The sequence below is a fragment of the Brasilonema angustatum genome (assembly GCF_059505445.1).
In genome coordinates this window covers 107870-165540 of sequence record NZ_JCACKO010000135.1, presented here as the reverse complement: position 1 = coordinate 165540, position 57671 = coordinate 107870, and the positions used below count along the sequence as shown (strand labels likewise).

58 protein-coding genes (1 of these 58 cut by a window edge) are annotated in these 57671 nt (G+C 42.6%); 29 read left to right on the top strand and 29 right to left on the bottom strand.

All coding sequences use genetic code 11. The features are described from left to right. Window positions 1-1147, top strand: partial view of a CHAT domain-containing protein gene (locus AC5JM2_RS24845; protein WP_495837481.1) — the final stretch only. The gene continues 1502 nt to the left of window position 1, outside the view; the window shows 1147 of its 2649 coding nt (coding positions 1503-2649); its start codon lies off the left edge, out of view; its stop codon occupies window positions 1145-1147. Between the two features lie 47 nt (window positions 1148-1194). Here the strand turns inward: AC5JM2_RS24845 and AC5JM2_RS24840 are convergent, their stop codons facing one another. Together AC5JM2_RS24840 and AC5JM2_RS24835 are read right to left on the bottom strand one after the other, a co-directional pair. Beyond that, window positions 1195-2013, bottom strand: a complete 819-nt coding sequence (locus AC5JM2_RS24840) for a DUF928 domain-containing protein (protein WP_495837480.1) — start codon at window positions 2011-2013, stop codon at window positions 1195-1197. A gap of 412 nt (window positions 2014-2425) precedes the next feature. Next, window positions 2426-3703 carry an ATP-binding protein gene (locus tag AC5JM2_RS24835; protein ID WP_495837479.1) on the bottom strand — a complete coding sequence of 426 codons (1278 nt, stop codon included), beginning with the start codon at window positions 3701-3703 and terminating at the stop codon, window positions 2426-2428. 405 nt (window positions 3704-4108) lie between these two features. Here AC5JM2_RS24835 and AC5JM2_RS24830 point away from each other — a divergent pair, with 405 nt between their 5' ends. The 6 genes from AC5JM2_RS24830 (at window position 4109) to AC5JM2_RS24805 (ending at window position 10530) form a co-directional block, all read left to right on the top strand. Continuing rightward, entirely contained in the window at window positions 4109-5242 is a 1134-nt protein-coding gene (locus tag AC5JM2_RS24830; protein WP_495837478.1) for a sensor histidine kinase, read from the top strand. Next, the gene (locus AC5JM2_RS24825; protein WP_495837477.1) at window positions 5239-5913 is read left to right on the top strand and encodes a response regulator transcription factor; all 675 of its coding nucleotides are present in this window, start codon (window positions 5239-5241) and stop codon (window positions 5911-5913) included. The genes AC5JM2_RS24830 and AC5JM2_RS24825 overlap by 4 nt, the downstream gene beginning before the upstream one ends. Before the next feature lie 254 nt (window positions 5914-6167). Next, window positions 6168-7628 carry an SET domain-containing protein-lysine N-methyltransferase gene (locus AC5JM2_RS24820; RefSeq protein WP_495837476.1) on the top strand — a complete coding sequence of 487 codons (1461 nt, stop codon included), beginning with the start codon at window positions 6168-6170 and terminating at the stop codon, window positions 7626-7628. Continuing rightward, window positions 7625-8137, top strand: coding sequence for an SET domain-containing protein-lysine N-methyltransferase (locus tag AC5JM2_RS24815; protein WP_495837475.1), 513 nt, complete (start codon window positions 7625-7627; stop codon window positions 8135-8137). Before AC5JM2_RS24820 ends, AC5JM2_RS24815 begins: the two co-directional genes overlap by 4 nt. 73 nt (window positions 8138-8210) lie before the next feature. Then, window positions 8211-9368, top strand: a complete 1158-nt coding sequence (locus AC5JM2_RS24810) for a GNAT family N-acetyltransferase (RefSeq protein ID WP_495837474.1) — start codon at window positions 8211-8213, stop codon at window positions 9366-9368. Window positions 9369-9429: 61 nt separating this feature from the next. Beyond that, complete coding sequence (locus tag AC5JM2_RS24805; RefSeq protein ID WP_495837473.1) at window positions 9430-10530, top strand: D-alanine--D-alanine ligase family protein; 1101 nt, start codon at window positions 9430-9432, stop codon at window positions 10528-10530. A gap of 146 nt (window positions 10531-10676) precedes the next feature. Here AC5JM2_RS24805 and AC5JM2_RS24800 read toward each other — a convergent pair whose 3' ends face one another. Continuing rightward, window positions 10677-11411, bottom strand: a complete 735-nt coding sequence (locus AC5JM2_RS24800; protein WP_495837472.1) for a DUF4079 domain-containing protein — start codon at window positions 11409-11411, stop codon at window positions 10677-10679. A gap of 208 nt (window positions 11412-11619) precedes the next feature. Further along, window positions 11620-12012: a hypothetical protein gene (locus AC5JM2_RS24795; RefSeq protein ID WP_495837471.1), complete on the bottom strand. Its 393-nt coding sequence runs from the start codon at window positions 12010-12012 to the stop codon at window positions 11620-11622. 376 nt (window positions 12013-12388) lie between these two features. Between AC5JM2_RS24795 and AC5JM2_RS24790 the strand changes: the two genes are divergently transcribed. Further along, window positions 12389-13450 carry a DMT family transporter gene (locus AC5JM2_RS24790; RefSeq protein ID WP_495837470.1) on the top strand — a complete coding sequence of 354 codons (1062 nt, stop codon included), beginning with the start codon at window positions 12389-12391 and terminating at the stop codon, window positions 13448-13450. 14 nt (window positions 13451-13464) lie between these two features. Here AC5JM2_RS24790 and murD read toward each other — a convergent pair whose 3' ends face one another. From murD to AC5JM2_RS24750, 8 genes are all read right to left on the bottom strand, one after another. Next, on the bottom strand, window positions 13465-14883 hold the full coding sequence (gene murD / locus AC5JM2_RS24785; RefSeq protein WP_495837490.1) for a UDP-N-acetylmuramoyl-L-alanine--D-glutamate ligase: 1419 nt from the start codon (window positions 14881-14883) through the stop codon (window positions 13465-13467). Window positions 14884-14973: 90 nt separating this feature from the next. Next, window positions 14974-17124: a glycine--tRNA ligase subunit beta gene (gene glyS / locus AC5JM2_RS24780; protein ID WP_495837469.1), complete on the bottom strand. Its 2151-nt coding sequence runs from the start codon at window positions 17122-17124 to the stop codon at window positions 14974-14976. Window positions 17125-17190: 66 nt separating this feature from the next. Then, complete coding sequence (locus tag AC5JM2_RS24775; protein ID WP_495837468.1) at window positions 17191-17769, bottom strand: Uma2 family endonuclease; 579 nt, start codon at window positions 17767-17769, stop codon at window positions 17191-17193. Window positions 17770-17963: 194 nt separating this feature from the next. Continuing rightward, window positions 17964-19019 (bottom strand): trypsin-like peptidase domain-containing protein, encoded by a 1056-nt coding sequence (locus AC5JM2_RS24770; RefSeq protein ID WP_495837467.1) that lies wholly within the window; start codon window positions 19017-19019, stop codon window positions 17964-17966. 168 nt (window positions 19020-19187) lie between these two features. Next, window positions 19188-21971 carry a hypothetical protein gene (locus tag AC5JM2_RS24765; RefSeq protein ID WP_495837466.1) on the bottom strand — a complete coding sequence of 928 codons (2784 nt, stop codon included), beginning with the start codon at window positions 21969-21971 and terminating at the stop codon, window positions 19188-19190. After that, window positions 21971-22576, bottom strand: coding sequence for a hypothetical protein (locus AC5JM2_RS24760; RefSeq protein WP_495837465.1), 606 nt, complete (start codon window positions 22574-22576; stop codon window positions 21971-21973). Before AC5JM2_RS24760 ends, AC5JM2_RS24765 begins: the two co-directional genes overlap by 1 nt. Next, a complete protein-coding gene (locus tag AC5JM2_RS24755; protein WP_495837464.1) occupies window positions 22530-23096 on the bottom strand; it encodes a hypothetical protein in 567 nt (188 codons plus the stop codon). The genes AC5JM2_RS24760 and AC5JM2_RS24755 overlap by 47 nt, the downstream gene beginning before the upstream one ends. Before the next feature lie 1105 nt (window positions 23097-24201). After that, window positions 24202-24501, bottom strand: coding sequence for a ferredoxin (locus AC5JM2_RS24750; RefSeq protein ID WP_495837463.1), 300 nt, complete (start codon window positions 24499-24501; stop codon window positions 24202-24204). A 300-nt stretch (window positions 24502-24801) separates the two neighbouring features. On the opposite strand from AC5JM2_RS24750, the gene AC5JM2_RS24745 reads away from it, so the two are divergent. Next, a complete protein-coding gene (locus tag AC5JM2_RS24745; protein ID WP_495837462.1) occupies window positions 24802-24957 on the top strand; it encodes a hypothetical protein in 156 nt (51 codons plus the stop codon). A gap of 326 nt (window positions 24958-25283) precedes the next feature. Here the strand turns inward: AC5JM2_RS24745 and AC5JM2_RS24740 are convergent, their stop codons facing one another. Further along, complete coding sequence (locus AC5JM2_RS24740; RefSeq protein WP_495837461.1) at window positions 25284-25580, bottom strand: ferredoxin; 297 nt, start codon at window positions 25578-25580, stop codon at window positions 25284-25286. 277 nt (window positions 25581-25857) lie between these two features. Between AC5JM2_RS24740 and AC5JM2_RS24735 the strand changes: the two genes are divergently transcribed. From AC5JM2_RS24735 to AC5JM2_RS24700, 8 genes are all read left to right on the top strand, one after another. Then, the gene (locus AC5JM2_RS24735; RefSeq protein ID WP_495837460.1) at window positions 25858-26871 is read left to right on the top strand and encodes a Gfo/Idh/MocA family protein; all 1014 of its coding nucleotides are present in this window, start codon (window positions 25858-25860) and stop codon (window positions 26869-26871) included. Window positions 26872-26972: 101 nt separating this feature from the next. Next, window positions 26973-27746, top strand: coding sequence for a type I methionyl aminopeptidase (gene map / locus AC5JM2_RS24730; RefSeq protein ID WP_495837459.1), 774 nt, complete (start codon window positions 26973-26975; stop codon window positions 27744-27746). A 409-nt stretch (window positions 27747-28155) separates the two neighbouring features. Next, on the top strand, window positions 28156-28542 hold the full coding sequence (locus AC5JM2_RS24725; protein ID WP_495837458.1) for a hypothetical protein: 387 nt from the start codon (window positions 28156-28158) through the stop codon (window positions 28540-28542). A gap of 295 nt (window positions 28543-28837) precedes the next feature. Next, window positions 28838-29113 carry a hypothetical protein gene (locus tag AC5JM2_RS24720; RefSeq protein ID WP_169268576.1) on the top strand — a complete coding sequence of 92 codons (276 nt, stop codon included), beginning with the start codon at window positions 28838-28840 and terminating at the stop codon, window positions 29111-29113. After that, window positions 29103-29522: a type II toxin-antitoxin system VapC family toxin gene (locus AC5JM2_RS24715; protein ID WP_495837457.1), complete on the top strand. Its 420-nt coding sequence runs from the start codon at window positions 29103-29105 to the stop codon at window positions 29520-29522. Before AC5JM2_RS24720 ends, AC5JM2_RS24715 begins: the two co-directional genes overlap by 11 nt. A gap of 19 nt (window positions 29523-29541) precedes the next feature. Then, window positions 29542-29721 carry a hypothetical protein gene (locus AC5JM2_RS24710; protein WP_495837456.1) on the top strand — a complete coding sequence of 60 codons (180 nt, stop codon included), beginning with the start codon at window positions 29542-29544 and terminating at the stop codon, window positions 29719-29721. Between the two features lie 234 nt (window positions 29722-29955). Further along, window positions 29956-30171: a hypothetical protein gene (locus AC5JM2_RS24705; RefSeq protein ID WP_495837455.1), complete on the top strand. Its 216-nt coding sequence runs from the start codon at window positions 29956-29958 to the stop codon at window positions 30169-30171. Beyond that, window positions 30159-30605, top strand: coding sequence for a type II toxin-antitoxin system VapC family toxin (locus AC5JM2_RS24700; protein WP_495837454.1), 447 nt, complete (start codon window positions 30159-30161; stop codon window positions 30603-30605). The genes AC5JM2_RS24705 and AC5JM2_RS24700 overlap by 13 nt, the downstream gene beginning before the upstream one ends. A 299-nt stretch (window positions 30606-30904) precedes the next feature. Here the strand turns inward: AC5JM2_RS24700 and AC5JM2_RS24695 are convergent, their stop codons facing one another. After that, a complete protein-coding gene (locus tag AC5JM2_RS24695) occupies window positions 30905-32479 on the bottom strand; it encodes a reverse transcriptase domain-containing protein (protein WP_495837453.1) in 1575 nt (524 codons plus the stop codon). Between the two features lie 631 nt (window positions 32480-33110). After that, window positions 33111-34325, bottom strand: coding sequence for a TetR family transcriptional regulator (locus tag AC5JM2_RS24690; RefSeq protein WP_495837452.1), 1215 nt, complete (start codon window positions 34323-34325; stop codon window positions 33111-33113). 181 nt (window positions 34326-34506) lie between these two features. On the opposite strand from AC5JM2_RS24690, the gene AC5JM2_RS24685 reads away from it, so the two are divergent. After that, window positions 34507-35355: an acyl-CoA desaturase gene (locus AC5JM2_RS24685; protein WP_495837451.1), complete on the top strand. Its 849-nt coding sequence runs from the start codon at window positions 34507-34509 to the stop codon at window positions 35353-35355. Window positions 35356-35370: 15 nt separating this feature from the next. Here the strand turns inward: AC5JM2_RS24685 and hpsU are convergent, their stop codons facing one another. From hpsU to AC5JM2_RS24665, 4 genes are all read right to left on the bottom strand, one after another. After that, window positions 35371-35934: a hormogonium polysaccharide biosynthesis acetyltransferase HpsU gene (gene hpsU, locus AC5JM2_RS24680; protein ID WP_495837450.1), complete on the bottom strand. Its 564-nt coding sequence runs from the start codon at window positions 35932-35934 to the stop codon at window positions 35371-35373. A 241-nt stretch (window positions 35935-36175) separates the two neighbouring features. Beyond that, complete coding sequence (locus tag AC5JM2_RS24675) at window positions 36176-37075, bottom strand: glycosyltransferase family 2 protein (protein ID WP_495837449.1); 900 nt, start codon at window positions 37073-37075, stop codon at window positions 36176-36178. Between the two features lie 113 nt (window positions 37076-37188). Continuing rightward, entirely contained in the window at window positions 37189-38121 is a 933-nt protein-coding gene (locus AC5JM2_RS24670) for a glycosyltransferase family A protein (RefSeq protein WP_495837448.1), read from the bottom strand. A gap of 373 nt (window positions 38122-38494) precedes the next feature. Next, window positions 38495-39268, bottom strand: coding sequence for a hypothetical protein (locus AC5JM2_RS24665; protein WP_495837447.1), 774 nt, complete (start codon window positions 39266-39268; stop codon window positions 38495-38497). 124 nt (window positions 39269-39392) lie between these two features. Here AC5JM2_RS24665 and cobU point away from each other — a divergent pair, with 124 nt between their 5' ends. From cobU to AC5JM2_RS24650, 3 genes are all read left to right on the top strand, one after another. Beyond that, the gene (cobU, locus tag AC5JM2_RS24660) at window positions 39393-39932 is read left to right on the top strand and encodes a bifunctional adenosylcobinamide kinase/adenosylcobinamide-phosphate guanylyltransferase (protein ID WP_495837446.1); all 540 of its coding nucleotides are present in this window, start codon (window positions 39393-39395) and stop codon (window positions 39930-39932) included. Window positions 39933-40048: 116 nt separating this feature from the next. After that, on the top strand, window positions 40049-40480 hold the full coding sequence (locus AC5JM2_RS24655; protein ID WP_495837445.1) for a hypothetical protein: 432 nt from the start codon (window positions 40049-40051) through the stop codon (window positions 40478-40480). Window positions 40481-40656: 176 nt separating this feature from the next. Further along, a complete protein-coding gene (locus AC5JM2_RS24650; RefSeq protein ID WP_495837444.1) occupies window positions 40657-40785 on the top strand; it encodes a hypothetical protein in 129 nt (42 codons plus the stop codon). Between the two features lie 371 nt (window positions 40786-41156). Here AC5JM2_RS24650 and AC5JM2_RS24645 read toward each other — a convergent pair whose 3' ends face one another. From AC5JM2_RS24645 to AC5JM2_RS24630, 4 genes are all read right to left on the bottom strand, one after another. Beyond that, a complete protein-coding gene (locus tag AC5JM2_RS24645; RefSeq protein ID WP_495837443.1) occupies window positions 41157-42392 on the bottom strand; it encodes an LL-diaminopimelate aminotransferase in 1236 nt (411 codons plus the stop codon). 117 nt (window positions 42393-42509) lie between these two features. Then, complete coding sequence (gene mtnC / locus AC5JM2_RS24640) at window positions 42510-43238, bottom strand: acireductone synthase (RefSeq protein WP_495837442.1); 729 nt, start codon at window positions 43236-43238, stop codon at window positions 42510-42512. 37 nt (window positions 43239-43275) lie between these two features. Further along, on the bottom strand, window positions 43276-43794 hold the full coding sequence (locus AC5JM2_RS24635; protein WP_495837441.1) for a pentapeptide repeat-containing protein: 519 nt from the start codon (window positions 43792-43794) through the stop codon (window positions 43276-43278). 629 nt (window positions 43795-44423) lie between these two features. Beyond that, on the bottom strand, window positions 44424-46472 hold the full coding sequence (locus tag AC5JM2_RS24630; protein ID WP_495837440.1) for an elongation factor G: 2049 nt from the start codon (window positions 46470-46472) through the stop codon (window positions 44424-44426). Between the two features lie 277 nt (window positions 46473-46749). Here AC5JM2_RS24630 and AC5JM2_RS24625 point away from each other — a divergent pair, with 277 nt between their 5' ends. Then, window positions 46750-47694, top strand: coding sequence for a tetratricopeptide repeat protein (locus AC5JM2_RS24625; protein WP_495837439.1), 945 nt, complete (start codon window positions 46750-46752; stop codon window positions 47692-47694). A gap of 143 nt (window positions 47695-47837) precedes the next feature. Here the strand turns inward: AC5JM2_RS24625 and AC5JM2_RS24620 are convergent, their stop codons facing one another. The 6 genes from AC5JM2_RS24620 to ndhC form a co-directional block, all read right to left on the bottom strand. Beyond that, window positions 47838-48653 (bottom strand): Rpn family recombination-promoting nuclease/putative transposase, encoded by an 816-nt coding sequence (locus tag AC5JM2_RS24620; protein ID WP_495837438.1) that lies wholly within the window; start codon window positions 48651-48653, stop codon window positions 47838-47840. Window positions 48654-48769: 116 nt separating this feature from the next. After that, complete coding sequence (locus AC5JM2_RS24615; protein WP_495837437.1) at window positions 48770-51370, bottom strand: tetratricopeptide repeat protein; 2601 nt, start codon at window positions 51368-51370, stop codon at window positions 48770-48772. Further along, on the bottom strand, window positions 51360-52652 hold the full coding sequence (locus tag AC5JM2_RS24610) for an AAA family ATPase (protein WP_495837436.1): 1293 nt from the start codon (window positions 52650-52652) through the stop codon (window positions 51360-51362). The genes AC5JM2_RS24615 and AC5JM2_RS24610 overlap by 11 nt, the downstream gene beginning before the upstream one ends. Before the next feature lie 221 nt (window positions 52653-52873). Beyond that, window positions 52874-53560: an NAD(P)H-quinone oxidoreductase subunit J gene (locus AC5JM2_RS24605; RefSeq protein WP_495837435.1), complete on the bottom strand. Its 687-nt coding sequence runs from the start codon at window positions 53558-53560 to the stop codon at window positions 52874-52876. Then, window positions 53553-54287: an NADH dehydrogenase subunit K gene (locus tag AC5JM2_RS24600; protein WP_495837434.1), complete on the bottom strand. Its 735-nt coding sequence runs from the start codon at window positions 54285-54287 to the stop codon at window positions 53553-53555. Before AC5JM2_RS24600 ends, AC5JM2_RS24605 begins: the two co-directional genes overlap by 8 nt. Then, the gene (ndhC, locus tag AC5JM2_RS24595; protein WP_495837433.1) at window positions 54278-54640 is read right to left on the bottom strand and encodes a photosynthetic/respiratory NAD(P)H-quinone oxidoreductase subunit C; all 363 of its coding nucleotides are present in this window, start codon (window positions 54638-54640) and stop codon (window positions 54278-54280) included. Before ndhC ends, AC5JM2_RS24600 begins: the two co-directional genes overlap by 10 nt. A gap of 18 nt (window positions 54641-54658) precedes the next feature. Between ndhC and AC5JM2_RS24590 the strand changes: the two genes are divergently transcribed. The 7 genes from AC5JM2_RS24590 to AC5JM2_RS24560 all read left to right on the top strand — a co-directional run bounded on the left by AC5JM2_RS24590 (window position 54659) and on the right by AC5JM2_RS24560 (window position 57307). After that, entirely contained in the window at window positions 54659-54877 is a 219-nt protein-coding gene (locus AC5JM2_RS24590; protein ID WP_495837432.1) for a hypothetical protein, read from the top strand. A gap of 164 nt (window positions 54878-55041) precedes the next feature. Beyond that, window positions 55042-55377, top strand: a complete 336-nt coding sequence (locus AC5JM2_RS24585) for a rubredoxin (RefSeq protein WP_495837431.1) — start codon at window positions 55042-55044, stop codon at window positions 55375-55377. Between the two features lie 88 nt (window positions 55378-55465). After that, window positions 55466-56488 carry a photosynthesis system II assembly factor Ycf48 gene (locus AC5JM2_RS24580; RefSeq protein ID WP_495837430.1) on the top strand — a complete coding sequence of 341 codons (1023 nt, stop codon included), beginning with the start codon at window positions 55466-55468 and terminating at the stop codon, window positions 56486-56488. Between the two features lie 95 nt (window positions 56489-56583). After that, entirely contained in the window at window positions 56584-56835 is a 252-nt protein-coding gene (gene psbE, locus AC5JM2_RS24575; protein ID WP_169266419.1) for a cytochrome b559 subunit alpha, read from the top strand. 9 nt (window positions 56836-56844) lie between these two features. Further along, entirely contained in the window at window positions 56845-56982 is a 138-nt protein-coding gene (psbF, locus tag AC5JM2_RS24570; protein WP_048868923.1) for a cytochrome b559 subunit beta, read from the top strand. 9 nt (window positions 56983-56991) lie between these two features. Beyond that, a complete protein-coding gene (gene psbL, locus AC5JM2_RS24565; RefSeq protein WP_211178552.1) occupies window positions 56992-57111 on the top strand; it encodes a photosystem II reaction center protein PsbL in 120 nt (39 codons plus the stop codon). 76 nt (window positions 57112-57187) lie between these two features. Then, entirely contained in the window at window positions 57188-57307 is a 120-nt protein-coding gene (locus AC5JM2_RS24560; RefSeq protein WP_169266421.1) for a photosystem II reaction center protein J, read from the top strand. Window positions 57308-57671: the final 364 nt, after the last annotated feature.

Sequence of the window (57671 nt, the reverse complement as noted above, 5' to 3'; positions counted from 1 at the left end):
ACAGAAAGGACAAGGAAAGCCTGATTTAGATAAAGTCCGCAAGCGAATTGAAGCCTTGCAACTAGCAGAACTAGATAATTTTTTCCGAGAAGCTTGCTTGAGTAACCAATTTGTGGTGCTGGACAAAGTAGTAGACCGTGATAATCCTAATACTGCCATTTTTTACCCCATTATCCTAGATAACCAGTTAGAAGTTATCCTCAAACTTCCCAACCAACCTTTGATACATAAAACTTCTGTGGTGAACCATCAGCAAGTAGAGCAAGTCATTACACAAATGCGAGAGACAATAGTCGAACCTGATGCAAGTAAGAAATTTCAAGTTGTTTCCCAGCAGCTTTATGATTGGCTAATTAAACCAGTTGAAGCTGAACTCAAAAATAGTAGAGTGAATACTCTAGTCTTTATCCCAGATGGGTCACTACGAAATATCCCAATGTCTGCATTGTATGATGGCAAAAAGTATTTAGTCCAGAAGTACGCGATCGCCATTAGCCCAGGATTGCAACTGTTTACCCCCAAACCTCTAGGGCAAGAAAGATTAAACGCTCTTGCTGGAGGACTCTCGGAACCACCCAAGAATGAAAAGTTTGCACCGCTTCCTAACGTCAAAGTTGAATTGAAATTGATTCAGCAATCGGGCATATCGACAACGACACTATTAGATGAAAATTTCAAAAGTACGATTTTAGGAAAAACGATTAACGCCCAACCTTTTAGAGTTGTTCACCTGGCAACTCACGGGCAATTTAGCTCTAAAGCACAAGACACTTTCATCTTAGCAGCCGATGGACGTATCAATGTAAGTCAATTAGATAGCTTGCTCAAAAGTAGAGAGCAAAAACGAACACAGCCAATTGAATTACTGGTTCTGAGTGCTTGCGAAACAGCAGCAGGAGATAACCGTGCTGCATTGGGATTAGCAGGAGTTGCTATTCGAGCTGGGGCGCGGAGTACTTTAGCGTCCTTATGGCAGATTGGGGATGACTCTACTGCTTTGTTTATTAGTGAATTCTACCGTCAGTTAACAACTGGCAAAACTACAGCAGAAGCTTTACGCGAAGCTCAATTAAAGCTGCTGTCTGATTCGCAATACACTCGTCCTCTTAACTGGGCACCTTATGTGTTAGTTGGTAATTGGTTGTAGAGAAACAGTTATCATTTAAACCTTATTTAACTGATAACTATTTACTGTTATTTCACCAGAGGAGCTGTAGCAACATTATCCAAGTTGACAGATCTCAATAAACTTTGCCAATCTTCAGCAACAGATGCATCATTAGGATTCTTCTGGCGCAGTTGTGCCAACATAGTCAGAGAATCAAACCAAATTCCATTAGCCGCATAGATTGCAACCTTTTGTCGCGGATCAACTGCTGCTTCCAGTTGCTGGATCACACGAGAATCCAAATTCACTCTTTGAATGTCTCCTTCTACATAAATAGGAACACTGGCTGTTTGTTGTTGATTGCAACGGACTTTTAAATACCAGCGATATGTTTTACCTACTTGCAAGGATGTATTGGATGGAAGAGAAACACCTATGATACCAGGCTTTGGAGGTAGTGCGATCGCATTTTTATAAACATCATTTCCCGCACTATCTTGTAAGATAAATTCAGCACTAGCTGTTAAATTCTGAGTGTAAGGAACGTAAAACCAAAACGTTGGTCGTTCAAAGGTAGTTAGTCCCCCCACAATGCCCGAAGTTGATTTGTCTGTCTGTTTGCTAGCCTTTTGTTCATTTCGCAACGGTACTAAAGCAGTCAGTGCAGTTGAAACCGCAGGACAATTATCCCGGCTACCCATTCCTGCTCTACGCCCAGATACAGGACTTAACCGTTCGGGTGTTTTTGGGAAAACAAAAACTGGTCGAGAGGTACCTTGTTGAGGTGAAGTCCCACCTTTGGTTGGTTGTGCAGGCTGCTTGGTCGTTGTTGGTTGTTGAGTTTGGGCTGTTACCTTTGCTGGATAATAGGTGAGGCTGCTCAAAATCAGAGCGATTGTTAGCATCCATTTCATGGACTTCACAGGGTACGTACAGTTCCTGTTTACGGCTATCGTGATCATAGTATGAAGACTTACGCATTGATAAATCTCTATATTTAAATTCTTAATAGGGTTTGAGTACAGTTAAGTTATGCACTTGTACTCTCAGTCTGGCGTAATTTGAGCAACTGAGCTATTTGTATATAAGGCTTTTCCCCGCGAATCTTGACTCAGCCTTGCTTTGCGCCTAGTGATTTTGTGAGGTAGACTAGCGTGCGCCGTGCTGTCTGAGCACAACTCAATATAACTTTCCTGTTGCTTGATTTGACACTGGGCGCGAGTTTTTTCCCAAACAAGCTTGAAATATTTGTTCTAAGTAGGCAGGGCGCTGTTTTTTCATGACTCTTACAGCTTGCTGTTGTAGTAGTGTCGAATCTCAAAGGCTGTGAAGAATAGCCACAGGTAGTTGAACACTCATTGTAGTACCTGTCACTGCGTCAGACTGAATAAATAATTCCCCACCATGAGCATTGACGATGCGTTTGGTAATGGCAAGCCCCAGCCCAGTACCACCAGGTTTCGTGGAAAAAAACGGTTGCGTTAACTTTGAGAGGACTTCTGGGGGAATTGGCTCGCCGCCATTGCAGACATTGATACAGACTTTATCTTCGGGCGAAGTGTCTACTTTCCATGTGACGACATCTCCATCTGAGACTGCTTCGCAGGCATTGCGGACAATATTGATAAACACTTGTTTTAGCTTATCCTTGTCACCCAGAATTTTGATTGTTGGTGACGCCGGAATAAATTCGATTTGCCGTGAAAGTGCTTCTGGCATTTCGCAGATTGGCACTAGCAACTCACGAATAAATTCATTCACATCCAATTCACACAACTGCAAAACCTGGGGTTTGGCGTAAAGCAAAATTTCACTTAGCAGACGTTCCAGACGACTACTCTCGTCAAGTGCTAACGATAATCGCTCTTGAGCTGGTTCAACCAGAGTAGTTTTCTTGAAATACTTCAACCCCATGATCATTGTGGTCAGGGGATTGCGAATTTCATGCACAATCATAGCAGCAAATTCACCAATGGCTGCCAGCCGTTTCTGTTCTACAAGCTTGGTTTGCGCCGCCTGTAGTTCTTGGGTGCGTTTTTCTACCTCAGCTTCCAGAACTTGATTAAATTGGCACTGCTGCTGGTAGAGATGGTAATGGTCGAGTGCTGTAGCCGCACGTTCTGCAAACAGTTCTACAATTTGGATTTCTTGTTTTGTAAACTTCCTTGGCTGCTGATGAAAAGAGCAGACAGTACCAATTACTTCACCTTGGGCTGTCCGTAACGGTATCCCTAAATATGAGCAATAACCTTCTGGAGCCTCTCCATACTCCGGATATTTTTCAGCATCTTCCACTGCTAACGAGTGACCAATTTTTATAACAGCGCCAGTGAGTGAACCATGTAGTGAATAAATATGTTCGCCCTCGCCCATGTCAATACTACTTGCCAGAACTGTTTCAAACCCTTCCTGGCATAGGGTTACTACCGACCAATCTACCTCAATCAGTTCGCTGACACCACAGGCAATATTGTGTAAATAACTATACAATTCTCCAGTTCGATAGTTCAATGAGGACAAAAGCGCCATCGCCCGTAGTTCCCTTTGCCACGGCTGGTTTTGCAACAAAATTTCATCTTCATTGGCTTTACTCATTGGTTAGTGGTAAGCGCAAAATAAGTTTAGAGATAAACTGGTAGGATGTGAAGTTTTCAGAGTTTTGGTTTGGGATGCTTTGGTACGAAGATTTTATTAGTTCTGTCTTCTGTTTATCTACAGAAATTATCACAAAATTTACATGAAAATATAAAATGTTATAAATGCATAACCGAAAATTAGAATTAGCTGAGAAAGTCATAAGAGCTTTGTAGATAAAATATCAAGATTATGACCAATTTCTAACCAAAAACTTTAACTCTATTCAGGAAAAACTCATTTTTATCGGGAACTTCTATCTTAAAGTGAAATTATATATTAAATAATCTATTGTTTCTTGTTTTAACGCATCACCATAAATGTGATTACCTAAATTAATAAAATGCAGGAGCATGAGTCATTATAATGATTTTTCTAGACCAGTTTAGGAGAAAATTAGCGAAAGTTCTTCGAGCAAGAATTGACCCCTCTTCGCTACAATTTCGCCTGAGTATTGGAATCATCGTTATCTTTACAGTAGGAATCAGTAGTTTTACTAGATGGATAAGTTGGGAAATAAAACAGTTTATCATTATGACTTATCAACAATATGGTATGTCTTATGATGACCCCAAGCTGTTGGCAATTATTCAAAATCTGGAAAGTATGAGCCTTGTGTTGCTTGCCACCACTATAGTTTTCACTATTGTGTTTATCAGGCGATCGCTCTTACCGTTACAACAGATGAATCAGTGGGCGGCTGACTACCCTGCCCAACTGAGTCCGTACCATCCACGATTAAATCGGACACCAAGCGAAGTAAAAGCGCTAGCTCAGACGTGGAATGAATTGTTAACAAGGTTTTCAGAGGTTAGAGAACAACAGCAACAGTTTACCAACGACTTGGCTCATGAGTTACGCACACCCCTTAGCATGGTCTATGCATATTTACAGAGAACTCTGCAACGTAGTCAAAACTTGGCAGATTCCCAGAAAGAAGCTCTAGAGATGGCTGTTTCTGACGCAGAACGGATGAGTCACATTTTGCAAGACTTAGTAGATTTGGCACGCGCAGGTAGCAGTGCTATGCCCTTGCAAGCTGAAACACTGAGCCTAAATGATTTGATTGCAGAAATAGCACAGATGAGAGAAAAATTTGACCATCGAGCAATCCAGCTTGAAGTCGTTCCGTTTCCCATGAAAGTCAAAGCGGAACGCAACCAGCTAATGCAGGCGTTAAACCATTTGATTGACAATGCTTTTCAATACTCAGATGTAGGTGAGTCAGTGACTTTAGAACTGATTCAGGTTGATAATTGGGCAGTGATTCAAGTCAGTGACAACGGCTGTGGAATTCCTTTAGCAGATCAATCCCGCATTTTTGAACCCTTTTATCGAGTAGATCCATCCCGTACCCGTTCAACTGGAGGAACAGGTTTGGGTTTATCTATAGTAAAACGCCTTGTGGAGCGCATGGGGGGCAAGGTTGAAATTCGGTCAGAACCTGGTTATGGCAGCACCTTTATTGTGAGATTACCTGCATTAGGAGCAAAAATATGACAGCGCATATCCTCCTGGTTGAAGATGAAGTCAAACTGGCGCGATTTGTTGAATTAGAACTAAGTAGCGAAGGTTACAAAGTCAGTGTGGCGCATGATGGAATCATGGGTTTAACGCTGGCGCGAGAGGAATCACCAGAGTTGGTGCTTCTCGACTGGATGCTACCTGGGTTATCTGGCTTGGAAGTTTGCCGTCGCTTGCGTACAACCGGAAACAAAATGCCAGTGATTTTGTTGACAGCAAAAGATGAAGTGAGCGATCGCGTGGCAGGTTTGGACGCAGGAGCTGATGATTATGTGGTCAAACCATTTAGCATTGAGGAACTACTGGCAAGAATCCGTGCTCATCTACGCCGCACTCAAGAAACAGATGAGGATTTATTGCAGTTTGAAGATTTGAGCTTAAATCGCCGCACTCGTGAAGTGTTTCGCAGCAAAAGAGCGATTGAGCTAACGGCAAAAGAGTTTGATTTATTGGAGTATCTCCTTAGCCATCCCCGTCAGGTGTTTACTAGAGACCAAATTCTAGAGAAAGTTTGGGGTTATGACTTTATGGGTGATTCTAATATTATCGAAGTTTACATTCGTTATTTGCGTCTCAAACTGGAAGAAAATAATGAAAAACGCTTGATTCATACTGTGCGTGGTGTGGGGTATGCGTTGCGGGAGTAAAAGATAGTACCCTGAGTTGGACTTTACCCAAGCTGAGTACGCCTAAATAGGGGACTTCCAGAAAATAAATTATCCTGTCAATAATAATGATAATTAGTATGAGGGGGTGAAGGGGCTGCTGATGGCAGCCCCTTCACCCCCTTTTTGTAGTAACTTGAATAATGACTGGGTTTTTGAGTGTGGTAAACGGTCAACTTCACATATGCAATCTTTTGTCAACTTTTTTTACTAAAGTGATACTCTAGGGAAACGATATGAAAGTGTGCGTTCTGCAACCTGACTATTCTCAATCGACATTAGATTACAAAAACATAGATCAGCCTCGTGACCTTTCTCATCTACTACCAGAAAACCAGCTAGATCATATATTTCTTCAAAAGACCATTATTTACCGTCAGTTAAAAGAATTAAAAAAACAACGTTACGATATCTTTGTCAACTTATGCGAGGGCTACCGAGACTGGGATGTGAGTTCTATTCATGATGTGACTACAGCCTTGGAAGAACTGAACCTACCGTATACAGGTCCTACATCAACCCTGTACGACCTTCCCAAGGAGTTAATGAAATATGTTGCCTATTGCCAAGGCGTCGGCACACCAGCATTTGTGATTGCCGAAAGTTTGGCTGATGTGGACAAGGCTTGTGATGATTTAAAATTTCCCCTGTTTGTCCGACCGACTGCAACAGGGGACAGTCTCTTAACTGACAAGCAATTTTATGTGACGACAAAACAAGAGCTTTTGAGTAAAGCGGCTGACATCATCGCTAATTTTGATCGAGTTATGATTGAGGAATACGTGGATGGGCGAGAGTTCACTGTGCTTGTGGTAGCTAACCCGGATGATGCGCGATCGCCTATAGTCTATAGACCGATTGAGTTTGTGTTTTCCGAAAAAGAGAGTTTTAAAACTTATGACCTCAAAATACGGCAACATCACTCAGGGCGCTACATTCCCTGTTCTGACAACCAGCTTGATTTACGTTTGAGAGATGTTGCTAAAGAGCTTTTCTTAGGATTTGAGACAACGGTTGGTTATGCTCGTCTTGACTGCCGAGTGAACGAAAAAGGAGAGATATTTTTTTTAGAAATTAACTTTCCCTGCTCGGTTTTTTCCCCGGAAGGTTCAGAAGATGCTGTTGACTATATTCTCAAGTTTGATGATGGAGGTCACGGTGCATTTCTTCAACACATTATTACTGAAGGAATTGCTCGATATCAACGCCAACAGAAGAAATATAAAATGTGGGGAAGCCCGATTTGTGGCTATGGCATCTATGCAGCAAAGGATTTGAAAACTGGCGAAATTGTAATACAAAAAGAGGAGAAAGCACTAAAGATTGTGACACGTTCTTACGTCCAATCTCACTGGAGTGCAACGGAGCAAGAAGTTTTTCAGCGTTACGCTTATCCTCTGAGTGAAGAGATTTTCATGTTGTGGGACAGCAACCCAACTGAATGGGCACCGATTAACCACTCTTGCGACCCCAACACCGCTTTTCAAGGACTTAATATTTATGCGATCCGGGATATTGCCGTTGGTGAGGAACTGACTTTTGATTACTCCACAATGTATAACGAGAATATGTTGGAATTTCAGTGCCAATGTCACTCGCCTAAGTGCCGAAAAATTATTCGTGGAGTACCTTTGAATTCTGTAACTTTGCACGAACAGAAGTTAAATAAGTCAAATTTACTTGATAATATTTCATGACAGATATAGTGTTTTTACACCAGAAAAAGCTAACTGAACCTCAACATAAAGTCACCAAAATTTCATCTTTTGCCGAGGTATGGGAGTATCCTACAACAGGTAATAAATCCCTCCATGCAAGTGTTACTTTTATACCTGATGAGGTGATTTCCACTTTCGTACCTAAAGAAATATTGAATGAGCCAAATTATTTGACAGTGCAATTGAATGAGCAGGAACATATTATGCTCGCTCCAGAGTTTTTGCAATACATAAATCACAGTTGCAATCCAAATGTGTTTTTTAACACCACAAATCTTGTTGTCATCTGTCTGAGGAGGATTGAGGTGGGTGAAGAAATGACCTTCTTTTACCCATCTACTGAATGGTGTATGGCTCAAACGTTTGATTGTAACTGCAAAACTCAGAAATGCCTGGGACGCATTCAGGGAGCATTATATTTACACCCAACTATTTTGCAAACATATAAGCTAAGCGATTATATAAAACAAAAGCTGGAGAAACTCTGAGCAGAAAGGTTCCTTTTACATAGGAGAGAGTTCAATGGAGGTAAGCGTTCTGTCGTCTCTGGACTCATTAAGCATGACTGATTGGCAGGAATTGACTGCCAATGCTTCACTTTACTACACACGCGACTGGTTGCAAGCAGTAGCACCCGACATCGGGGAACAAGTTCTACTGTTTACCGCATACAGATCTGGAATACCAGTAGGGGTAATTCCTGCGTTCAAGGTGTCCAAGCCAACTGAATTCGTCTACCATAACGTTCGCGAGGCAGTGTTGGAACCTACTCAGCTTGCAGAGGTAACTAGTTTTTTGTTTCCACAGCAGCCACACACAGCTTTTTTGATAGCTAAAACAGCTATTGCAACTTTACGTCCCCTTCTTGATTCCTTTGTGTTCCCTAATTTAGTATTCACCTCACCATTCGCCTACGTTAGCGAAACTTTGATCCGACCGAATGAACCAGATCCAGAAGGCGTCCTAGACACTATTCTGAATGGTATCGAACAATACAGTCATACCCAAGGTCTGGGTTGTACTGCATTCCTCTGGATTGAGGCGACTCAACACCGACTTCTATCAGCTCTCAAACGTAAGGACTATCACCTCATTAGAATTGATGCGACAGCTCGTTTGCAGATTAAATGGTCATCCTTCGACGAGTACCTTGCTGCGTGCTTTCGTTCCAAGCACCGTTGGCACATTAAGCGTGAAATCAAGTGTTTCCAAGAAGCAGGTGGGCACATCCGCTACCATGACTGTTGGTCTGATATTGAAGAACAAGCTATCAGTCTAGCTATTGCTTTACAACAGCGACATAACCTCCAACCAACGTATACCGAACTAGCCAACCGCTACCAGCGTATTCTCACATCCCTTGGGGATCGGGCTATCCACCTGACCGCGTGGTTAGACGGAAACCTAGTGGGTTTCGCCACCGTCTTTGTTTATGGTGATGTATTATATCTAAAGCATGTCGGCTTTGATGATACACCGGCTAACCGTCAAAGCTACGTCTACTTCAATTTGGTATACTACAAGCTGATTGAGCTGGCTTTAGAGTTAGGTGTTCGAGAGATCGACTACGGTTCAGGTACTCATCAAGCAAAGCGAGATCGCGGCTGTGAGATAGTGCCACTTTACATTGCTTATCGCTTTCAATCTCCTTGGATGAAGCGACTAGCCAACCTGTACCTTCCCGCTCTTCATCGGCAAAAAATGAATCGTTTTGACTAATAAGAACTAGTCTGAAGTTGAAAATATTATATTAATTGCGTGATCTAAAGCGAAAACACTAATGTTCCAGAAATTTCCTGTACCTAGTAGCAAATTATTTGTATGGATATTTATTCCCTACCGGATGACAGAGAAAGGATTAATAAGCGAACACTACGACAATCCTACGATTCGTCATGAACTAGCAGATGTTTTTAAAGATATGAGTATAGCGTCGAAGTGGCAACCGATCACGTTGTCAAATATGTACTCAATTGTAGAAGAGATAGCTTGTTTGAGGGATGAATTTGTTCCAGTGGTACTGAACTACTGTGATGGGTGTGATGAACTAGATGGCTACCCTGGTGTTTCAGTTATCAAACTACTAGAAGCCAAAGGTATTATTTTTACGGGCGCAGATTCTAACTTTTATACTCTCACTTCATCCAAAATTTTAATGAAATATGCTTTCCTTCAGTCAGGTGTATTGACTGCTCCATATGAAGTTATTTCGGAACTCAATCATATTCAGGGAATTTGCAAACGTCTTAATCCTCCCTTGTTTGTTAAGCCATCTGATTACTATGGTGGGATAGGCTTGTCTGAGCGGTCAATTGTCCACAGTGATGAAGAAATATATCAACAAATACAATACTTACTACAAGAACAACAAGCCGCTCAATTTACGTTAGGCAATATTTTTATCGAACGCTTTATCAATGGACGCGAATTTACTGTACTGGTCATAGGGTCTGCTCAACAACCTGATTATCTCAAAACTTATCCCTCTCTGGAATTTATCTTTCAATCCAAATTACCTGAATTCAATAAATTTAAGTCTCGTAAATTTCGCACTGAAGTGGAAGACCATATGTCTGGTCACCTAGTTACTTCTTCCTTATCTGACCAAGTTTCGGAATTAGGTAAGCGTGCTTACTGTGCGGTAGGTGGTAATGGATATGGAAGAGTGGATATACGAATGGATAAAACATCTCAAGAACTTTTTGTACTTGAGGTGAATGCAAATTGCAGTATCTCTTCTCAGCCTTTCTCTCCCTTATTTGAAAAGTCTCAAAGCTCCGTGGGCACTATTTTGCACCTTGCTGGTATACCCTTTGCACAGCTCATGTCAGAAATTATTGCAGAGGCATTTGTTAGACCTTTTACTAAAAAAAGCCCCTAGAAGCTATGAAACCTCTAGAGGCAAGTATTTCTATCAAATAGGGGTTAAGCGCGATAAACCGGAGGCTTGACGCTAGCCCCAAAGGGGGCGCTCCGCAAACGCGTATCGCACTTGCAGGAATATGTAGGTTTTTTACAAGCAATTTATCAAAGTTTTTTAGGTAAAGAGGGTGCCTGAATTGTGCAGGGTTTAGTGTCACACTTTTGCTCGTAAAGCTTATTAACATAGGGTTCTTGCCAAGTGAGGGGAATTTCCAACAATGAGAGCGTCCCCGTAATTCCTAATCCCAGAAAGATTAAGAGGGCAATGCAATTCAAAGCAATGTGAACCTTACGCCAGCGATTTTTCTTGTCCTTATAGATTTCTGGCAAAATTGCTAAAGAAAAAATCATCAATAGGGCAGCGGTTAAGCCGTAGTAGTAATGAGAAATATACCACTGGTTAGTTTTGCGATACACACCATCCTGACAACCAAGCACCACTAAACCCATTCCAGTCAGCGTAGCAAATATAGCACGCCAATTTCGTTCTCTTGTTTGATAGAGTAGAATTAAGGAACCAAGAGTAGCAGCAAATAATAACCCAATAAAGATGACTTGAAAGGGTGCTTTCATCCAACTATTATGGTCTAAGATTTTACCAAAAATAGCGTAGGCTAGAGCTATTAAAACAATTCCTACGACAGCACCTGTCAAATAGCGACCTAGCTGGACATGCTCCTGTCCTGCAACCGGGGTAATTTTGCTCTTACCGGTTGCTTTAGTTTCCAGTCGGCGCTGACGAGTTTGTAAAGCGCGGTTGACGACGATACCGATTAAAGGGAAGACCACAGTCACAGCGATCACTGGATGCAACAGCAAAATCACATCTCTCGATTCCATAGCAAACCTCTGTTTTGAAGATATATTATTTGGGGTATTGAATAATTGTTTTAGTATTAATGAACACTCAACAATGTGCTAGCTGTTTTCAATTCACGTGTAGAACAGCAAAAGTAAAGCTTTTAGAAAGGGTGTTTAGCCTCGGTCAGGCAAGATGCCTGACCTACGATTTGTGAAGTTAAGGAAGTACAAATTATACTACTTACAATTATTTAACTTCGTTCGGAGCAAACGCAGTAATTTTGCCTTTCTTAAGTGCAACTATCACGTCGTATGTTGCACAGTAGGAAATCGTGATATCGTTAGCTTTGTTGTAGAGGTTAACTACCATGCCAGCACCCCCTGGTTGTACGGCAATTGGCTCAAGGTCGCCAAAAAAGTAACGCCGCAGCTGGTCACCACTACCAAACTTACCCTTACTCTTGATGAGCATGTCAATTTTTTGTTGAGTCGTCATGCCAGTGACATCTTTCATGTTTTGTTTTGTTTCCTGGGCTGATGCTTGAACTAGTGAAGGATTCACAAAGCTTACTGGACCATCCCAAACCGTAACCAAACCAGCGAGGGCAACAGTTGCAAGTAGTGACGAAGCGAATTTCATTGTGACTCCTTATCTTTGATTTATCTCAACTGTCCAAAGTATCCCAGTTGGTAGTGAGACTCATCTGAAACCAAACCATGAATTTTCTGAATTTATCCCTGGATAAAATTCAATTTTTACTCAGCATTTTCTCAGACTAGGATGGTATTGTTAGATTTTAGCCTGCCCTCAGCGTTCTCTCAGATTCACCTCACCCTGAGTTAATCAGAAAAGCTTAGTATCGTTGACAGTGCTTTCATAAGCTGTCACGCATATAAGAATGCACATAGCTAGAAGCGAGACTTGTTGCTATCACTGGTTTTCTTCCGGATTGAATGTTGTTAGCGCAGCGGGACGCAGTCCATGAGCGAATTTTGAATTGCTTAGCAGTGGTGTTATGGTGACCAAATACAGAAGAACACATCGTCGTATCCCCAGAATTCCAGGACAAATCTATCTCTGGCTAGCAATCCTGATTTTTGGAGCATCTAGCGCAGTGACTAGGAAGCTGACAGAAATTGGTGCTCAAAACTTTATGGGCGATGGCAATCCAATTTCTCTGTGTAATGTTTTGTTCGTGGGAAACCTGTGCGCCTTGATAATTTTCATAGCAATTTACTGGCGACAGTGGAACCTTAGGGCTTTGAAACAACTATCAAGGAAGGATTGGAGCGCTCTTGTGGCAATAGCGATTCTATCTGGAGCACTTGCCCCTGGTTTAATTTTCCAGGCATTGGCGTTAACCCAAGTTAACAATATCGTTTTAGTTGGACGCTTGGAACCGCCCCTGACTCTGGCTTTATCAGTCTGGTTGTTGAAGGAAAGGGTGAATCTTTGGGAAGTTGTGGGAGCGATCGCTGCGTTTGTCGGCGTTACCCTAACCATTATCCTTCAACCCTCAGGACAAGCCATGATGAATGTGGGGGGTTTCCATGTGGGCACTGGGGAAATTCTGGCAGCCGCAGGAGCTGTGGCATCAGGCGCTTCCACAATTATTGGCAAACGATCTCTCGCCAAAATTCCTTTGGGAATCTACAATATCTTTCGTACTGCTTTAGGAACCTTAATCTTTTTCTTTATTGCTTTAGAGTTATATGGCAGCGACCATTTTATGAATGTGTTCTCGCCTTTCCTGTGGCAGTGGATGTTTGTGTATGGTGCGGTGATTGTGGTGCTAGGTCAGTTATTCTGGAGCAAGGGCTTGAAAGCTTCCACGGTGTCTATGGCTTCCTTAATTGGCTCGTTTACCCCAATCGCAGGTATATTGGCAGCTTATTTGATTTTGGGCGAAGTCCCTACCCTCGCTCAATATGTCGGCGGCAGCGTTATTTTAATTGGCATCTTGTTGAGCCAAGTTGGCAAAAGGCAAGAAACTTCTCACACTGCTGCATCTTCCGGCGTAGGTTCTACCCAAGCAGAACAAGAGGTACAAGCTGGTATGGGATTTAAGGGTATGTGAAACCGGACATGATATTACCCCTTACCCAACTCCAAACACAGCTGCCGAAAATGGTCGCCCCTTTGTTCAAAATTGGCGTATTGGTCGAAACTTGCACAAGCTGGGGATAGCAGCACCACAGATGCTTGATAATGTTTTGCTAATTCTGCTGATCTGGGAACAGCTTTTTCCATTGTTTCTACAATTTCGTAATTCTGATATCCTTCTTCTTGCAATTTTTTAGCAAAAGCAGGTGCAGCAGCGCCAATGAGCAATACACAGGCGGCTTTGTCTTTAATTTTTGCTATCCAGTTAGTGTCATCACCCGCTTTGGCTTCACCACCAGCAATTAATATAACCGGACTTTTGACTGAGACTAAGCCAACTTCAGCAGCGTCGTAGTTCGTGGCTTTGCTGTCGTTAATGAAATCGATTCCTTCCCAAGTACAAATGTGTTCCAAACGATGAGGAACACCACCAAATGTGCTGATGGCGCGAACAATCGCATCTTGATCAATTCCCGCTAAACGCGCGGCTGCAACTGACATGAGTAAATTTTGCTGATTGTGTTCTCCCACCATCCGTAAAGCGGAAACTTCCACAATTCTTTCTGGTTGAGAGTTTGCATTCAACTTTTCTACAACCCAGCCATCTTCAATGTAATAGCCTTGAGAACCGATTAAATCATCTTTACCTTTGACACTTGTCCAATAGGCGTCAAACCAATCACTTGCACCAACTTTCCTTAAATATGGATCATCACCGTTAAACACTTGCAACTGAGACTGACGCAGCAGATGCGCTTTGATGTTGTAGTAGTTTTCTAAGGTTTTATGGCGACTGAGATGATCTGGCGTGAAAGTTGTCCATACACCGATGCGAGGCGCAAGAGAAGAAGATGATTCTATTTGATAGCTGCTGAGTTCTGCAATCACCCAGTCTATTTGATTGTCAGATGATGAGGGGGAGGTTTCTGAATTGATTTGTCCCTGATTCCCGACAGACAGGGCAACTTCACACGCAGCGTAGCCAATGTTACCGCAGGCGGGAGCGTTTAATCCTGCTTGTTGAAAAATTGCAGCAATTAAGGCTGTGGTAGTGGTTTTACCGTTTGTGCCTGTAATTCCCACCCAGGGGACGGATTGCAAATGCTGCCAAGCGAGTTCCATCTCGCCGATGGTTTTAATACCTAATTCTCGTGCCTGAATTAACACGGGTATATCCCAAGGCACACCAGGACTAACTACTATCAATTGAGGTAAGTCTGAATCATTGAGTTCTAAAGAGTACCCCAATTTAACAGTAATTTGTTCTATGGCAAGTTCTTGTTGTTGCTTTAGAAGGTCAAGAGAGGTGTTGCGATCGCCGAGTTCCACCTCCCAACCTTCTCGTTTCAACAATCTCGCCGCAGCAATACCGGACTTTCCTAATCCAATTACGTGGGCTTTGGGCATAGTGGGCATAGACTGTGGCAGAGGTCCCTGGTTAAGCACCATTATGGTAGCGTTTATTTGCAAAAATCACACAACTTTTTTTTACTCATGCTACAAATTTTTGACTATCGCCCCAAAATCCGCTAAAACACGGGCATGGTTACGAAGTAATCCGAGCAAATTTAACCGATTGCGTTTGATTTCTGGATTGGAGTCCATAACTAAAACGCTTTCTGCACCGTCAAAAAAGTTGCTAACGGTGGGGGTAATTTGCTCTAATGCTGTTACTAGCTGTCCATAATCTCGTGATTCTTGTGCAGCTTGAGTTTGTGGCACTAATTCCACAATCGCGTTGTAAAATGCTTTCTCGGATGATTTTTGGAAGAGTTCTTTACGAACGATCGCTTTGGGGTCAAGTTGTTTTGTATCCAAATCTCCTTGAGCCGCTAAACGAGTGGAACGATTCACGGTTTCGTAGATGTTATCTAATGTACGATTGGCGCGGATTTTTTGCAGGAAAGTTGCGCGATCGCCCACATCCAATAAATCTTTTAACGCCCTTTCTGTATATTCCCGGTCATTTTCTCCCAAAACAGCATTCACTAAGTCATAGTCAATGTGTTTTTCTTCTTGCAGTAAAGTACGGATACGTTGCAGGAAAAATTCTTGTAATGCTGCAACTAATTGATTTCTATCTTTGTGATATTCACTCGCGAAATCTGTAGCAATTTTCTCCAGTAACTGTTGTAGATTGATAGGTAGATGGGCTGTCCATGTGATATTCACGACTGCATTTGCTGCCCGTCGCAAAGCGAAGGGGTCAGAAGAACCCGTGGGTATCATCCCCAATCCAAAGATGCTGACTAATGTGTCAAGTCTGTCTGCTAAACCGACAACTTGTCCTGTCAAAGTTTCGGGTAATATGTCATCTGCCGAACGAGGTAAATAATGTTCAAAAATTGCCGTTGCAACTGCTTCCTCTTCTCCACTTGCAAGAGCATATTTTTGTCCGATAACTCCCTGTAATTCCGGGAATTCATAGACCATTTGACTGACCAAATCAGCTTTACATAAAAGAGCTGCTCTTTTGATGTTTTCGCGTTCTTTTTCGCTTAATTGCAACTGTTCTGTGATTTGTTCGGCAATTTTGCAAATGCGGTTGACTTTCTTTAGTAGCGAACCTAAATCCTCTTGGAAAGTGACGGTTTCCAATTGAGGTAAAAAGCTTTCCAAAGGTTTTTCTAAATCAGCATCGTAGAAAAAGCGACCATCAGCTAAACGTGCGCGGATAACTCTTTCATTTCCCACAGCAATGATGTCTGATTTTGTGGGGTCACCGTTAGAGATTGTAACAAAATTAGGTAGTAAGTCTTTGGTGTTTGAACTTTGGAACACAGGAAAATAACGCTGATGACTTACCATCACAGTGGTAATCACCTCTGTAGGCAAGTTCAAAAACTCTGATTCAAATTTACCAATAACAGCTGAGGGAAATTCTACAAGATTTGTGACTTCCTGCAATAAATCTGGGTAAATTTCTACATAACCACCTAACTTTTGTACCGATTCTTTGACTTGCTGCGTAATCGTATTTACCCGTTCATCCGTATCAACCACAACAGATCCAGAGCGAAGCGTGGTGACATAATCAGTCGCGTGGGATATTGTCACAGGTTCTGGATGCAAGACACGATGAGCTTGAGAGATGCGATCGCTCTTTACCGTCTCGGAACCATTATCCAATTCTATTGGCAGCACCGCCTCATCTAACAAAGCAACAATCCAGCGGATGGGACGAGAAAATGTCTTATCTCCATCACCCCAACGCATCAACCGCTTTCCTTCGAGTTTGAAAATCCATTGAGGAACAAGTTCTGTTATTATCTCAGCGACTGGACGACCGCGAGTTACTTTTCGGACAAAGACAAAATCTCCCTTCTCAGTAGGGCGAACTTCCAACGCAGAGACTTCCACACCTTGCTTTTTAGCAAAGCCTTGTGCTGCTGGTGTTGGGTTCCCATCTTTAAACGCTGCTTGTGCGGGGGGACCTTTAATTTCTTCTTCGCGATCCGCCTGCTGGGAGGGTAAACCTTTGATCAGTACCGCTAAGCGGCGGGGAGTTCCGTAAACTTCCACAGCATCGTAAGTCAGGCTGTTTTCTTCCAGAGTGTGAGGAATGCGAGATTTCCACTGCGAGATAGCGCTACTCAGGAAACTTGCAGGGAGTTCTTCTGTACCAACTTCTAATAAAAATGAAGGCATAGGACTATTTTTCAAGGAAAGCTGGGCTTAATTATATTAGTCAATTGAACCAGTTTACCGTGCTTGTTATGCTTCTGTTTCAAATGCAACACCTTCATACAGCAATTCAATCGGAAACTCAAATTCAATACTTGATAGAGTGATAATATCTTCAGCAGTATAAGGATAATAAAGCCACATTCTTCCGTCTCCCCGAGAATAACGCTCAACGGAGATTTTTTCAGAGTCAATCAAGATATACTCTTGCAAAGTGGGGATTTTTAGATAATCAGTGAATTTTTCACCCCTGTCTTTGGCGCTTGTACCTGGTGAGAGAACTTCCGCAATGAGTTTAGGATTTTGAATAAATTTGCGAGCGTTGAGGTCTTGAGGGTCGCAACTGACGATAACATCAGGATAGTAGTACTGGCTTTGGGCACTGAGTTGTACTTTCACGTCTGACACATTCACCCGACAACCTCTAGAACGCAGATGTGGGTTAATGGTAGTGTAAAAGTTAAGTGCAATGTCATTGTGGGGAATTGTAACACCCGTCATGGCAAAAACTTCGCCGTTGACGTATTCGTAGCGAATGTCTTGCTGAAGTTCCCATTCGAGATACTCCTCGACGGTCATTTTTTGGGGTTGTTGGGTGACAGCTACCATAATATTTGAACGCCAAGACTTTTTTAGGTTTGGTTTGATTGTAGCGTTATGGGTGAAAGTGAAAGTTCGTCAAAACCGTTATATAAAGCCTACCCAAAGTTACACACAACTGGACAATTCTCGCCAAAGATACTTGATTGAGAACGAGTAATAGTTAAAAATTCAGTAACTCGCTACTTATCGTCATCGGCTAACTATATCGCCAAACGAGCATAAATTTCCGCTGCGTTGTTTTTCAAGTCGTTTAAGAGTGCTACTGCACTCGTACCTGCATTACGTAAATACCTTCGCTGCGTACTTGGTTCCGGAAGCATCCCACCGCTATGATGAATACCAACTACTAGAAAATCATCATCGAAAACAGGCGATCCTGATGAACCTGGTTCTGTACTTGTAGTATATTGCAATACTTGATTGTCGGCGTAGGCGACAAAGTTATTCTGTATGGAGATTTTCTTCAAATGTCCGCCGGGATGCTGAATGATTGCTACACGTTCATCTCGTCGCATCAACTTACTTTTGAAGATTAAGGGTTTGCCGAAGTCGGGGACATCTTTCAGGGTTACTACTGTAAAATCAAGTTCTTCGTTAGTGTAAAAAGCACTATCTGACAAAGCCCCAATAACCTGTGTTGGGCATTCTTTACCATTAATATCGAGTTGGTAGTTGAAGCTAAAATTACTTTTTTCTGCTACTTTCTGGCTTTTAATGACGTGATTGTTCGTCATGAGTAAATTGGGTGCAATCATAAACCCCGTACCCAAACTTTTAGGAGTGGCGATACGAACCACAGCTTTTGATGCTTCCAGAGCCAAGTTTAAAATGTAAATATCGCGTAAGGTATTTTCACCAATAATCTTTTCTTTGATATCAGCAGTATTATCCGTTCCTCTCCAATTGTTAATTCCACGGCTAGGACTAGCTGGAACATCAAGCGGGTAATTCTGAAATAGTTCTACAATAAAATCCTTATCCTCATCCCCAGTAAAGGGCTGAATATAGTTGAGGAAGACAGCAAGGGCTTCTTTATCGTAAGCAACTCGTCCAAATCTGCACAAAGACCTCACCACTTCCACAGAAACATTCATCGGCGAACCATCCAAATCTAACCACGCCATGATAACATCGGCTTGGTCTGCACCTTGTAATGCACCTGTAACTAAGCGACGGCGATCGCGCACGTTGGCAAAGTCGGGTAAGTTTTGCACAATGCGGATGAGGCGTTGGAAGTCAGGTTGTGATAGCTGCATAGTCAATGTCTTTACTCCTATAGCAAGTTCAATAATATTTAAATAGTTTAGTTCTTCAGTTATGCTCCTGTGATTGCATGGATAATTTTCGCTATATCTACAACAAGTATTAGTGGAAGTAGAATTGACTGTTTTCTCTGCTTGGGGTTGAATCGTAATAATGGGTATTCAAGCTGAACTTCTTCGCCCCTCTAACTTTTGTCGAAGTATACTCGCAAGGGGAATACCAGCTTCCACCAATCGATACACCAGATTAGAATACGGTTGTAGGATTGCCTTATCATTACGAATCTGCCGCTCAAAGCTGATCCAAATACGGTTTAATAATTCGGCTGTCCGCCTTCCATTCCTACTCTGTTCATTCCAAAGGTCATGAACAGCATTATTCTTGCATCGATTTAACCATTTGAGTATCGGTTCTGGTGCAAACTGCCAGCCAATACTATTGAGCATTGTAAGAAGATGGCTATAAGCGTAAGGATTATGACCAGCTACGCTAACCCACTTGTCAAAAATTTCAATAAAAAGGTGAGCGTGCTGCCAATCATCTTCAATACGAGAACGATCATGCTGGGTAAAGATGATCAGTTGTAAAACTTCCCCAGTGTCCCGATCAAGGTAGTCATAACTGGTCTTTCTAGCAATTTCTGGACTATCCAGTACCCAGTTGCAAATTTCTTTCCAAATTTCTAAAGCTTGTGCGGTTGGCCCCTCGACGTAAGCGATTTGATGACTGATATATCCATTTAGAAGATTGGCTGTCAGTTCTGGAACCTGAGACCAATTGTCTCGCAATGGTGTCAAAATGTGCTGACGAGTTTCCTCAACACTTAGCGATTTTGCCAAACATGCTGCCCAATTAAAGATAAAACGATTCCACGTATAGGGCTTATGGGACTGGGAATAGGCTTTACCTTTCACTGGTAAATTATCTACAATTGTTCGAGCTACTAAATCGTCACAAAGCTGGAGCAATTTGTCTTTTGTATCGGAGTTTCGACACAGTTCTGTGAGCGGCAAAGCATAAAGCCCATACTGAGTATGTTCGTGAACAAAAACAATATTTTTTGCTGTGGGGATTTTTGGAAATTCAGGTATTTCATCTTTTGCTAAATAGTCAAAGTGATTCTGAATTACATTGTCTTCCCAAGTCTTGAGCTCCTCAAAGCTAGTTTCAAATTGCCCAACACAAGTTCCATAGTGAAGTTGCCGAGGAATTATAGATAGCGACAGACAAAGGCTCAAAGCATTCCAGCACAATACTCGATCAACATTCCATGCATTTTGTAGACCACCAAATACTGCTTTAACCACTTCTCCAGCATGGGAAAAGCGCCTCAGTGACTCACTTATTAACTGGAGAATCTGCTGCCGTACTTCAATATTTGCTACACCATGAGTAGCCAGTAAGGCTAAACCTCGCCCAGCAGAAACTTTCACGCTAGACGGTGACATAGCATAGATGGATGCTTCAGCCATACGAGCAGCCGCAAGTAGAATAGCGCGGCACCATTCCAAATGATTCTGTGTTGTTGCCCACTCAAAATCTGCAATGAGAATTGCTGCTGCAACACCAGCTATTGCTTGAATACGAGTAACACCACAAATATCTTCTTGATCAGATTGAGTAAAGTCAGAAGATGTTTGTAATTCCTTCGCTGCGGCAACAGCCTCTTCTAAAGTCATCCGCTCTTGTGGTCTACCATCTTTAATAGTTTGTTCTGCCCATAAGTGTACGCCAAGCCAACGTTCCCATTCAACGTTAGGGGCAAAAAGCTCCTCATTGCGTTTTCTAATTTCTTCGGGTCGCTCAACCCAGATGTGCCAATCTTCACCCACTTGCTGTTGTCGATAATTTTCTCTCCTCCCAAACACTTGATAGTTCTCCATATTTTCTCGGAGAGCAGCCACAGCGTTTGGATCTGATTTTTTTTCTTGATAACGAAAGGGAAGGTTTTCTGTAAATTTCTCAACTGCTTGCTCGAATGGAACTCTTAAAGAGTCATCACTCGACAAAACATAGTACATTGCTAAACCTCTAATCTCCCGCGAACGCTGTGGTCTTTTATTTCGCCTTTCAAGGACTTCGTAATAGAACTTCTTGCTCTCATTCCATTCCCACTCTTTAAAGACATTCCATGAATTGCTACTGTCATGAACTAAACGACTTAAATCCATTTCCCAAATATCAGGACAGCTGGCAATTGGCAATGCCACTTTTAGACACTTTTCAGGATAAGCAAGCGCCATACTTAAACAAATACCTAGTACAGCAACAGAATTGCTTCCACGCAACACTTTCTCAAAAAGGGCTTCAACATCTCTACCTGCTTCAATCTGTCTCTCCATCCACTCTTCTAATGCCATCAAGGCAGAAATCACAGGATATGGACCAACAGTTGTTCCTCGAAACCAGCAATAAACTTGAGTATCACCCCAGAATTCACAAAGACCAGAGGGTAAGTTAATTATGACTGGTAGAGGAGTCAATTTAGGTCGGTCAAATTCTTCTCGCTGTTGATACTCGCGCCATTTTTCAGATGCAGCATTGGTGAGAGCATGGACTAGCCGCAGTCCTTCATTCTCATTATTAAGTAAGAGATATAAGAAGGGTCCTTGAACAGGTGTGGGCGGAAAAAAATTCGAGATATCGTTTATACCAAAGTTTCTCTCTTCTGGTGATCTAGTTATTCTTCTAGGAGTATTAGGGTCATTTTCTGGATTGATTGGTTTTTTAATAAGCACACTGATTCCAAAATCGACAAATTCTTTTGGAATTGAATCGACAAGAGGCTTGAAGTCTTGAATTTTAGAAATTACATCCTCTTTTGTGTCATAATTCCTAGATTTGGCGAGTTCGCTAAGGTAAGTTCCAACTATCTCTGGCAAAACATGTGCTGAGTGTAGCACAATTCTGTGCAATCGGTTCTGGTATTCGTCATATCTTGTCATTACCAATCTCTCCTATCTTCCGCTTGCTTTTCTTCAAGCCATGCGATCGCTATTTCACCAATTTCTTTTCGATAAATTGAGCCTGTTGGTGACTTGACTTGCCAAATCTCCATTAGCTTGACAGTTTCTGGACGAACGTTAGTAGGTAAATCATTGATCCGTTTTAACAACCAACCCATGAAAGGTTGCCACACTGACCATCTTGGAATTGGGTCGCTCATGAAAAGTGGCATCAAGCGATCGCTAGACTTTAGCTCTGCTTCTGTAAATAGAGACTTTAGTGAAAAGTTCGGCATTACTTCCAACGTGCGTACCGCAACAAGTAACTCGATAAGCCGCCGTGCATTATCAGCTATGAGTAGCGGTTCAGCTTTATCAAGCAATTCGCTGGAACGTGGAGATACTAGAGGCGCAGTCAGTAATGCTTGCCGCCATCTAGAAGAAAGTTTTGAAGCTTGCTCAAATTGCTCTACCAATTGTATCCAAGCATCTGCTGTCTTAGAATTTTCTAGCAAAACTAACCCAAGTAGCTGGACAGTTCTATACAAGCCGAATGGTTCATCTAGTTCTTGAAGATAAGTAAACAGTTCCTCGATACTCAACAAGAGTTTTCAATATGGCTGACTTACCAACCCCAGAGGAGCCAACTATCTCGATTAATGATGCTTCTGAAATCTTTTTTCGAGCGTTAGCAATTAGATCAGTTCGGTCAAGCTTGAAACCACCAATATCAACTCGTATATTATTTAGTACATAATCTGATTGTTGTTGCAACTTTTCAAGATCAGATGAACAATCAGAGAGAGCAATCTTAATTTCTTTAAAAGGATATAAATGAAATTGCTCAATAATTTTATTTATACGTTCTTTTTGATCTAGTCCTACCTTTAGTTTCATATATTCCAAAACCGCGTAAAAAGCTTGTTCTTCACCAATATTTGCTAACTGATCCAACATATGTGGTGTGAAAGTTGCTACGGAACCGCTCCAATCGATGTGTTGCAATACAGGTGCATCAGTACCCAACGCAGCAATTAAGAAAGATCGACGTTCTTTCTCGAATTCTACAAATGAACTGAGGATTTCTGCCAACTCATTGATAGTGTTGGGGTCTAATTTCATCATCTATTCAACCTTTCACCTGCGCCAATGTTGTGAGTAACACGCTTAATTACAAATATAATGTAGAAAATACTGGTTCAGGGAGAGGTAATGGTGCTGTTTTTCTAGGAATGAGCGAGTGTATGTTTGTTTATTCCTCGCTTCCAAATACAACATCTTCATACAGCAGTTTAATCGGAAACTCAAAATCAATAATCTTTGAACGCCAAGACTTTTTCGGATTTGGTTTGATTGTAGCGTTCTGGGTGAGGGGAAACTCCGGAGCTCGCTTCACTTGGGAGCAGCTTTGCTGGGTGCTGAGGGGAAACGCTCTTCACGTGAGTTATTTTCTCCCCCTTCTCCTTTCTCCCTGCTCCCTGTGCTTCTTCTTCTAAGGTGCATAGTACATATGAAAATCCCCACCACATGATGGTAGGGAATAGTGTGTATCTTTTTTCCTTTTATTTATTAGGGCTAGCCCAAAAGAATTTATGCACCTTGCTCATGCATTTTAGGCTTTAATATCGAATCCGGGTGCATCGGAATAATTAAGTCGTAGTCAAAAGCCACCAGTAGCAGGCGATCTGCGCTCCGCGCAGCAGCGTTTGCGCAGCGCCCCCTAAGGGGCTAGCTATCGCTTTACGTGCAAAAAGGGTCAACTTTTGGTGCTGACCCTTTTTCTGATTATTTGGGATTATTAGTTTGGGGACTGAGTGCGGATGTTGCGAGTCGGAGTTTGAGTAATTTAACGGGGGGAGATGAGAAAAAACAAGAAGCCGCAACGTCAGATAGATTGAACAGCTAGTCTGGAATCAAGATGAAACAAAACATAGGGTTTCCTTGTGTTCCTACTTGCATAACGTGAATCTAGACTTCCAGCCAAAGTAGCCGTTATGAACTGCAAACCACTGAACACATGAAAATATTTCTCCCTGACTCCCTGACTCCTTATTTTCAAGAATGTCTTTCCCCTAAACCCCTACACTCTTAGACCCCTACACCCATTTTTAAGCTAGGTGCAAACAGCAGACACAGCACAAGCAGAATATTTCTCTCGTCTATGTTGCTTGTTTTCCCTCCTTACCACATCAGTGACTCTTGAAAGAGGTTGATTTTGGGTGCCTAACTTTTAATAAAGTTCTTCTTCCTGGTGGGTTTCTATGGTACAGTCAGACGTTGGATAAGCAATACAAGTTAGCACATATCCAGCGTTGATTTGGTCGTCGTCCAAGAAAGACTGCTCATCCTGGTTAACTGAACCTTTTGTGATTTTACCAGCACAGGTAGAGCAAGCACCAGCGCGGCAAGAGTATGGTAGGTCAAGACCTTCTCCTTCAGCAACGTCTAGAATAAATTCATCCTCTGGTACCTCAATTGTTTTGTTCAGCCCTTCAGCTTCGTTGATCAGTGTCACTTTGTAAGTAGCCATTTTGTCATCCTCTATGAGTGCAAACGGATCGTATAAGTTATCTTAAAGCAAAGATCACAACTCATCTTATCGGATCAGCCGTTGCTTAAAATTTGCTCCACTTCTGATACTACGAGAAAAATAAAAGCATGTAACCAAAAATTGAACTCGATTAGTAATGAAATTTTGTGAGTTATTAAATATAAGTTTTGTTTATAAAAAGGAGCATCAACTTCCTAGATTTTTACAGCGTTTTTCAATTGATTTGACTATACCACTCTCTACTCCCTGACTCTGTGGTTTCCTCTCTGTCTGAGACGTATGTCTGCATATCTGAAAATTGCTGTAAATAATCAAGCAGTAGCATACAGTTCCCTGTGTTCCTGCTTGCAAGCTGTTCCACATTTAACTTGCATTATTAGTCGCCTGAAACCTCTGAATGGCTTGGCTCACTTTGGAAAATTAGATGTGGTTTAGCCTAATAACGGTGAATTTAGAAAGCCGGTCAAGTAATAACGGTTGACAATACAGACACAATCTGTATTTAGAGCATTTGTACTTTCACTCACCTAAGTTACTTGCTTGTAACCCGCCCAATTCTATCAAAAATTGGGTATGCACAAACATCGCACTGGTTCAATTACGAATACTTGACCGACGCCCTATATTTATTGCCAAAGTAAGTGTAAGCGGCAGACCAGACATAGTAAAGAGAGAAGATTTCTCTTTACTATGCTGCTTTTTTTCATCCCTGCTACATCAGTTACTTTTTGGAAAAAGTTAATTTTTGAGGTGCCTAACCTTTACTCGATATCATCTTTCTTGTTGGTTTCGATGGTGACATCAGAGGTAGGCTTGGCGATACAGGTGAGCACATATCCTTTATCAATCTGCTCATCGTCCAGGAAATTCCCATCAGACTGATCAACACTACCTGATTTAATCAAACCAGCACAGTCAGAGCAAGAACCAGCGCGGCAAGAGTAGGGCAGATCAATGTCTTCTTCTTCAGCAAGGTCTAGAATGTATTCATCATCTCCTACCTCAATTGTTTTTTTCCCTCCATCAGGGTCGATAAGTGTGACTTTGTAACTTGCCATTTAGTTATCCTCTATGAATGCAAATGGATCGTATAAATTATCTTAAAGCAAATACAACGGCTTATCTTAACTAAATCAGTCGTTCATTGAAATTGCTTTACTTGTGATATTACGAAAAAAAAAAAAAGAAATGTAAGTGGAAATAGTAGTATAAAAAATTGCTATATATATCAATCTTAGGTAAGTTGATTTATGTCACGCTCTTTGAATCAAAAATAGGAAAATAGGGTTATTTTCACAGTTGATGATTTTTATTTTCAAGATAGTAACAATCATAATGTACGATAATTCTACTTTTTCGCAAAAACACCCCATACGAGTGGGTTTGGTTGGTACTGGATATACAGCCAAATTACGGGCGGAAGCATTGCTGCATGATGAGCGCTCCCATTTAGTCGCTGTTGTCGGTCACACACCAGAGAAGACACAAGCTTTTGCCAAAGATTACCAGATAATGGTTGTAAATTCTTGGCAGCAACTGGTGGAGCAAGACAACATAGACTTAGTTATGATTTGTACTGTGACTCGGGATCATGGTATAATCGCCCGACAAGCACTTGAGAATGGCAAACACGTTGTTGTAGAGTACCCTCTATCTTTAAACGTGGCAGAAGCGGAAGAACTTATTGCTTTTGCAAAAGCACAAAAAAAATTCCTCCATGTTGAACATATCGAACTTTTGGGTGGATTGCATCAAGCTTTGAAACAACATCTATCACAAGTTGGTCAAGTGTTTTTTGTGCGCTACAACACAACCAAGCCGGAACATCCTGCACCCCGCAAATGGACGTACAATCATGAGCTTTTCGGCTTTCCTTTGATCGGCGCACTTTCTCGATTGCACCGTCTTGTCGATTTGTTTGGTAAAGTTGTATCGGTCAACTGTCATAACCGATTTTGGCAAATAGAGAAAGAGTATTACCAAAGCTGTTTCTGCGATACTCATTTGTCCTTCAACAGCGGACTGTTAGCCCATGTTGTCTATGGTAAAGGTGAAACTTTGTGGCAGGCAGAACGTAGATTTGAGGTTCATGGTGAAGATGGCGGATTAATTTTTGATGGCGATAAGGGACTTTTGGTACAGCGAGGAGAAACAAAACCGATAGAAGTTGGTGCTCGTCGCGGTTTGCTTGCCAAAGATACGACAATGGTGTTAGACCATCTGATTGATGGCACTCCCTTGTACGTCACCCCAGAAGAAAGCTTGTACACCCTCAAGGTTGCAGATGCAGCAAGGCGTTCTGCCGAAATGGGGTTGACTGTCATCGTTGAGGATGAAACCCAACCATAAAAGGATTAGTTGAGTTTCTGTGTTGATCAAACCAATATACAGTTATCCACACAAACACGGCAAACTATATTTATGGGAGATTCTTCTTTAGACGAAATTTGATGAAAAGTGAAACAATTGTTATTTTATCTAACAGAGAACTAGATAAAATGCGTAAGGCTGGACGCTTGGCAGCCGAACTCTTAGACCATCTTGAACCACTGGTTAAGCCGGGGGTTAGTACTCTTGAACTGAATGACGAAGCGGAACGATGGACACAGGCGCATGGTGCAAAAAGTGCACCTCTTGGGTACAAGGGTTTTCCTAAGTCAATTTGCACGAGTGTGAATGAAGTCATCTGTCACGGCATTCCTAATGCCAAGCAAATTCTTAAGGAAGGTGACATCATTAATATTGATGTGACGCCGCTTGTTGATGGCTATCACGGTGATACATCCAAGACATTCTTTGTTGGTACCCCTTCCCCAAAAGCCAAAAAGTTGGTAGAGGTGACAGAGGAATGCCTCAGAAGAGGTATTGCTGAAGTTAAGCCACAAGCACGTATTGGGGATATTGGTGCAGCCATTCAGGAGTATGCTGAGGCGCAGGGCTTTTCTGTGGTGCGAGACTTCGTAGGACACGGTGTCAGCAACGTTTTCCACACTGCGCCGGAAATACCTCATTACGGTATCCGTGGTAAGGGAAAACGTCTGCGACCTGGTATGGTTTTTACCATAGAGCCGATGATTAACGAAGGTACGTGGGAAGTTGAACATTTGGGTGATGGTTGGACTGCTGTGACACGCGATCGCAAACTTTCCGCTCAATTTGAGCACACTCTCGCCGTCACTGAAGACGGCGTTGAAATCCTCACGTTACGGGAAAGTAAGGCTTAACCATCGGTATCAAAACTACAAAAAGGATCTGTGTCGTTTTGCCACAGATCCGCCTGGAAAATTAAATAACCGACACCTTAACTCAAACGTATTGAGTTTTAGGGTATAACAGTTGCCCGGTAGATCAGGACATGAACTAATGAGAAAATATGGACACCACGAGACTTTCAACCCTGTTCCCTATTAAGCGTTCCCTGTTCCCTGCTATAGTGCTTGAGATTTGATTATGCTGGCAATTGAAAACCGCTGAGTTTGTGACTATGGCGGGATTTTTTTTGTGTAGTTTGTGGAATGGCGTAGAGCGATCGCGCGGAGTGCAGAAGGTGCTAGGCGTATCGCACTGTGAGGTAATCTCAGCAAATCGCTAAACTGAAATGAGCCAGTGATTTGAGATCGTAGAGGAATAGAAATGACGGATGAGCCGGTTTTAACTCAGCAGAGGCTAGTCGTAAAGCTTGAAGAGAATGCAATGGATTCTCTGGTGCATGGTGTAGAGCATCATCTTTACAGCAGAAGAAAAACTGATTGGAAGTATGTCATTCTGCATATTTTTCACGCCGTTGAACTGTTTCTAAAAGCAAGGCTGGTTAAACATGATGAGGCGTTGATTTATCAAAATCGAAAAAATGGCAATACAGTAAGTTCTGATGAGGCAGTCGATCTCTTAGTTACAGAGGTAAAGCTATCATTGTTTCGCTATGCAGAGCGTCAAGAGTCAGGAAAATACAAAGGAAAATACAAGCTTGGTGGAGCATTAGATGCTTTGCGAAAAGCCAGAAACGCAATTTCTCCATGAAGATGCATTTAATAGCCTGCGTAGGCAGGCTTTGTTTGTATAGCCCCAGTCTTCTAGACTGAGGGCGAATAAAGTGCAAAGTCATAGAGAATTGGTATTAATTTCGATTGGACAGTATGTGAAAGTTATGAGTTAATGTTCAATATCAACTAAGCGCGATGCGATCATAAGGGCAATGTGAAGATGTTGGTAGCGATCGCTCAAGTTTTCAGGTCGTTTTGTATAATTCCGTAAGCTGATCCGTCTATCAGTGCAGTCAACTAAAATAGTTACAGCCCAGCCTGAAGGAGGATCTATGGCTAAAACTTTTGTGATTACTCTTCCAGACGACTTAGAGCAAGCACTGGCTGTTCAAGCAGAACGCTTGAATAAGTCTCCAGAGGAAGTCGTGTTGCAAGTCCTGTCACAACAATTAACGACTTCATTTCAATCTGATTCCATGCAACAAACAGAAACAGACCCCCTTTTACGACTAATTGGCTCTGTTAGTGTAGACATTCCTGATTTAGCAGAAAACCATGACTACTATCTTGGGCAAGCTTTATGTCAGGAGTTGAAGGGTGTCGAGTAGCATATTTGTGGATACATCTGGTTGGGCAAGTCTTTTTGTTAATACTCAATCCTATTATTCACAAGCAGATCAGTGTTTTCGTTTAGCTCTTCAACAGCAGAAAAAGATTGTTACGACAAATTATGTAGTTGCTGAATTGGTAGCATTGTTAAACAGCCCGCTTCGGATTCCTCGTTTACAGGTCTTTGAAATTGTTGATGCTATCAAGACTGTGCCATATGTTGAAATCATTCACATTAATAACGTAATTGATACTTCAGCTTGGGAACTTTGCAAAAGTAGACCAGACAAAGCTTGGTCATTAGTTGACTGCACATCTTTCGTTGTGATGCAACAATTAGGCATTCAGGAGGCTTTGACAACCGACCAACATTTTGAGCAAGCAGGCTTTATTCGTTTACTGAAGTAGCCGTTGAAGTTTCCTAATTATGCCTAAAATTAGAAGTGGTTCCACAATCTTCAAAAGATACAAGATGCCCACATTAAAGCTGACTAATGAGCAAGTCATTGAATTAGTTAAACTGCTACCTACCGAACAGCAAGTAGAGGTGTTTAGATTCCTACTTCTCCAACAGTGGGGGCAGTGGGAGGCACTACCCTTGCTATAGAATCGATAAAGTTAGACTTATTGCCCAAGAACGAGGCTACAACTGGGATACAATGACCGAGGAGGAGCGTGAAGCTTTCGTTGATAAAGTGGTGCATGAGGATTAGTGCTATACGTTGCGGTTTTTGATACTAATATTTTGATATCTGCTTTGTTGTCTACAAATTGTAGGTTGTTAGTCTATGTAATGGCAACATGGCACGATCAGCAATACAGGCAAAATTGATAAATCATTATGGCTACCTACCAAGAAATCCGTCGTCAAGTTGAGAACCTCACACCAGATGAACAACTCCGCTTGTTAGAGGAGTTAGCTGCGCTCGTGCGTCGGCGCATAACCCCTAAACACAAACGCAGCATTATGGAATTAGAGGGGCTGGGAAAAGAGATTTGGCAGGATATTGATGCTCAAGAATATGTGAATCGGGAAAGAGATTCATGGAATGGTTAATCCAGCTACAGAGTCAAATTGTTGGCTTGGATACTGGACCTTTGATTTATTTCATTGAACAAAACCCAGCTTATCTGGAAGTTGTTCACGCCTTTTTTCAAGCGATGAGCCAAGGTGAGTTTCAAGTCATCACATCTACACTTACATTAACAGAAGTGCTGATCCATCCGTTAAGAGCGGGAAATGTTGAACTTGCTGGGCAATATCGTGACATCCTCTTCGAGCAAGAAAATTTAACGACTGTTGCTGTTTCACCTGCGATTGCTGAACTTGCTGCCCAACTTAGAGCAAAGCACAATTTACGAACTCCAGATGCGATTCAAATTGCAACAGCAATTCAAGGAGATGCTACATTTTTTCTAACAAATGATACACGTTTGCCTGCTATTCCAAATTTGGAATTACTAATGTTAGATGAACTCACAAACCAATAGAAGTAGGCAACAGCAGTAAGTCTAAGTGGATGATTTATCCGTAAATCGTAGGGTGGGCATTGCTCAGAAAAGCTTGTGTGATAGACATTTGAGATAGTAGTAAGCAATGCCCACCTTACAGAAAAACGCTGTAAAAACTATCCTGTAGAGTAACTTGAAGAGAGTTACCAACGCGCACGCCACCAAGCAGCTAAGCAAACTAATATGCAGATTTGTTAGAGTCGATGTCGGGTATTATCCCGAGCACCTCTCTGTTCGATCCGGACGTGCGTATTTCTACGCATCCGGCTCTCGATGTTCTAGGATTTCTCCTTGCCCATGTGGTGGTATTGATGGCATGATTGATGGACTGCTATGCAGTTCTTGGTTTTCCAATTCTGGTGATTTCCATCTATATGATGTAGGTGGACTGTCTCACCTGGAATCATCTTCATTCCACATATTCCGCATGAATGGTTTTGCCGATTTAAGGCTTTAGAGGTGTGTCCGTCGTAGAGCTTGCTATTGCGCTCGCTCCAATATGGTATGTCTCCGTCAAATGGTGACTTTTCTCCCTGGACGTTAACAAATTTGTTTTCGGAGTAAGGAACTTTTGGGAATGCCTTGTCTAGTAATTTCTTACTGGAATATCGGTTATTCTTTGCTTCCTTATTGAACTTCTTGAGCGCTCTTGCTTGAGTGTGGTACAGCGAGTTTCGCGAACCATCCATTTTGCAGTAGCGGTGATAGTTCCTCCAACCTCTAACCAAGGGGGCTAATTTCTCAGCTTTGACCTCGGAACCATAGTTAGAGCAGTTGACGATGGTTTTGACCTTTTGACGGAATGCTTTGAAGTTATCCACCGAAGGGATACATCTAAACTTTCCGTTACTTTGCACTTTGAAGTGCCAGCCAAGAAAATCAAAACCGTCTGTCGATGCGGTTATCTTAGTCTTCTTTTCGCTGATATTCATTCCTCTGTCTGCTAGGAACTGGTTTATCTTTCCAAGTATTTCTGTTGCGTTATCTTCGGGTCGGAGTATTATTACCATATCGTCCGCATAGCGGATTGAGGGTTCAATGATATCTTTAAGTGATGTGTTAGGGGTTATTCTTCTCCCTTTTCCACTGTGATATCTGTGGATACTTTCGATTCCGTTGAGTGCAATGTTGGCTAAAAGTGGGCTTACTACTCCTCCCTGTGGTGTCCCTTGATCTGGGAACTCCGGATTGACTCCCGCTTTGAGGCAGCGAAATATACCTTTCTTTATGCCTTGTGAAGCGATGAGATTATCCATTATGGCGGAGTGATTTATCCTATCGAAGCATTTTTCAATGTCAAGCTCGATGACTCGCTTATTTATTCCGTTGCAGCTTGAGTTTAAATTATTGAACAATTGTCTTTGCGCGTCTTGCGCTGAACGTCCTGTCCTAAATCCGTAACTCTTGGCATGGAAAGTTGCTTCGTGCGCTGGCTCTAGTGCGTATTTCACAAGGCATTGCCATGCTCTGTCCGCAATAGTAGGGACTTTAAGAATTCTGGTTTTACCGTCTTTCTTGGGTATAGGGATTTGTCTTAATTTGCTATGATGCCAATTAGAGTGATTTCTCTTGAGGGATTCCTCAAGTTGGAAGCGTTCTTCATGATTGAGGGACGCTTTTCCATCTACACCCGCAGTCTTTTTACCAGCATTTAGCTGAGTTACTTGACGTATTGCCAATAACCGTGCAGCCTTAGATTTCAGAATCAGTTTTTGAAGTGACCGCGCTTTCCGCATGTCTCTTGCTTTAACTGCTTTGAACAACCGAACTTGTAGGCGAAACAGATTACGTCGAAGTTTTCCCCAAAGTAACTTGCTCCAAGATTCACTAGCATTGCTACTGTGTCCAATCATGCTCTACTCCTAGTGATTGTTTTCTGAACACCTCAGACCAGTTACGGTCTGTCCTACCCGAATTAAAGGAATTCTGCCGCTCGTCTGGCTTACCTGGGTTTCGACCCTTCCCAAGACCTTTAACTCGTTTTTATTCGTTCCTTGGATGAAATTGTTATGTGCCGTTAGGTAGAACCAATTCAACCGCTAGAACCCCTTACTCTTGCCGCTCTTTACATCAGAAGTCGGCGGGATTTTACCTCTAGCCGAGTCGGGGTTTTGTGTTATGCCCCGCTTTATACTAGGTTGCTTTTCTAGGTTCTGTTTTTACCTTGCGCACTCCCCATTAACGCCAGTGTCAGCTCATAACAGCCGTCTGATTGCGTCCTGTTCCCAGCTTCAGCCTGTAAAATTCCGAGTTTACTCACTGTGGGCAGGTAAGGAGTCACCTCTGAGTTTGAGGGGGAGGGTTTTCGCCTCCATTCCATCCAGAGTTCAGTCATTTCTGACTGGTTAGCTTATGTACGGGCTGATTACCGCGATTCAGCTAACAACGAACCGCACTAGTGTTTCCAAAAGAGTGTCCATATCTTGTAGAGTTCGTATTAGATGAAGATTGGCTGCCAGAAGAGAGTCAGTGATGTATTCATTGCTATTGAGGCTTCTGATCGAGGCGAATCGCTTGCTCTAAAGCTGATTTTTCTTTAGCTCTACGAGCATACGCTTGTAATTTTGTACGATTCCAGCCTGTAATTATACTCATATCTTCTAAATTCATTCCCTTCATTAACATTTCTACACACCATGTCTGTTGAGCTTGCTCAATAACTGGCTGTTGCCCTTCTGGTGTTAATAATCCCTCAGTTAATATTCGCCAGCGCTGTTGTATTTCTGGCTGTGTCATTGGTATTCCATCATCATTGAGAAATAATGCAGAGTGGTCATCTTTACGACTTTTGAGCCACTGAGTTAAGGGATTGCGAGTATACGATCCATATCGTTTACCCATAATCCACTGATTCACCGGAACTTGTCGAGTAGCGCCCTGAGTGATTTGCAATAAGTACTGGTTGGCGTCTTTGATTTGGTGCGATCGCTCTAAATGAGCAATTTCTTCTGGAGATAAGCCTGCGCCAAACAAAACGTACGTCAGGGCATAATCTCGCAGTCCTGATTTTTTGGCTCTTTGCAAAACCAAGTGGACTAAATTCGCTGGTAAATCTACAACGTTTTCTGTCGGAATAAACTCATTGTTGAGTTGATCTGAGGATTGTGTGGCTACCTTGAGAAATAGTGCCACCAAATTTTCCAAAAACTCATCTCTGTCATGCCAAAGTTCATGGAATTCACTGGTAAATTCAATCACGGCATACCCCACCAACATACTATTGAGTAAACTGGCTAGCTTTTGAGCCGACAATTGCGTGTGTAATTGCTCGCGTTCCATCATGGTTGCTAAATATTCAGCAACATAGTTGTTGGCTTGCGCTAAGCTTCTTCCCAGTGCCTGACGATTTTCTACTGGATATTTTCCTGCCTCTCCTACCATAGAACGCAGCAATTCCGGAACTTGTTCTAGAGCCTCTAAGCGGTCTTCGCAATAATTTTTGAGAGCTTCATGAACATTGGTCATTTGACTTGCTTGGATTTTTAAGGACTCACCCAGTTCTTTAAACACTGGTGATTCAGAAATAACCGCCAGAACCAATCCGTGCTTATTGCCAAATTGCCGGAATAGCGTCACTTCATTAACTTTCGCTAATTCTGCGACTGCCTTGGTTGTCGTTTCGGTAATTCCCTGAGCTGCAAACAACTCCATTGCTGCATTAATCAGCCTTTGTCGCGTCGAAATTATTTCATTAGACATAAGTCAAAACTGCAAGTGGCACTTGCATTAAAATTTTATCTTTGCTAAGCTAACAGATGTAAGTAGCACTTGCATCCTCTGTTTTTACTTTAGCTATCTTCGCCAGTTTTGACAGGGTATGTGGTAACTAGTACAAAATTGTACTAGTGTATCTACGGTATTCACGTAAAAGGAAACATTTATGACTATTAACTCAGCTGTGGCTGTTGATAAGCAGCCGCTTACTCTGAGCTGGACTAACGTGGCATTTTTCGGTACATTTCATGCCTTGGCAATGTTCGCTCCTTGGTGTTTTTCTTGGTCTGCTTTGGGAGCCATGATATTGCTGCACTGGTTATTTGGCAGCATTGGTATTTGTTTAGGGTATCACCGACTTTTAACTCACCGAAGTTTATCTGTGCCGAAGTGGTTGGAATATACGCTCGCCACCTTGGGAGCACTTGCTATGCAAGGAGGACCAATGTTTTGGGTAGCAGGACATCGGCTGCATCATGCGCATACAGAAGACCTAGATAAAGATCCTTACTCTGCCAAGCGTGGTTTTTGGTGGAGTCATATGCTTTGGATTTTTTACCCACGTCCAGAATTTTTTGAGGAACAACATTACAAAAAATTTGCCCAGGAACTATACCGTGATCCATTTTATCGTTGGCTAAATCGCTCCTTCTTACTGCTTCAAATTCCTGTTGGTGTCCTACTGTATGCTTTGGGTGGATGGTCTTTTGTTGTCTATGGTGTCTTTGTGAGGGCAGTCTTGCTTTGGCATACCACTTGGTTCATCAACTCTGCGGCCCACTTGCGCGGTAACCGTCGTTTCCAGTTGAAGGACAACTCTCGTAATCTTTGGTGGGCAGCGCTTTTAACTTATGGAGAAGGTTGGCATAATAATCACCATGCTTACCCAAATGTTGCTAAAGCTGGATATCAGTGGTGGGAAGTGGATATGACTTGGTGGGCAATTAAGACATTACAAACTCTGGGATTAGCGAAAAAAGTAGTCATGCCTCCAACACCAAAACCAGAAGTTTGACAAATGTTAACTTATTCACTCCCGCTTTCTTAAATAGCGGGGAGTACAAGGGGTTCCCCAGCTAACTTGCTCACAAGGTATGTCAGTAAAAACATTACTACGAGCGCCAATCACAGCATTAGCCCCAATTTTTACTCCTAGTCCAACGAAGCAATCAGCGGCTATCCATACTCCATTACCAACGGTGATACTCGCTGTTTTCAACCCAAAAGCTGGGTCTGTTATATCATGACTACCAGTACACAGGTAACTTTTTTGAGAAATGACGCAGTGCTCACCAATGTTGATATCGTCAAGGCTGTAGAGAACTACGTCATCTCCTATCCAACTGTAGTCCCCAATTGTAATTTTCCAAGGGTAAGTAAAGCGAGCAGTAGGTCTAATGATTACGCCTTTGCCAACACGAGCGCCAAACAGCCGCAGCAACGCGCAACGTAGACTATTGAGCGGGTGAGGAGTCAGGGGGAAGGCGATCGCCTGTACAAACCACCATAACAATATATACCAACCTGCTCGTCCTCGGTCAAACCAGGATTGGTTATATTTACGTAAATCTACAAAAGGTTCGTCACTAGTCATTAGTCATTATTTATTAATCATTAGTCCAAGGTTACAAGCCTTGTTGTCTTTTAATAAACACGCTTAACTCTTAACGCTTAACGCTTAACAGAATAGAAGGGAAAGAGTGTTTCTTTGATTGATAACGGGTGGTGAGCCGCTTGTCAGATGCTCGTAAAGCACTATTTGCTTGATTCAAAAATGAATTTTGAATTTTAAAACCGGGGCGATTTTCTCCCACACTCACCAGGGCATGTGGTTCTCAGCCGCTGGTTGTGGATGTGATGTTGAGTTGTCCGCTATATTGACGTAATTCGTAAAGTTTGACCTCTATTTGATACTGATATTGACTGAGAAGCCGTGCATAAATATACCCGGCTCTACCATCCAAAAAACCACGCTGAATGATGTAGAACAAAATAAACCGCAAAAACGGTTTAAATGGCAGTCGCACCCACAGTTTTTTCAGAAAGCGCTTACGTTGTGGAGCATTCCCGAAGAGATTTGCGCCAATGGTACCACTATCATCTTTGCCAGCGAGAAGATTTCGATAAACATGAGCCTCCCAATTGGAATAACGGTTATGCCGTTCTATCCAGTGAAAAAGGTCACGGAAATCCTCGTGTATCATGTCGTTTTTCAGATATCCAGCTTTTCCATCCAAGATAACGTGTTCGTGAACTTCGTTATCACCAGTGTTGGAAATATTCTCAGTATTCAGGTTTTCATAGCGACCTTTTTTATGTTTAAATAAACGCAAATTCCAATCGGGATATTTACCACCGTGGCGAATCCATGTTCCTAAGAAAAAGACTCGGCGGTTAAGGTAGTAACCATCGTATTCGGGATTTTGAATAACTTGGGCAATTTCATCCCACAGTTCGGCGGTAATACGCTCATCACAATCAACAATTAACACCCACTCGTTACGCAAGGGTAAATTTTCTAAAGACCAATTTTTCTTTTTAGGCCAGTTTCCATTAAAGTAGAATTGTACGACGTTCGCAGCATAACTTTGAACAATTTCGATGCTTTTGTCAGTACTTTGAGAATCTATAACAAAGATCTCATCAGCGGTTTGAACACTTGCCAGACAAGCAGGCAAATTCGCTTGTTCGTTTTTTGCTGGAATCAGTACGGACACAGGTAATTTGAAAGACATACAAGTCACCCCTTCGGGGAATTCAAAATTCAAAATTCAAAATTAACTCATCCCCCAGCTTTAAAAACTTCGCTCTATTCATTTGTTACAAAAAGCTGGGGAATTTCGAGTTGTTACTCTTTTTTAGATTTGGACAGAAGACCCTGAATTGCAGTATTTAAGTATCCAATTTGACCATAAGCATACACAAGTTTATCAAATCGTTCTGCTGGGTCGGGAAAATATTGTAATGTTTTATATAAACCACGTAAAAAACGCTCGGTACCACGCTCCAATTGACCTAAACCAGCTTTGCCCGCAAGTTGTTCGCGGTAACACTCACTAACCCCTTGCCACCAACCCCGGCTAATAAACCAAGAGCGTTTGAGGCGTTCTGGGGAGACATTGTGAGCGACTGTGGCGTTGGGAAGATAAGCAACTTGCATTTGGTGTTGCAGGGCAAGTTCAGTCATTTGCAGTTCTTCGTTTGATAATAATTTTGTCCCAATTCGACCAAGATGAGTATTAAAACCCCCTACTGTTTCGAGAAAGCTGCGGCGGATAGAGTAGTTCAAGCCTCTGGGCGTTTGTCCTGGGTTATCAATGTAGACAATACTCTCACCTAAGTCGTATGCTCCCAAATTGGCAGATAATCCTTTTGATAGCCAACGTGGTGCTTGGGTTCCTTCTGGCCATAATAGAGTCACTTTGCCACCAGCAATTGCTAGTTTCGGGTTATCTTGATAAGCTGAGTATAAAACCTGTAACCAGTCAGAGCTAGCTTCTGCATCGTCGTCAAGGTATGCCAAAATTTCAGCACTAGCAACTCTCGCGCCAGTGTTGCGAGCAACAGATAAACCAAGGACAGGCTCAAAGATATACTTGAGGCGGGGGTTATCGCTTCTTTGTCTGACAACTTCAACAGTGCGATCACTCGATCCATTATCCACGACCACGACTTCAAACTCACCATCAAAATCCTGTGCCAAAAGGCTATCTATCGCAGCGCCTAGATAGGTGTCTCGATTGTGAGTACAAATAATCGCAGAGATTTGTGTGTTTGGCATAGACTTTAAGTTTATGTTTTTTAGACTTTGTTGGTTGTTCGTTTTCGGTTGACAGTTGTTAGCTATTTTACTAACCACTAAGCATTAACGACTAAGCAATAACAAAGTCTCACTCTAGCCTGCTGTTGATCTTATCTATAGCAAATATTTCCCACTAACAAACAACTTTTTTTTAGAAAAGATAAAATTATCTTTAGTTCTTTACGAAGATTTTTCTGAAGAATTCAAAAAACAGAACTCAGAATTATGTCTACGACTCAATACGAATAACTTTAGTTTCTCTGGTTTCCGACTCATTAATAGGTGTAAAAGAACCCTTCTGGGTTGGTGAGTCCTGAGTTCTGTATTCTAAGCGCGAAATTTCAGTCAAATTTCACTGCGATTGAATATGACCGTGCAAAATCACAAGAGTTTCTGCTAGTTGATTGAGACGAGTTTCTAGATCTTGCTTTCGTCCCAACAGTTGGCGCAATTTTTGGTAACGCGCAATTGCCATACTCACGCTCGCAACCTGGTCGGGTGGACATGGGCGTGACCACACTTTACCAGAAGCATCCAAACCACACAAACGATACCCAGCACGGGGTGATTGGCAGGAAACATTGGTCTTTTCTGCACAAATTTCTTCTACGTAGTCCATCAGACGGTCAACTTCTGCATGGCGCAGTGTTGCGGTTCCTCCTGGTTCGGGTTCGCGTTCATGGGATTCTAGCCAGCCATTGACAATCGGTCCTTCTAAATAAAGATCTTGAATCTGGCGGAGAATTTTTTGCAGTTCTTTTTGCCAAGATCCGACACTTTCCTGAATTTCTTGCAACAAATTCATTGCCAAGGCGGGATTTGCTCCGTTGCGATGGCTAGTAAAGCTAGGAGTTTTGAGCTTAGGTAGGCTTGGTGTTTTGCTACCGTTCTCTTGCGCTGGAAAAGTCTGCACAGAAGTATTGTAGGTAGCTAAGTTTTGTTCCAAGTGCCCAGAAGGCTCTTGCTCGCAAAGCTCAGGATCACCTCCTGAGTGCTCTACTCCCCCAAAGCTGATCCGAAACGATAGAGACTGCTTTGTAGAAATATCTGCTTCGACAGAGTCAGCAGTGTTGCGAGTCCCCAAATCGTGTAGAGTTGCCTCTATGCGTTTTATGCCTGCTTTCATACGAATATCAAAGTGTGTTGTGTTTGTAGTGTTCAAGGGCAAAGGCACAAGAGTCACCACATCATTTACTGATAACCTAGTAGAGTTGCAACCCTTCTCAATTCAAGATACTAGGTAAACAGCTTTGAGTAAAGTCGTATTAGTAACTGGACCAGCACGTTCTGGTAAAAGTGAATGGGCAGAAATTTTGGCTATACAATCACAAAAAGCGGTTATCTATGTGGCAACGGCAGTAGAAAACTCAGAAGATGAAGAATGGCAACAACGTATATTACAACATAAACGACGCCGTCCTCAAGATTGGGCGACATTAGAAGTGCCATATGAATTGTCTGCAACTCTTGCGAACGCAGAACAAAATATCTGTCTTTTGGTAGATTCTTTAGGCACTTGGGTAGCAAATCTTTTAGAACAAGACGAGTTGATTTGGGAAAACATTGTTCGAGAGTTTTTAGAAACAGTGGAGTTAGTTTCTGCTGATGTGATTTTTGTTGCAGAGGAAACAGGTTGGGGTGTTGTGCCAGCTTATCCTATTGGTCGAACCTTTCGCGATCGCCTAGGTCATTTGGTGCGTCAGTTAGCAGGTATCAGCCAAGAAGTTTATTTAGTCACAGGGGGTCATGTTCTCAATTTGAGCTTGCTCGGTTCGCCTTTGCCTAAATAAAAAAACTCGCATAGAAATCGCAAAGTAACTAATAGTTAAGAACTCAGTAACTCTTCTTAAGAGTTTATTCAAAATTCCTCACAGAAAAACTAGAATCTACAGTCTAGAATTTTAGTATGGCATCACAACAAGACGTAAAAAGATATTTAGCTTACTGGTTCCAGCTAGGCAAAAAAGTTGTCATAGACAACGGTGCGGCAACCTTACAGCCGCAAAAAGTTATAGCTGGCGATCGCTATAGCGACGAGTTTGAACAGTGCTGGCAAAGGATTATTTTACCTGAGTCAGGCGACTGCTACATAGAAGGTACACGGGAAACCATAGCAGAATTGCTGACACCTGCTTGGGATGTTTCTCCCTGCGGGCGTTGCGATATGCCAGTACCTGTGAAAAATGTGGGCATGCCACCGTTGGTATGTCCTTGCTTTGATTTAACCACTTGGCCTAATACAGAGTTACCAGCACCACGCTCACCAGTCAACAACCAAGAGCAACTCAAGGCAATTCGCGATCGGCTTTTGAATGTTGTGAAATCAACTCGTGAGTAAGTTATTCACCTGAGAATATCACAATGTTTCATAGACGCTGAGATCAAACTTAGCGTTTTTTGATTTGACTGTGAAGAAACACTCTTGAGTGAGAGAGGTGTTTATTTGGCGTTGCTGAATCAAAATATGAATCATGGGATCGCTTCAAGGTTGCGGGCGCTAGGCGATACGCATGATTGCGTCTGCCCTCTGGGCGATCGCACTGGCTAGGCATAAAATTTGCCGTCTCAACTAACGCCAGCAACTTTTTAAACTGGGCACGGCGATCGCTTTATCTTCTGGAGATTTGCCACCAACTCAAATAGAATAATTTTCACAAAGCTTAATGCAGAACAAGCAAAGTACAAAGTTTGAGAGAAAATCACCAGTCTTGACTTGTCCCAACTTGAAGCTTTTCAAAGTGAATAAAAAAAGCAAACACTACCGACACTCAATCTTTAGTGTTTGCTGATTTTGAAACAGGTGCGTTTACCGCGAAACGATAAACACTCACTAAAGATTTTAAATCATGTCGAAACCATTAGGATACTGGGGCTGTGATTCAGCTTAATTCTGTGGGTAGGTAAACTGTCCTACGCCATCAAATGAGGTAGCAAGTAAAAAGCAAGCTCCTCTAGTCAGTAAACTAGAGGAGAGCAGTTTATGGAAACAACGTACGATTGTAGGGAATTTTACACTAAGACGTGAATCTGTCTGTAATTCGCTTCATCGCCTCTTCCACATTCTCCCGACTATTGAAAGCCGAAATGCGGAAGTAACCTTCCCCGGCTGCACCAAACCCAGAACCAGGTGTACCTACAACATTGCAGGTGTGCAGCAACTTATCGAAGAAATCCCAACTGGACAAACCGTTGGGAGTTTGTACCCAAACGTAAGGTGCATTCACACCACCGTAAACTGCTAATCCTGCGGCTGTGAGTTTCTCGCGAATAATTTCGGCATTCTCCAAATAGAAGCTAATCAGTTCCTTTATTTGCGCTTGTCCTTCCTGGGAGTAAACTGCCTCAGCTCCACGTTGCACAATGTAAGATACGCCATTAAACTTGGTGGACTGGCGACGGTTCCACAGTTTCCACAGTTCCACATCGGAACCATCGGCTGCTTTTGCTGTCAGGTTTTTCGGGACAACGGTGAACGCACAGCGGGTACCGGTAAAACCTGCGTTTTTGGAGAAAGAACGAAACTCAATCGCACATTCCCTTGCTCCTTCAATTTCGTAGATGGAGTGAGGAAGTTCTGCATCGGTGATATAAGCTTCGTAAGCAGCGTCGAAGAAAATGATCGAGCCGTGTGCTCTAGCATAGTCCACCCATGCTTTTAAGTGTTCTTTCGTAGCGACAGCGCCAGTGGGGTTATTAGGGAAACAGAGGTAAATTAAATCGACTTTTTGAGAAGGAATTTCGGCAGTGAAGTTGTTTTCAGCCGTAATTGGCAGATAAACTAAGCCCTCGAATTCGCCTTTATCATTTGCTGATCCAGTATTTCCTGCCATCACATTTGTGTCTACATATACAGGATACACAGGATCAGTGACGGCGATGATGTTGTTGTTACCAAAGATGTCGAGAATGTTGCCTGTGTCGCATTTAGAACCATCGGAAGTGAAGATTTCCGATGCATCAACTTCGCATCCTCGCGCTTGAAAATCTTGGGCAGCTATTTTTTCCAGTAACCAAGTATAGCCTTGCTCTGGACCATAACCTTTGAATGAAGCGCGATCGCCCATTTCTTCAACCGCTTTAATCATCGCTGTGCGGCAAGCTTCTGGCAGTGGTTCTGTGACGTCGCCAATACCTAGCTTGATCAGCTTAGCATCCGGATTTGCTTGTGCAAAAGCATTGACTCGTCGCCCTATTTCCGGGAATAGGTAACCTGCTTTGAGCTTGAGGTAGTTGTCGTTAATTGTTGCCATAGTAGTTTGATACAAATCTCATAAATAAACAGCTTACTGCCATTTGATATATGCTGTTCAATGAATGATTTGCTAGATAGTAAAGCAGGTGGGGTGACATGCATCTGGTAAAAGGCATCAAACGTTATCAAAATTGTGAATCGCTGTAAATCCCTCCGACTCCGACGAATGATTCCCCAGTCGCACGGAAAACAGCGTTTGCATTCCAGCAACTTGAGCTGCTTTTAGTTCAGCAGTGACGTCTGAGATAAAGAGAATTTTGTCTGGTGCGATTCCGATAGCATCGGCTATTTTGCGATAACTCTCGGCTTCCCTTTTGGAACCCGTTTGGGTGTCAAAGTAACCGCTGATAAAAACAGTCAAGTCTCCCACTTCACTGTACTGAAATAGGAGTTGTTGCGCTTGCACACTGCCAGATGAGAAAATAAACAGCCGTTTGCCAGCAGTTGTCCAGCGTTCAAATGCGGGTTTTACGTCTGCAAACATTTGCGATCGCAATGTACCATCTCGATACCCCTGATTCCAAATCTTACCCTGCAACGATTTTAACCCTGTGGATTTGCGGTCAATAGCAATCAAATGGTGGATATAAGGAACAGCCGCCGTCGCCTCCGTTTCCTGCCAATCAGGTACTGACAACCCCTGTGCTAAATCAGTTTCGTACTCTTGCCTTAACCATTGCAAATCAGTCTGCACCTGTGCATCCTGCTGATGAGTTGTGAGAAAATCCGCTACATAGTCGCGGGCAAATGGAAATAACACCCCGAAGACGTAGTCAACCGGGGTAGTGGTGCCTTCAATATCCAAGAGGATAACGTCTGCTGTATTACAGTAGCGTCCAGTCATGAGGAAATCAGTGAACAGTTAACTGATAATTGACAATTCAGCGACATCCCAAGCTGTCACGGGTTGACACACCTGTCACAGGATTAACTCCATCAGCACGTTCGCACATCAATTTCACTTCGTAAGGATCAACAATTGAATTAGAAAAATCTGCTCCTGTAATCACTGCATCAAAGAAGTGACTACTGCTGAAAATGCCATCAGTCAAAATGGCGTTGGTTAAATTCGCTTCACTAAAGATCACGCGATCGGCAAATGTTTCTGCAAGATTCGCTCCGCTTAAATCTGCTTTCAGAAACGATCCCTTGGTGAGAATAGTTCCACTGAGATTTGCCCCTTGGAAGTTTGCCGCCTGCATAATTCCACCTGCAAAGGACGTTCCATGTAAATCTTTATTGGAAAAATCTTGATGTTCTAAGTTGGCGAGCGTGTAATTAACCTTATTCTCCTGAGCTAAAACAGCGGCGGGATTCAACAGCAACCCACAAAGAGTTAACAAAAAGAGGAGCAGGACACTGAAAACAGACTGTAACCGAGTTTTATCTTTTCGCTTCATTATTATAGATACCTTACAAAATACATCTTCAATTCAAATATTAACTTTGATAGAGCTTGATTGAATTTCCTGCTGATCATGTCAATGTCATATTTTAGCTTCTTCGCCGTAAGCCCCACGCTATAGTGGTACTCCACTTAGCGCTCGGTCTTGCGGCGGATAAAAACGTGGTGCACCGTTGAACGGCACGCGCTACAAGCCGGGGAACCCGGACGCCAGACGCCTAGGTCGGGAGAACGCCAGGTGCTACAACGGGGGGAACCCTCCGCAGTCGCCACAACGGGGGGAACCCCCGCAAGGCGCTGCTCTCCGCAACGCACTGGCTCCCCTCCTGCAGCGCTGGCTCTCCAACGCGCTGCCTCCCTATGTTGGTTCGAGGTCAACGCGGGAAATGGTGCCCGCGTTAACGGTCGCTGCGGACGGTTATTTGAACGGACATGATATAATACCAGTTCTCTGTAAACTTGCACTTAATACTTACTCTTTCATTCTTGGCGTTCTTGGCGTCTTGGCGGTTCGTTTCATAAATATTAAGTGCATCTTCATGGAGAATTGGTATAAGTCCTGATCATTACCAAAATCAGCAACTGTGCAAAATTAGAGGATTTTGATTCATCCAAAATCAAGAATTACTTACCATTGCCATTACCACCATTGCCATTACCAGACGTAAGAATGCGATCGGCAATTCTATCAGGAACTTCTTGAAGATGGTCGTATTCCCAATGGAAGGAACCAACGCCAAGAGTGAGCGATCGCAACTCCACAATAAAGTTCTGCATCTCTGCTTGTGGTAGATAAGCGATCACACAGTCCCATCCTTGCCAGTCATGCACACCTTCATAACCCAAAATCTGCCCCCGCCTACCAGTGACAAGTTGCAGCACTTTGGCAGTAAATTCGTTGGGAGTGGAGACTTGCACACGAATGATCGGTTCTAGCAGGGTAGGTTCACACTTCGGCAGTCCTGTTTGCATGGCAAGACGGGCAGCTTGCTTAAATGCTTGCTCGGAACTATCAACAGTGTGGTATGAACCATTTGTTAAAGTTACCGCCACATCCACAACGGGGAAACCCAAGGGACCATGTGACAGAAACTCCCGCACGCCTATTTCCACACCAGGAATGTATTGCCTAGGAACGACACCACCTACGATAGTTTCTTTGAAGTTAAAGCCTTCGCCGCGTGATAATGGCTGAATGTCAAGGTAAACATCGCCAAACTGTCCGTGACCACCGCTTTGGTGTTTGTAGCGTCCGTGAATTGATGACGCCGGTTTGCGAATGGTTTCTTTGTAAGGCACTTGCGGTAAGTGCGTTGTCATCGGCAAATTATATTTGCGGCGCAGTCGGTCTAGTGCAACTTGCAAATGAATCTCACCTTGACCCCACAAAATAACTTCGTGGGTATCGCCGTGTTGTTCCCAAGCAAGAGAGCAGTCTTCTTCCAACAGCTTGGTGATCGCACTGCTGAGTTTTACTTCATCGTTGCGCTTTTCGGGAGTGATTGCCAGGGCATAAACTGGTTCTAGTTGTCCAGCTTTGGGTAATGCTGTCGTTATCTGTTCACAAGAAAGAGTATCCCCGGTCTTAATACCCTCTAAACGACTAATCGCAACGATTTCACCAACACAAGCTTGATTAATTGACTGCTGTTGTTGTCCCATGAGGCGGTAAAGACCACCAGCACGAACACCGTTGAGAACAATGCCATCAGTTAACTTACCCCGCCAAACTCGTACCAGAGATAATTTGCCACCTTGGGGGGTGTAGTAAGTTTTCAGCACTTGCGCCACAGGGGAATCGCCTTTTTTAACTTTTAAGCGACGTTCTGCTGTGGTTTCTGGTTCAGGCGCTTCTCTGAGTAAAGCTTCTAGAAGTGGGCGTACACCGTAATCTTGCTCAGCAACTCCAAAGAAAACAGGGACAACCAAATCTGCCCCTAATTCCATTTTCAGGTCTTTGAGGATTTCTTCTTGGGGAGGTTCGATGTCTTCTAAAAGTTCTTCTAGTAAATGGTCGTCAAAATCTGCCAAAGCTTCGAGCATTTCTGCCCGTGCTGTGTGTTCTTGTTCTTTGAGTTCTTCCGGGAAGGCGATGGGGTCAGCAGGTGCACCTGCATGGTACTTGTATGCTTGTTCGCTCACCAAGTCGATAAAGCCCATGAGCTGTTCCCCTTGGATGATGGGATATTGATGGGCTACCAAGGGACGACTGGAAACGGCTTTGAGGGCGTGTAGCGTGTCTAAAACATTAATATTAGCCCGATCCATTTTATTCACAAAGACGAGGTGAGGAATTTCCCAGTCGTCAAGGAATTTAAATAAAGGGGCAAGGGTGAGGACTCGGTCTGTGATGGGTTCGCAAACCACAATTGCTGCATCCACGCCCATTAAGGCGTTGTACGTTTCTTGGGCAAATTCCACACTTCCAGGACAATCAATAAATGTGAAGCGAGTGTCATTATATTCAGTGCTAGCAGCACTCACTTCTACACTCATATGGCGATCGCGCGATTCAGCAGCACTATCTCCTATTGTGTTACCATCCTTAACGCTGCCTTTGCGAGTTATTGCACCTGTAACGAATAATAAACTTTCCAGGAATGTGGTTTTTCCACTTAAATATGGACCAACAATTGCCACATTTCGCGAACCCGATTTCACTTTTTCGTTCATACAACCTCCCTTGCAGCTAGACATATCTAGCCGCGTTATCTTATGTTATTGATAGTTCAAAATTTGATGATCCCAAAGATTATTGTCTCCTTAACTTGAGATTATCTCTCTTTTAATATAGGTAGTGAAAAATTGTAGTTTCTCGTAATATTTAAATCAAGATAATTTAACTATTACAAAATTTGCTATATAAAATTAAACTTATATGAATGTGGTCATATGTTAGATAAACTTTGTAAAGTAAACGTAACTTAAACTGTTCCAACACCAGAAAACAATGCAGGTTCCTCTTTATAAAAATCGCCTTCCTACTTTAGTGGGTTTCATATTAGTAGTCCAAAGCCTTGTGTGCCCATCATCCTCAGCTTCTCCACCTCCTGCTGCTCCTTTATCTGATCACCTTCTAAAACTGGCGCAATACATTGATAGCAGCGCTCAAGATTACTTAACACAAGGATTAGAAGCCATTCAGGTGGGGAGAGTAGAAGATGCGATCGCCTTATTTCGTAAAGCCACAGAACTTGATCCCAAGTTAGCCGCAGCTCACTACAACTTAGGACTAGCACTGCGACAAGCCGGACAATTACAACCTGCGGCTGATGCATTTTACAAAGCGACACAATCTGATCCCCAGTTTGCCCTGGCTTACGCTAATCTTGGTGGTTCACTCTTGGAAGGAAGCAATTGGCAACAAGCAAACGATTACTTGCAACGAGCAATACAACTGGATCCTAAACTGGGAGTGGCTTACTATAACTTAGGGTTGCTGCGCGAGCAACAACGAGATTGTGAGCAAGCGATCGCATCCTTTAAAAAAGCAATGGAACTGAGCCAAAACGCACCAGAACCTGCGTATCATATGGGCATCTGTTATTTACAGCAAGGCAAAGCCGATAAAGCAAAAGATGCCTTTCGCAAAGCAGTTAAAATCAATCCAAAATATTCCGAAGCTTATTACAATCTCGGTGCCATTTTTTTGAACCAAAGAAAATTAAAAGATGCATTAGAAGCTTTTAGAAAATCAGCACAAGCAAACACAAATAATGCCAATGCTTATTATAGCGCTGGGTTAGTTTTTATAGAGTTAAAGCAATACCCACAGGCAGCAGAAGTATTGCAATATGCCAGAGATTTATACAAAGCTCAGAAGAATTTCCAGTGGGCGAACAATGCACAAAATTTGTGGCAACAAATATCAAACGTAAATTATCCACCTCGTTAAATCAGTAAACAGTTATCAGTTATCAGTAAAGAGTGATAACTGATAATTGTTAAAGAAGGGAGCCACCGAAAGTGCGTTCACCGGAGGTGGCGGCTTCCGCATCGCTCTGTTTTGTAGCCATGAAACACCTTATGCACTAGCTATCAGCTAGATTGGTTTTGGGCTGCTTGCTGTACTTGCTCCAGCCTCAAATCCAAAGTCCTTGCTACTTGTTCGACACTCAAACCTAAAGCTAACAATCGGGGTACTGCTTCTAACTTTGCTTGCAGCTTACCTTCTTCTAAGCCTTCCTCCTTACCTTCCTCCTTAATGGATTGATACATCCTTGTCTTTCTGAATTCGTCATCTATGCCCAACATTGCTGCCAACTCCTCTCGGCTTAACTGAGTAAACTTGTACAACAGGATGGTTTCTATCAATTCTACAATTTGCGTCCTGGTCGCTTCATCTGTCAGTTGTTGTCTTGCCCGCAAAATCAATTCTCTACCTCGATCAACGGCTGTCTCTTCTCGTTCTATAATTAACTGCACAACCGCAAGTTGAAGTGAGTTTTCTGCGGCTGTACCTAATTCATCTAAATAAATGCGCTGGACTTGTGGACTCTCCAGCAACAACTGATATGGCTGTTGATCGTCTGGATCGAAATTTTGGTTGGGATAGATAACAACTGCACGCCAAAACTTAACGGATGTATTTTGACGCAGATAGAGAAAGATTTCTGCAAAAAAGCGCCTATAAAAATTTGAGTCTAGTTGAAACTGAACTTCGACAAAATAAACTGGCTGATTTGTGGTTTCAGTTGCTGGGACAAACACACCATCAATCCGAAAGGCAGTTTCTTTGAGTTCAATGGAAACGAATTCATAAGTATTGGGATTGATGGTTGTGTCGCCAATTATATCAAAAAATATGCTGGGAAAAGCTTGAAACAAACTGTAGAATATTTTGTCAGTCCGCACGTTGTTAAACTGTATTAGGAATACTGTGCTAAAACTTTATCAAAAATTGCGATGTCTTCGGATGAAGCATTTTGTCGCCAAATGGTTACTTGCACTCTTTGTATGTACTGATCGCTCTACGGTGTATTATCACCACTCAAACCATCTGAATGCATTGCGACGCGCAGTCTTTCAAGATTTTTACGGACACTAACAGTATTGGGATGATTTGTACCTAAAACTTGCTCACAAATCCTTAAAGCTTGCAGGTACAACGGTTCGGTTTCGCTGTAGCGTCCTTGGGAAAAATAGAGATCTGCCAGGTTGTTGAGACTTTCAGCAACATTTGGATGGTTATCTCCCAGGAAACGTTTATCAAGTTCCAATGCTTTTATACACCAAGGTTCCGCTTCACTATAGTGTCCCTGTTGTCTGTACATATTACCTAAAGCGTACATAGTGTCTGCCAAAAGCGGGTGATCCTTTGGTAGTAGATGTTGCTTAAGTTTTAAAGCTTGTAGAAACAATGCTTCTGCTTTGTTGTAGCTTCCTTGAGCAGAGTATATCAATGCCAAATTGTGAAGGTCTGTAGCAAAACCAGGATTTTCTCCTAACAATCGCTTATCCCTCTCTATTGCTTGTAATGACAATGGCTCAGCTTCTCGATAGCGTCCTTGATTATAGTAGAGTAATGCTAAATTATTTAACATAAGGGCAACATCGGGATGGTTGTCTCCCAACAGGCGTTTTGTTAGTTCCAAAGCTTTCAGATACAGTGGTTCTGCTTCAGTGTAGTGTCCAATAATACGGTACAGTTCTGCCAGGTTATTGAGGCTTTGTGCAACTGCGGGATGTTCCTCTCCCAACAGGCGTTTTCTCAGTTCTAAAGCTCGCTGGTACAGAGGTTCGGCTTCAGTGTAGCGTCCTTGAGATTTATAAAGTAATGCTAAGTTGTTGAAGATTTGTGCAACTACGGGATGTTCTTCTCCCAACAGGCGTTTTGTCAGTTCTAAAGCTTGTTGGTACAGAGGTTCGGCTTCAGTGTAGCGTCCTTGAGATTTATAAAGTAATGCTAAGTTGTTGAGGCTTTGTGCAACTGCGGGATGTTCTTCTCCCAACAGACGTTTTGTCAGTTCTAAAGCTTGCTGGTATAGAGGTTCGGCTTCAGTGTAGCGTCCTTGAGATTTATAAAGTAATGCTAAGTTGTTGAGGCTGGTGGCGACAGCGGGATGTTCTTCTCCCAACAGACGTTTTGTCAGTTCTAAAGCTTGCTGGTACAGGGGCTCGGCTTCGCTGTAGCGTCCTTGGGAATAGTAGAGTAATGCCAGGTTATTGAGGCTGGTGGCGACAGCGGGGTGTTCTTGCCCTAATAGGCGTTTGTAGAGTTCTAAAGCTTGCTGGTACAGAGGTTCAGAGTCATTGTAGAGTCCTTGGGACTTGTAGAGTACTGCCAGGTTATTAAGGCTTTGTGCAACTGAGGGGTGTTCCTCTCCCAACAGGCGTTTTCTCAGTTCTAAAGCTTGTTGGTACAGGGGTTCGGCTTCGCTGTAGCGTCCTTGGGAACAGTAGAGTAGTGCCAAGTCGTTAAGGCTTTGTGCAACTGAGAGATGTTCCTCTCCTAACAGGCGTTTTCTCAATTCTAAAGCTTGTAGGTACAGTGGTTCGGCTTCGCTGTAGCGTCCTTGGGACTCGTAGAGTCCCGCCAGGTTGTGAAGGCTTGTAGCGAAATTGGGATGTTTCTCTCCCAACAGACATTTTGTCAGTTCTAAAGCATCCTCATACAGCGGTTCAGCTTCGCTGTAGTGTCCTTGAAAATGGTAGAGTGATGCCAGATTGTGGAGGCTTATAGCTAAATCTCTCTCCAAACCTAATTCTTTTTGCAGTTTAGTAGTTTTCGTAAAATATAGAATTGCCAAGTCTTGTTCTTTCTTATAATCCTGAGCCTCACTCCGATTTAACCTCCTTCGGTAAATTTGCCCCAACCTTGAATACAAAGTAGCTAAGCTAGGGTCTTTTACTCCCCTTTCCTGTTCAATTTTCTCGATTAAGTTTTGCAAATCTTCTAAGGGCAAGAAGTCGGGGTTAGAGTCATTTGTGTCAGCTAATTCCGAGTCGCTGAAGGCAAAGCGGATAGATTCAAGCTCTTTACTGGAAACAGTAACAGTTTTTTTTGACACAAACCGGAAAACACCATTGCGCCAACTCCAAAAATCTGGTGCTTTTTGACTCAGGTTGACAAGAATTTGGTGAGTCACCCATAAGACAATAGCGTAAGGAAACTCGCGTAATGCTTCCCGTGTCCACTGCAAGTACCCGAAAAATTTCTCCTGTTCAGAACGTTCCTCCCCCAGTCTGAGAAAATAAAGTTGTTCTACACCCGTTACAGTTATCACCGCTGACTTAAGCTGACGGAGATATTCTTCTTGTTCCACCAGTTGGTTGATAGCAGCCTTGAGACTCGGTTCACCCCGCGTTAGTGTGACTCGATAGGGACGGAAGCTCTGTTGTAGTTCAGCTTCGTAGTGGGAAATAATGCGATCGCGGAAGTTACCATCATCGCAAACCCCAATCAGCAAGTTTAATCCCTGTTCTTTTGCCTCAATGCTGACGATTAAATCATCATAAGCATCTTGATTTTCTTCATCATCTAATAATTCTTGAGTTGTCCGAGCAAATTCTGTTTGGGTTTCCTCTTTGTTTACAAAGATAAATTGAGGGTAAGATTCGCTAGCTTCCATTAATTAACCCTCGCCTTCTCAAAGTTTCTACAACAACCGGGTGAACATCGTACCAAGGCTCATCATTACGATATTCCAGCACATATAAACCATGTAGTAAATCTAAGAACTCTGGTTGTTTTGGGTCATCCGGCATGAAGTTTTGATAAGTTTTTTGCAAAATATCATAATCAATCTTGCTTAGGCGAATAGCAAAGTCATTACGTATTTTAGTCACTGCTTGCTGTAGAACACTATCATCAATAATGACTTGTTCTCCTGTTTTTCGCCTGATTAACCTTAAACAAATCCGACAACATTCATTGGCAATTCTAATTAACTCTCGCAACACTCCACCACTTGTGACAACTATCTTTTCAGCAGTATGACTTTCAATTAAGTTAGTAGCAAGCCGCTTATCTAAAATTTCACACAAAACATCTGTAGCTTCCTGACGTGGTCGAGAATCCGGCAAACGGTTTTTGCCTTTTTCAAATATTTTTAAGACAGGCATGACTACAATTTGATTGTTGGTTTCTGTAGCAATGACTGTGCTGAGAAAAGTTTCGCGGATGATAGCTATTGGTATGGTATAGATTATCCGGATATTAGGTTGGCAAAGAGCCTTGATATTATTTTTATAAATTTCATTAACTCTTGCTAGATCAAGTTTATCTAAATCATCAATAATAACTAAAATTTCTTTCTTTGATGCCACTTGAATCAAAGCAGCTATTTCATTAATTCTAGCAACTAAATCTGATAATTTGCGTTCAAACTCTTGCTTAATTTCATACCTAATGGTAGAATCTACTTTCAATTTTGTAATAATTAACTTGAAAAAGTCAAAGCCTGTTGAAGCTTCTCCTTGAAATTTTGTTTCTTCAGTACGAGTGCGCTTAGCAAACCACTTATAAAGAGGTTCTTTAGTGGATTGAGGAATTTCCACTCGGCTTGCTTCCGCCTCAGACATTAAGTTGAGTGCAATGGCAAATAAGATGTTGATATGATTAACATCCGACATCTCTATTGTGTCGGCAATAGAAAAGGAAACCACAAAATAGCGATCGCGCAATCGCCTGCTAAATTCAGCTAACAAAGTGGACTTACCACACCCACGATGTCCTGTAAAGATAATCTTGCCATCAGCACTAGGGCTATCTTCAACTAATTGCTCTAATTCTTCAATAATCTCGCCACCGTAATCAACTCTAAATCTAGACAGATCCTTCGGTTCTACAAGTGGCAAAAGTTCCAAATTTCTATATGCTTCCTGAAAAGACTTTAATAATTCTTCAGACATCGGATAATAGCGTATGACGTGCTGACTATTTCTATCATCACCCACTTTCAGGTGCAATACACTCTTGAATTAGCCAGGGTGGGCATTACCGATGCCCACCCTACATGTAGATGTGTGTTTCTACACTTATGCGTGTGTGCGTCCTCTGTTGCGAAACAAAAAAACAAACCCCTCTTCGACGACAAATCGCAAAGAGGGGCTAACAATAAGATGCGCTTGCTTTAATAAGCGTCCTGCAACTCATAGAAGTCAGGCGACACGTAATCCTTACGTAAGGGCCAACCTACCCAATCTTCTGGCATCAAAATCCGCTTCAGATCTGGGTGTCCTTCGTAGAAAATGCCATACATATCGTAGGACTCACGTTCTTGCCAGTCTGCTGTCTTCCAAATCCAGTAAACTGAGGGAACTCTGGGATTTTCCCGTGGGAGGAACACTTTGAGACGCACTTCTTCAGGACGGTCAGCATTATCACTGATTTTAATCAAGTTATAGACACTAACCAACTGCTGTCCTGGCCCCAAATCAATCCCAGCTTGACACTGGAGAGAATTAAACCCGTAAGCATACAGTGCAGTGCAAAGTGGAAGCAGAAAATCTGCCTCAACTTTAATAATCTCTATACCGCTATGATCTGCTTGTAGAGACTCATGATCAAAGCCATTTTCAGTTAACCACAGGGAAACCGCGCCTGCTTTGACTATTGACTTTTCCTCTGCTGGTGCTGCTTCGTCGTCGGATTCTTCTTCTGATTCTTCAGCTTTAGGTTTTTTAGCTTTGGATTCTTCTTTAGATTCTTCAGCTTTAGGTTTTTTAGCTTTGGATTTTTCAGCTTTGGATTCTTCAGCTTTGGATTCTTCAGCTTTAGATTCTTCAGCTTTGGATTCTTCTTTCGATTCTTCAGCCACGCTTAGTTTCCTCCTTTTGTACCTTTTGAGTCAAAAGAGCAGGTGGGACGGGTAAACCGATCGCCTCAGTCAACTCCTTCGGTGGTGCGAAGCGAGATTCTGTCCGTAAATATTTACCAGTGTGGATTTGCTCTGCGGGTTTGAGGTTGTGAGTTGTGCTGTAATAGCGGTGGGTTTGCTTAATTCGATCGCGTTCCTGCATCGAATCATTTGCTATCTTCTTGCGCAGCTTGATTATTGCGTCAATAATCGCCTCTGGACGTGGGGGACAACCGGGTAAGTAAACGTCCACTGGAATCAATTTATCGACACCGCGTACAGCCGAAGGAGAATCCACGCTGAACATACCGCCAGTAATCGTGCAAGCACCCATAGCAATCACGTACTTGGGTTCTGGCATTTGCTCATAAAGACGCACAAGCTGAGGTGCCATCTTCATGGTAATTGTGCCTGCAGTAATAATTAAGTCAGCTTGACGAGGGCTAGAACGGGGAATCAAACCAAAGCGGTCAAAGTCAAATCGGGAACCAATCAAAGCTGCAAATTCAATAAAGCAGCAAGCGGTACCAAACAGCATCGGCCAAAGGCTAGAAAGGCGCACCCAGTTGTAGAGGTCATCAACCGTCGTCAGGATAACGTTTTCTGACAAATCTTGGGTTACTGTAGTCCGCGACATTGGGTTGAGAATGCGCTCTTTTTGCTGTTCTATGTTAGTATCTAAGACCATTCCAAAGCTCCTTTACGCCATGCGTACGCTAGGGCAACGACAAGAATTGCAATAAAAATTAGCGCTTCAATAAATGCCAATAGCCCAAGACGGTGGAAAGCAACCGCCCAAGGATACAAAAATACAGTCTCAACATCAAAGATGACGAAGACCAGCGCGAACATGTAGTAGCGAATGTTGAATTGAATCCAAGCTCCACCAATGGGTTCCATGCCGGATTCATATGTGGTGCGCCGTTCTGGGTTGCGACCGCTGGGTCGCAGGAGCTTGGACGCTGACAGAGCCAAGGCAGGCACTAGGCTACAGATAATGAAGAAGCCAAGAAGATACTCGTAACCGCTAAGGACAAACACAATCAGTTTCTACCGCTTTTGGTGCTAATAACTTTAACCAGACCAGTGCTGGGAAAGGGTTTCTCGCTCTCACGGCAACTAGCTCTGGGCTTGGGTTCTCCCCTTGGGCGAACCCGGAGGGCGTTCACTTCACCGGATGCCGTGCCTTCTTTTGAAGAAGCTGCGCTGAGTGGGCGATCGCTTCGTGCTCCAGATAGCGGCAGATCGCTCAAGGGGCAAGCGAGAGGCATCCGGTGAAGTGTAAACTTCTTTTACATTATATCTTTTTGACTTTCTTGAATCTCAACAAACAGAGTTGTAGATGATTTGATTCGTTTTTGGTCAACATAGAAAAACCTAACACTTAATGTCATAATTTTTAACGTATATTTAATATTTGCTTCTCACCGAGGCCAAGAGCCATGAGCGAACAAGCTGTTGAAACAACTGCGTTAGACCGCTACGAGTGCCGTTCTTGCGGTTACGTTTACGAACCCGAGAAGGGGGACGACAAGCGTGACATCGCTCCAGGGACAGGCTTTGCGGAAATATCTTCTGATTGGCGCTGTCCAGTTTGCGGTGCAAAAAAGAGTGCTTTTGCAAACGTTGGTCCTGCTGGCACAGCATCCGGCTTTAAAGAAAATCTAAACTTTGGTTTGGGTGTGAATACTCTCACACCAGGTCAGAAAAATCTTCTCATTTTCGGAGCTTTGGCTGTTGCCTTTTTGTTTTTTCTTAGTCTCTATGGCTTACGATAAAACACGTTCTTTACGGGTGGGTAATACCTGAATAACACAAAACCCATACACAAATTCACAAATTCACAAAAAAACAAACAGATAACAGATGCTCCCGATTGTAAAAATTTGCCAACGAATACTCGCTTTGTTCGTGGTCATCCTGATGTGTGTTGGTTGTAGTAATGTTCCCTCAACCACCTTCAATCCTTGGGAAGTTATTTCTGTCCCAACACAAGCAAAACTACTGGATATTGCTTTTACAGATAACCCCCAGCATGGTTTCCTAGTAGGCAGCAATGCTACTCTTTTGGAAACAAAAGATGGTGGTACAACTTGGCAACCTCTAGAATTAGAATTAGATGACCAAAGGTATCGTTTTAACACGATCAGTTTTAGAGGTAAAGAGGGGTGGATAGCTGGAGAACCGGCTCTGTTATTACACACCACCGATGAAGGTCGTTCTTGGTTCCGCATTCAACTGAGTGAAAAGCTACCAGGTAATCCTGTTAGTACTGTCGCACTGGGACAAAACACAGTTGAGATCGCGACAGATGTAGGAGCGATATACAAAACTACAGATGGCGGTAAAAACTGGAAAGCACAGGTAGAACAAGCTGTTGGCGTGGTTCGCAACATCGAACGTTCTCCTGATGGCAAATATGTGGCTGTTTCTGCAAAAGGTAACTTCTACTCAACTTGGGAACCAGGGTTAAATGCTTGGGAACCCCACAACCGGAATAGTTCCCGACGGGTAGAAAATATGGGATTTGCCGAAAATGGTCAAGTATGGATGTTAGCACGAGGTGGTCAGGTACAGTTTACCGACCCAGTTCACCCAGAGGAATGGCAAAAAGCTCAAAATCCAGAGCTTTCTACTAGTTGGGGGTTACTAGATCTGGCTTATCGTACACCAGATGAACTTTGGATCAGTGGTGGTAGCGGTAATTTGCTGCGCAGTCTTGATGGTGGCAAAACTTGGGAAAAAGACCGTGACGTTGAAGAAGTTCCCGCCAATTTTTACAAAATTGTTTTTCTGAATCCAGACAAGGGATTTGTGATTGGCGATCGCGGTATTTTACTAAAATACAATCCAAGTATTGCAGCTGCTACCAAATCAGAGGCTGCTTAAGCTAAATTCTGAGAAAGAAGTTACGAGGTGTAACTCTTTCTTAACTTTGTAGGATAATGATCTCAATAACAATTTTTGTGAAGGTAGGGATATAAATGTCAGGAACTACTGGAGAGCGTCCATTTTCGGACATTATTACGAGCGTTCGTTACTGGGTGATCCACAGCATCACCATTCCTGCACTGTTTATTGCGGGTTGGTTATTTGTCAGCACTGGCTTGGCATACGATGCGTTTGGTACTCCTCGTCCTAATGAATATTACCCAGGAGCACGGCAGGAATTGCCAATTGTGAATAACCGTTTTGATGCAAAACAACAAGTAGAACAGTTTAGTAACACAAAGTAGTTTGAAATCATGACTAGCGGAAATAACGTCAATCAACCAGTTACCTATCCAATTTTTACAGTCAGATGGCTGGCAGTTCACACTCTAGCTGTGCCAACTATCTTCTTTTTAGGCGCGATCGCCGCAATGCAGTTTATTCAACGTTAGGAAAAAATCATGGAAAGAAGCCCCAATCCTAATAAGCAGCCGGTTGAACTGAACCGAACTTCGCTTTACCTCGGACTGTTAATGATTTTCGTTCTTGGTATTTTGTTTTCCAGTTACTTCTTTAACTAACTGGAATGACGGCTATTGAGTCATGTTTTTTTAACTTTTGTCATTAATTTTTTTAGCAAAGAGAGGAGAAAAAGCAGTGTCTGGAAGTGGCAGAATTCCTCTGTGGGTTGTCGCGACAATCGCAGGTTTAGGTGTCATCACCGTTGTAGGTATTTTCTTTTATGGATCCTACGCCGGACTTGGTGCTCCAACGTGATCTTGTAAGACCTCGTCCCTGCCTCTTGTGTGTAAAATCTTCAACGCAAGTAAAAGTGTCTTTATTTTTGTAAAGATAAGCAAGGCGGGGCATATTCCTTACTATCAAACGCCGTAGAGGGAAGTTATAGAAAAAGAAAATCTGCTAAAAGCTTACACTCAGCCGTCAGGGTTGGAAACTGTAACATAGTTCGTACGTATTTATCTTCAAAACTAGTCAATTTTGAGTAGGTATTGCGGAAATGTGAATCAGTCTTGTGTAACGGCAGCATAGCAGTGTGACAAATCATTAGCACAAAAAACCGCCTGTCTTAACAAGACAGGCGGTAAATTTTTATAAAAATATTTAAATCACCTCTGGTTCA

Coding starts and splice junctions, on each gene's coding strand:
- AC5JM2_RS24840 (WP_495837480.1), bottom strand. CDS start 2,013: ATGCTAACAATCGCTCTGATTTTGAGCAGCCTCACCTATTATCCAGCA.
- AC5JM2_RS24835 (WP_495837479.1), bottom strand. CDS start 3,703: ATGAGTAAAGCCAATGAAGATGAAATTTTGTTGCAAAACCAGCCGTGG.
- AC5JM2_RS24830 (WP_495837478.1), top strand. CDS start 4,109: ATGATTTTTCTAGACCAGTTTAGGAGAAAATTAGCGAAAGTTCTTCGA.
- AC5JM2_RS24825 (WP_495837477.1), top strand. CDS start 5,239: ATGACAGCGCATATCCTCCTGGTTGAAGATGAAGTCAAACTGGCGCGA.
- AC5JM2_RS24820 (WP_495837476.1), top strand. CDS start 6,168: ATGAAAGTGTGCGTTCTGCAACCTGACTATTCTCAATCGACATTAGAT.
- AC5JM2_RS24815 (WP_495837475.1), top strand. CDS start 7,625: ATGACAGATATAGTGTTTTTACACCAGAAAAAGCTAACTGAACCTCAA.
- AC5JM2_RS24810 (WP_495837474.1), top strand. CDS start 8,211: ATGACTGATTGGCAGGAATTGACTGCCAATGCTTCACTTTACTACACA.
- AC5JM2_RS24805 (WP_495837473.1), top strand. CDS start 9,430: ATGTTCCAGAAATTTCCTGTACCTAGTAGCAAATTATTTGTATGGATA.
- AC5JM2_RS24800 (WP_495837472.1), bottom strand. CDS start 11,411: ATGGAATCGAGAGATGTGATTTTGCTGTTGCATCCAGTGATCGCTGTG.
- AC5JM2_RS24795 (WP_495837471.1), bottom strand. CDS start 12,012: ATGAAATTCGCTTCGTCACTACTTGCAACTGTTGCCCTCGCTGGTTTG.
- AC5JM2_RS24790 (WP_495837470.1), top strand. CDS start 12,389: ATGGTGACCAAATACAGAAGAACACATCGTCGTATCCCCAGAATTCCA.
- murD (WP_495837490.1), bottom strand. CDS start 14,883: ATGCCCAAAGCCCACGTAATTGGATTAGGAAAGTCCGGTATTGCTGCG.
- glyS (WP_495837469.1), bottom strand. CDS start 17,124: ATGCCTTCATTTTTATTAGAAGTTGGTACAGAAGAACTCCCTGCAAGT.
- AC5JM2_RS24775 (WP_495837468.1), bottom strand. CDS start 17,769: ATGGTAGCTGTCACCCAACAACCCCAAAAAATGACCGTCGAGGAGTAT.
- AC5JM2_RS24770 (WP_495837467.1), bottom strand. CDS start 19,019: ATGCAGCTATCACAACCTGACTTCCAACGCCTCATCCGCATTGTGCAA.
- AC5JM2_RS24765 (WP_495837466.1), bottom strand. CDS start 21,971: ATGACAAGATATGACGAATACCAGAACCGATTGCACAGAATTGTGCTA.
- AC5JM2_RS24755 (WP_495837464.1), bottom strand. CDS start 23,096: ATGATGAAATTAGACCCCAACACTATCAATGAGTTGGCAGAAATCCTC.
- AC5JM2_RS24750 (WP_495837463.1), bottom strand. CDS start 24,501: ATGGCTACTTACAAAGTGACACTGATCAACGAAGCTGAAGGGCTGAAC.
- AC5JM2_RS24745 (WP_495837462.1), top strand. CDS start 24,802: ATGTCTGCATATCTGAAAATTGCTGTAAATAATCAAGCAGTAGCATAC.
- AC5JM2_RS24740 (WP_495837461.1), bottom strand. CDS start 25,580: ATGGCAAGTTACAAAGTCACACTTATCGACCCTGATGGAGGGAAAAAA.
- AC5JM2_RS24735 (WP_495837460.1), top strand. CDS start 25,858: ATGTACGATAATTCTACTTTTTCGCAAAAACACCCCATACGAGTGGGT.
- map (WP_495837459.1), top strand. CDS start 26,973: ATGAAAAGTGAAACAATTGTTATTTTATCTAACAGAGAACTAGATAAA.
- AC5JM2_RS24725 (WP_495837458.1), top strand. CDS start 28,156: ATGACGGATGAGCCGGTTTTAACTCAGCAGAGGCTAGTCGTAAAGCTT.
- AC5JM2_RS24720 (WP_169268576.1), top strand. CDS start 28,838: ATGGCTAAAACTTTTGTGATTACTCTTCCAGACGACTTAGAGCAAGCA.
- AC5JM2_RS24710 (WP_495837456.1), top strand. CDS start 29,542: ATGCCTAAAATTAGAAGTGGTTCCACAATCTTCAAAAGATACAAGATG.
- AC5JM2_RS24705 (WP_495837455.1), top strand. CDS start 29,956: ATGGCTACCTACCAAGAAATCCGTCGTCAAGTTGAGAACCTCACACCA.
- AC5JM2_RS24700 (WP_495837454.1), top strand. CDS start 30,159: ATGGAATGGTTAATCCAGCTACAGAGTCAAATTGTTGGCTTGGATACT.
- AC5JM2_RS24695 (WP_495837453.1), bottom strand. CDS start 32,479: ATGATTGGACACAGTAGCAATGCTAGTGAATCTTGGAGCAAGTTACTT.
- AC5JM2_RS24690 (WP_495837452.1), bottom strand. CDS start 34,325: ATGTCTAATGAAATAATTTCGACGCGACAAAGGCTGATTAATGCAGCA.
- AC5JM2_RS24685 (WP_495837451.1), top strand. CDS start 34,507: ATGACTATTAACTCAGCTGTGGCTGTTGATAAGCAGCCGCTTACTCTG.
- hpsU (WP_495837450.1), bottom strand. CDS start 35,934: ATGACTAGTGACGAACCTTTTGTAGATTTACGTAAATATAACCAATCC.
- AC5JM2_RS24675 (WP_495837449.1), bottom strand. CDS start 37,075: ATGTCTTTCAAATTACCTGTGTCCGTACTGATTCCAGCAAAAAACGAA.
- AC5JM2_RS24670 (WP_495837448.1), bottom strand. CDS start 38,121: ATGCCAAACACACAAATCTCTGCGATTATTTGTACTCACAATCGAGAC.
- AC5JM2_RS24665 (WP_495837447.1), bottom strand. CDS start 39,268: ATGAAAGCAGGCATAAAACGCATAGAGGCAACTCTACACGATTTGGGG.
- AC5JM2_RS24655 (WP_495837445.1), top strand. CDS start 40,049: ATGGCATCACAACAAGACGTAAAAAGATATTTAGCTTACTGGTTCCAG.
- AC5JM2_RS24645 (WP_495837443.1), bottom strand. CDS start 42,392: ATGGCAACAATTAACGACAACTACCTCAAGCTCAAAGCAGGTTACCTA.
- mtnC (WP_495837442.1), bottom strand. CDS start 43,238: ATGACTGGACGCTACTGTAATACAGCAGACGTTATCCTCTTGGATATT.
- AC5JM2_RS24635 (WP_495837441.1), bottom strand. CDS start 43,794: ATGAAGCGAAAAGATAAAACTCGGTTACAGTCTGTTTTCAGTGTCCTG.
- AC5JM2_RS24630 (WP_495837440.1), bottom strand. CDS start 46,472: ATGAACGAAAAAGTGAAATCGGGTTCGCGAAATGTGGCAATTGTTGGT.
- AC5JM2_RS24625 (WP_495837439.1), top strand. CDS start 46,750: ATGCAGGTTCCTCTTTATAAAAATCGCCTTCCTACTTTAGTGGGTTTC.
- AC5JM2_RS24615 (WP_495837437.1), bottom strand. CDS start 51,370: ATGGAAGCTAGCGAATCTTACCCTCAATTTATCTTTGTAAACAAAGAG.
- AC5JM2_RS24610 (WP_495837436.1), bottom strand. CDS start 52,652: ATGTCTGAAGAATTATTAAAGTCTTTTCAGGAAGCATATAGAAATTTG.
- AC5JM2_RS24600 (WP_495837434.1), bottom strand. CDS start 54,287: ATGGTCTTAGATACTAACATAGAACAGCAAAAAGAGCGCATTCTCAAC.
- AC5JM2_RS24585 (WP_495837431.1), top strand. CDS start 55,042: ATGAGCGAACAAGCTGTTGAAACAACTGCGTTAGACCGCTACGAGTGC.
- AC5JM2_RS24580 (WP_495837430.1), top strand. CDS start 55,466: ATGCTCCCGATTGTAAAAATTTGCCAACGAATACTCGCTTTGTTCGTG.
- psbE (WP_169266419.1), top strand. CDS start 56,584: ATGTCAGGAACTACTGGAGAGCGTCCATTTTCGGACATTATTACGAGC.
- psbF (WP_048868923.1), top strand. CDS start 56,845: ATGACTAGCGGAAATAACGTCAATCAACCAGTTACCTATCCAATTTTT.
- psbL (WP_211178552.1), top strand. CDS start 56,992: ATGGAAAGAAGCCCCAATCCTAATAAGCAGCCGGTTGAACTGAACCGA.